Here is a 49,106-nt window from a genome sequence, read left to right on the forward strand (position 1 = left end):
CTCTTCTTGCCTCAAAATTAGGAAAGAAGGTGTCTACAAATCTCGGGGCTATTCAATACGAAGGGTTCCTACGGCTGGAGCTTCTATCTGCCGTCGGACTGGAACCCAACCGATCTCTGCGAGATCGTCATGGGACAGTTCCACCAGGAAAATCAGTTCAACCCGGCCTTCCAGTTCTTCTATCAAAGCCACGGCGGTGGGCTACAGGTTAAGAGCCGGGTCGACACGAACAACGGAACTTTCGGCAAGGACGTCCGGACAATCATACCGGAAAAGGATCTTCGCGGCAGATGGCACGACATCCGGGTTGAAGCCTACTGGCGAAATCGAGACGATGGCTACTTTAAGGTATACGCAGACGGGAATCTCGCCTACGACTTCAAGGGTCGTACGACGATTGCGAAGCGTGTCTTCTATAAGCTTGGCATCTATCGGTTGTCTGCAACTGCGGCATCCCCGACACTTGTCATGTACTACGACGGTATCTGGCGGAAGTGACGGCCAATCGCTCCGATCCCTAGATCCAGTTCGAGGTCGTGACCGACGACTGTCCGGTCGCGTACCGAGCCGGATGCGTTAACGTATCGGCAAGGTCGCGAAGTCAACTCCAGGCGTCCTCCCGGAACTCTACCGGGAGACAAGCATTGAACTGCATACGCCCTTTCTTGGATTATCATGATGCCCGTTAGCAATATAACCCGGCTCCCTCGACCGGACCTCTCTCCACAGGATCGCGTAGAGCTGTTCGACAACGCATTCGAGGCCACTCTGATCGGCCTCGCACTACTGGATCGTGCTGGTATCGTCATTAAGGCCAACCGCGCTCTGGCGGCGATGCTTGGCTATAGCGCCTCGTCCTTGGCTGCCATCGAATTGTCGTCGTTGACGGCCTCGTGCTCGGAGGATCGAGAGACCGACATGCTGTCTGAAATCCTGGAAGGCAGGCGGGGCAGCTACAAGGTCGAAAAGCACTACCTCCGCGCTGACGGCACCAAACTAGAAGCATGCTTGACGATGACGGCCATGCGTCGAAAGGACGGCGAACTTGTCCGGCTTCTGGCGCAGGTTGAGGATGTCGGCGATGATCGTCGCGTCGAGCGCGAAATAGCCGAGCGGAACGCGCAGCTTGAGCTTGCGATGGAGGCGGTTCGCGGAGGCTTCTGGCACATGGACGTTGGGACAAACGCCTTCATCACCTCGGAAAGGCTGGCTTGCTTTATCGGCGGTCCCCAAGCTGCTCAAATGGACCTCGAAGTCTCATGGCGAAGATCTACACAGAAGATCGCGTTGCAGCCGACCTTACGCCGCTTCTGGAAGGAGCCGTCGATAAGTCTATCGCAGAATATCGCCTCGACACATTTGAAGGTCTGCGCTGGATGCGCTGCGACCGGAGACTTCTTCGGGATAGAGATGGACGACCATTTCGGATCGTCGGAGTAGTCATCGACTTCACTGCGGAACACGCGCGCTTGGAGCAGACTGAACTCCAAGCGGAAACCGGCTCCTTGACCGGGTTAGCAAATCGTCGCGGCCTCCATCGGGCTTTCAATCGGCTTGAGGCTTCCGCCGCATGTGGGCTCCTCGCCATCGATCTCGACGATTTCAAGGAAGCAAACGACCGTTTCGGCCACGCTGCCGGAGATGCCGTGCTGGTTGAAGTGGCGACGCGGTTGAGGAGCGCGGTTCGGACTGAACACACCGTTGTCCGAACGGGTGGCGACGAGTTTGCGATCCTGGTCGAAGGCGGCGAGAATGTCGTGATGGAGATAGCCGAACGCGTGGTGCTTGAATTGGAGCTGCCGGTGGAACTCACCGAAGGCGTCGTTCAAGTCTGTGGAAGCGTTGGCGGAACGTGGACCCAGCCGAAGCCTCGCTCAATCGAGAGGATATTGGCTCGAGCTGATGGGCTTCTTTATCAAGCCAAAGCGTCCGGAAAAAACATGTACCTGGTTGCGCCCCTTGAGTAGGGCGGCGAAGCGTTGCTCAGGATCCACGGGGCGAGGCATCCTCGGTCCCGTGCGCGACCGCAATTGCTTCGACTTCGACAACGAGATCGGGGTGGACCAGGCCGGACGCTATTACAAGCGTTGAGGCAGGCTTTTGGCACCCGAGATGAGCCTTCCGGACCTCCGCAAATTCCGGAGAATCATCACGGTTTGTCAGGAAAACTGTCGTCTTGAGCAAGTTCTCGAAGCCCGTGTTTGCCTCGCGCAATACTTAGCAAAGACTGCATTTGACCGATCTCTTATTCCTTGAAGTCTGTCCACGGGGTTTGATGAATTCGCATTGATCTCCCTCCACCTTCGAATTGGCGCCGGGCGGAAAGCGAGCATAGCGATATCACGATGGGAGGCCATCTTGCGACAGCCTCCCCGACGTGCCCGAGCGCCACCTTCATCGAACGTGACAGGCCATGCGAGCGACATTTCGTGATGACTCCCTTGGAAGCCGAACCTGGGCAAAGCGCTCCCGCGTCGCCTACGCTGACGCCACGAGAAAGAGGTTAACCCCCGTGGCATCTGCTCGGACTTCGACTTTTTCCGGATTGAATCCTGCAGATACCGCCATCCGGATCATGTCGTCCTCGGAGCGATGGATGAGGAACCAGTTACCTACAGCCTCGACATAAGATCGCGAAGAATGCATGTGGCTGAAATTTCCAACTACCGCATGACCGCCAGGCTCCAGCATCGACAGGAAGCGCTTTAGGAGGAAGGTCGCCGTCTTGTCATTTAGGTAATCGAAGAGGCCGGACGACCAGATGAGATCGAAACTGTTGTTCGGACGCCATCTAAGAGCATTGTGGCATACGAATTCGAGGGAATGAGTAGCTTCTCGGCGATATGCCGACAGGTTGGCGGCTGCGCGCGAGATTGCGTTCATGTCGTTGTCGAGCAGGACTACGGTGCTCGGACCCGACGACGACTGGAGAATGGGCCTCACATCGAGACCGGGGCCGCAACCAACCGACAGCAACGACGCGGGACGGTGTTCGTCGCAGAGCGTTCCAAGCATCGCTGCGCGATTTCTCACGGCGTCGGTGGCAGGTGCTGTGTGGAAGAACGCGTCCCACCGGGAGAGGGTCGGATCAGCAGATGTGGTGCGGTTGTAGATGCGCTCGATGATCTCGAAGTCGCCGGAATAGCCGTGGGGTTTCAACCGGGCGAACCCTTGCATGCTTGCCGTCGTGCCGAAAACGTCCCAGTGTGCATTGAGCAGGGCTTGGAAGCGGTCGTTGTGCGCCTTCCTTACGGCCAGCCCGCTTTGAACGGCGAACTCTTCAGCATGAAGGACGTCCAGCGCGCGGGCGACGACGCCATATTGCTCTGCAGTTGGCCCTCCGGCGAGAATGACGTCTTCAAGTTGGTCAGCTGCATCGTTGGCGTTCACTTCGATCTCCGTTGGCGTATGGCTGGCGGCCGACTTTGCCTCGGAGAAAATGGCTGCACATGCTCCAACTGGAGGAGGCGGTGACGAAAAGAGAACGGCCTAGCTGCCGAGCAAAAGGGTAGCCAGAGCGACCTGAGAGTTCACGCCCAGTTTCAAGTAGACGCTCCTGAGATGCGTCCGCACGGTTTCGTATCCGATCTGAAACGCCGTGGCTGTCTGTCTTGGGGTGTTGCCGGACGCGACACTAAGAGCCACCTTGATCTCGGTGGCGGTTAGCTTGGAGTTTTCCAAGAACGATCTTTGGCGATCCTTCAGCGTCGCGAAGGTAGGTTCCACGATGACGGCTACGGTTGGCCCCTCGAGAAATTCGGTGAACCTGCTGGACTGCAGTCTAACGACCGTGATGCGGTAAGTGGTTTGACCGCTATCGTCTCGAACGAACGATGTCTTGGGCAGGGCATATTGGCCACCGCGGACAAGGAGCAACTCCAGCGCTGCCGCCGACCGCTCACATCTGATCGAGACTCTCCCGTCCGGTGCTACACACACCGGAAAGCCAGAGCCGAGCATTGGCTGCGCCGCTTGGTTCGACCAACGGAGCCGACGTCTTTCGGAGACATAGAGCAAACCTGCCCCGATGCTGTCGAACAGGCCTTTTGCGCCAATAGCTTCCGGCGCAACGACGTCGCGCTTGCGGATGAAGTCGAATGCTCGCTTCAGGTGAGGGGAGAGCAAAGTGTAACGCTCGGCCGCAGTCCGATTGGTTTCAGGATTTGATGACGAGGTCGCTGGCGACAGGATGAACGTCCGAGTCTCCTCTCGGATAATGGAGACGCCCACACTCGTTTCGCATCCGGCCTGCCGCTTGAGCCAGTCATTGTAGAACTCCGACTTTACCAGGTCCCGACGCGCGAAGATCTCGTCGCCACAGAGACCCTGACCGACGGGCACTCGGTTCATCCGCGGAATCCAAGGGTTCACCGCCGCGTAGTGACTGCTGAAATCCGCGACCTCAGCATCAGTGAAGCCAGAAATGAACGGAACGTGCGCGACCGGAGATGCCAGATCATGGTAGTGCAAAGCCGCCTTGCCATCCGGTGAAGTTTTGGCAACCGCATCGAGAAACGACTGCCAGTCGCATTCGCCGAACAGGCTTCCATAGATCATGTCTGTCAGATGCGATGTCGTCTCCGCTGCCTGCATGCAATTCCCCGGTGCATGGTGAAAGGTGAGTTCTCGCACTATGCGCGAGTGGCCGCCAGTACTGAAATTGTTGAGGCTTTGTGCCGTGTCGGGCACTTCCTCTCCTCCAAGTGGAGGAGGCTGATGCCGGGTTGCACCGTAAATTACCGTGAAGCACCAATCTGCTGGCCGCCGTCACCAGGCATGCCAAGGGGATGGCAAGCTACGACGTCGAAGCCGGGGCTGCCGGGTCGTCGAAATCGCGATAACGGCCTTCCTCGCTGGCACTCAGCTCATATCGGGATCCACCCTGATCTCTGACCACGAGAATCCCGCGATCACAAAGCTCATTGATCAGCGCTCGCACCTCAGAGAACGGAAGGGCTACACCCATTGAAATCTCCTCAGTCGATGAGCCGGGATGCCTTTTGACATATCGCCGCACGAACATCTGATGCACGCTCAACCTCGGCTTCAGTTCATAGTAGCCGCTGGAAATCCTCTCACCGTCGCGCCGATGTCGCTCAACGATTTCACCCGCTGCCCAGTCGCCAAGTTCATGGAGCCACTCAAGCAGCCGACGCGCACGCTCGACCTCTTCAACGGGAAGGTCTTTTTCGGATAGGTAGTATGCGGCCACGCCATTTGTGACGATTTTCTCATTCGCACATCCATCATGAACAAGAGCGGTAGGCGGATCATTCGTGGTGACGACATTTCGCCAGCCGGAAAGCTTCACCAGCTTCTCGAAGCTCCATGTTTGATTGATGGTGCCAATCATAGCTTCCGCCCGAGTTGAGTTCTGACCCGACATCCTTCCAAGGATCGGCGCGCCTGTTAAACCACTCGCGTCCATCAGACACCCTAATCCATTGGAACAACTTAAGCATCTGCAGGTTTGCCACGCTCCAACAACATAGGAGACAAACATACATGGTGACTATGGTGGGTAACGAGTCCGACATCAAGGATCTGGTCAAGAATCTTCTCTATCTGGAATATGATGCAATCGCCGCCTACGATTCCTGCATCGAGCGTTTGGACAGTCGGGAACTGGCCAGCCAGATTGCGGTCTTCAAGGAGGACCATCTCGAGCATGTCCGGGTCCTCACGGAGATGGCCCGCGAGCTGGGTATTGAGGCGCCGACGGAAGGCGACATGAAGCAGATGCTGACGACAGGCAAGATTGCGCTCGCCGACATGATGGGCGACGCTGCCATCCTCAAGGTGATGAAGACCAACGAGGACGACACGGTCACCGCATACGAGCGAGCCGCCCGCCACGAGGATGCGATTCCGGCGTCGAAGGCCTTTTTTATGAAGGCCCATCAGGATGAGGAGAAGCATCGCGCTTGGATGGAAACGACCGCGAAGACGCTCTGATCTCGAAGAACGGTCGCCGACACATCATTTACGGGCAACACCCAAACCAAAGATTGTCGGCTTCGCCGCGAAATGATTTCGCGAGCGCTGGACATCCGGGTGAACAAGGGCGCTCCCATAACGGGTTGAGCGCCCTTGGTTTGTAGAGAACCTTCCACCAATCCGCCAGCTTTCGGATCAGCGTCGCCTGCCGGATATGGTCTCGCTCCCCCGCTTCTGAGATCCAAAAAATTTCACGAAGGCTCTTGAATCGCAAAAACGCCGAAACCAGATTTTTGCCCGCCAGTCGCCACAGAGGGACTGGTGATACCGGGAGGTCCCACGTGGCATCCCCAATCCATCTCGCTTTACGGAGGATTTGGCTATGAGAAACGAATTCGACTTCGCCCCATTCTATCGATCCAGCATCGGTTTCGACCGGGTATTGAACCTACTCAACAATTCGCAGCGGCCTCAGGCGGTTGATGCATGGCCGCCGTACGACATCGTCAAGTCCGGCGACAGCGACTATCTCATAACAATGGCGGTCGCAGGCTTCTCTGAGGCCGACCTCGAGATCACGCAGGAACGCAATGTGCTTGTGGTGAAGGGCAGGAAAGACGACGCATCGGAAGGCGAGTACCTTCATCGCGGCATTGCTGGACGGTCCTTCGAGCGCAAGTTCGAGCTCGCCGACCACGTCCGTGTCGAACAGGCGTCACTTAAGAATGGCTTGCTCAATGTTGAACTGCGCCGCGAGATCCCTGAAGCGATGAAGCCGCGGAAGATTGCAGTCGGCAACAGCCCGGAGACGCAGGCTCCGCTGCAGATCGAAGCCAAGAAAAAAGTCGCCTGATATCATGGTAGGGAGGACGGTGGAGGGCTGCGCGCACTCCACCGTAGGTATCGAGTATGCGTCACATCAACGTTCAGAAGCCCGTCGGCTTCGACCAGCACGATCTTAAAGTCTGTCAGCCTGTCTTCGACTGGATCCTTGAGGAGGGGAAGATCTCGAAGGGGTCGGAGGAAGCTGACAGAGTGGCGAAGATCGTCGTCGATCTCTACAGACAGGGGGTTCGCGAGCCGCACCAGCTGATGTCTATGGTCGCTGCGGCGAGGGAATTTTTGACTGAGCATTAGGACGCCAGCATGCTCATGCTGGCGTCTTGGTGAGCTACTAGATGGTCCGCGTAGTGCAAGATATTGTTGGCGTGTTGAGTAACGGCTAGCCAACCTATAGTGCAGCTGCCCCAACGGACGTCGGGGCAGGCAAGGCGAGCCTGCGAATTGTCGTCATCGCTGACGATCCTATCCCAATTTCGGTTAACGCGGCATCGTGGGCGGCCATATCCGGGACGGGCGGCGGGCAAGAAGCAGAATACGAATGTCGCCGAAGTGCGTGTCGTTCGCAAAGTAGATCATGGCACAAGAGATGGTGCCGACAGATCGGCCGCCAAGGGGCGGCGTGCTGAGCGACAGTCGCAAGTCGTAGAAACTTGTCGCCAACCTACTCAGGACAATGGCAAACTTCGGAAGTGTGACGTTTAATTCCTGAGCGAGATAGCGATGACTACCGACGAAAACGGCGACCTTTCCCGTGACGGGGCTCATGCCCGCTATCAGCCACGCTGCCGTGCGGCCCTTCTTAATGCAGTCATTGCCTACATAGGCTGCGCGGGCTATCGTAGATTTCGACAATCTTGAGTGTCTGCTGACTGTCAGTGCCAGGTGTCGAGGAGCGGCTCATCGTCAAAGTTACCGTTGCTCATGGCGTCGTACGCGTTGACGCTCCGACCGCCACACGGGTGCCGAATGCCGTCAGCTGCACCATGACCTCCTTTGCGCGGTCGACGGCTTCGTCCTCGTTGGCAGCATGGCCATCCGATACCTTGATCGAGACTTCCTCGCCGTCGTCGCCGAGGAAGTCGACGCGCCAGCCTGTCGTTTCGTGTGGGACCTTGGTTTCCAGCAAATGCATGTCATCCAGCCTTTTTGCCCTTGAGATCTGCCTCCACCGACTTCCGCAGCGCATCCATGATGTTGACGACGTTGCTTCTCGCTGGGGCTTCCGCCTTGCTGCCCTTGGCTACCTTCTTGGGCTTGAGCGCCTTCTTCTTCTCCTCGATGAGCTTCAGCAGGCTGATCTGGATCGGGTCGCTGACCATCTCCGGCGACCAGTGAGCAGACTTCTGCTTGATCAGCTTCTGCACGAGCGGCACTAAGTCGGGATCGGCTTCGTCCTCGATGTCTTCGAAATAGCTCTCTTCCGGCCGCACCTCGTCGCCGAACCGGAGCGACCAGAGAACGATGCCCTCGTCACGCGGCTCCAGAATGACGGCACGCTCGCGGCGGCCCATGACCAGCTTCGAAACGCCGACGACGCCATCGGACTTCATGGCGTCTCGGATGACTGCAAAGGCCTCGTTTCCAACGGCATCATCCGGCATGAGGTAATGCGGCTTCTCAAGGTAGATCCATTCGATGCTGTCAGCCGGGACAAACTTCTCGATGTCGATGGTCTTAACGGTGTCCAATGCGACGCGATCCAAATCATCCTCGGTGAGGATGATATAATCGTTCTCGCCGCGCGCGTATCCTTTGGCTTCGTTCTCATCCTTGACGGGCTTCCCGGTGACGCTGTCGACGTACTGGGAGACGACGCGGTTTCCGGTATCCTTATTCAGCGTGTGGAAGCGAACTTTCTCGCTCTCGCTAGTCGCCGGGGTCATAGCGACAGGGCAGGTGACGAGGGACAGTTTCAGATAGCCTTTCCAGTAGTACTTGGGCGCCATGACTATCTCCCTCAGCTTGCCTTGCGACGCGGAGCGGCTCCGGAGGAGGCGGCCTTCGACGCCACCCCGCGCGCGGCGCGCTGCCGACCAGTGCCCTGATTGGCATTGGCGGCGGTGCGTTTCGTTTTGGGCTCGACGTGGGCGCCAGCCTTCAGCAGGCCAGCGCTTTCGCGGAGAGCCGCCAGCAGATCGTTCGGCTTGGAGACCTCGACCTTCTTCGGCTTCGGAAGCGACTTGCCTTCGATCTTCGCCTTCACCAGCTCGGCGAGGGCCGCTTCGTACCGATCGTCAAAGGTGGCCGGGTCGAACTCGCCCTTCTTCGTGCCGATGATATGCTTTGCGAGATCGAGCATCTCGCCCTCGATCTTCAGCTTCGGCATTTCCTCGAAAGCCTTCTTCGACGAGCGGACTTCGTAGTCGTAATTGATCGTGGTGGCGATCAAACCCTTGCCGTGTGGACGTATGAGAACCGTCCGCATCCTCCGAAAGAGGACGGCGCGGGCGATTGCCGCAACCTTCGACTTCCTCATACTGTCTCGCAGTGCCACGAAGGCGTCGCCGCCCATCTTGTCCGGGGTCAAATAATAGGGCTTGTCGAAATAGACGTCGTCAACTTCCGAGCAGGGGATGAACGCTTCGATCTCCAATGTCTTGTTGCTCTCTGGGATCGTCGCCGCGACCTCTTCCGGATCGATGATGATGTACCGGCCGTTTTCGATCTCGAAGCCCTTGGTCTGCTTCTCCTTCGGAACGGCATCCTCGGTCTCGCTGTCTATGAAGACGCGGTTGACCCGGTTCCCCGATGCTTTGTTGATCGTAGTGAAGGTGATGCGTTCAGAGGTGCTGGCCGCCGTATAAAGCGCCACGCCACAGCTCACTTCGCCGAATTTGAGGAAGCCCTTCCATTGGGCGCGATGTCCCGATGCCATACGCTTTACTCCGAATCACTAGCCTGCGACTCAAGACGTGCGGCGGTGATTCGTTCCGACTCAAAGCGAATCATTTTTCAATGGGTTACGGAATCGCGCTAAGAGATTGATTCAGACGCTTGCTTTGCGATTGCAAAATTTACGTCGACCCGATTTTCCGCCTTGGGAAGGCTCCAAGGAGGAACCACGGAATCTGTCGCACGTTGCTCGACTACCAATTCATCAGCTCTGTCGAGGCGCCCATGTCAAAGGCTCAGGAAGACCATCTTTTGATGTGAAAAGCGGTCAGCGCTTGGTACCGACATTACGGGGTAGTGTGGGATGACCGCGCTTCATCCTTCCTTTGCGATGCGGCGATTGAACTCTACGACAACGGATGCCGCTCGGCCGAGATGATGGCCGCCACCTTGATTTCGACATACGTCGGGATCGCGGGGACGCGTGTGAATGCGCCGTCGTCGGACAGCACGCATTAGCCCTCGGGCGCACCACTATGCACGTCTTACCTTGCTTCCGGAACAGATTGAATCCCTGCAAGTTGATCCGGTAATCGAAACGGGAGAAGACAAAGATGGCAACGACATCGAGAGGCCGCGCACAGGATCGCGCTCGCGTCGCCGCAGGGGAGGATCAAGAGGTGAAGTATGAGGCCAAGAAGGCCGAAGCAGAACTCTATAAAAAATGAAAGCCGTCAATGACTTTCGCAGACTTCCGCCAATCGAACGGCGCGCTGTCCTAGAAGGACTGGCCACCACGCTTGCGGACACGGCAGCGTTGGCGGCTTCCGAGGGCGAGGACGCACTAGAGATGGTGATGCGTTCGGTTGGATTGGCGTTACGGGAGGTGGCAGACGACCTTGCTGCTTCCGACACTGCTCTTGCCGAGGATGTGGCTGTCCGCGCGATGAGCCTGATTATGACGTTCCATGCCAGGCATACGCATTTGCTAGCTGAGCCGACGCTACACTGAATGATAGGGAGGTGGCGAAGGGTCAGCTTTGGGGAGACACGCCCTTCGCCTGTCGCTCGAGTGTATCCAGAAACTCCCAAGCGACCGCCTATGCTAACTCAACTTCGACCGACAGCAAGACGCAGATGCCGCAAAAACGCCCGAGACTTCAGGCAATTAGCGTTCACATACGTAGTGCAAAAGGCACATGTCGATCACGCCGAAAGCGACGGCTAACTACCACTTGAGCAAGCTCTGAAGGTTCAAAACTTGTAGCCCACCTGGATCCCGGCGCGTGTCATGCCGCTATTGGGACCATCGCACAGGTTGGCGTGCGAGGAGTGAGCGACCTGTGCGATGACGTTCCAGTGCGCGTCAAAGCGATAGCCCGCACCGACATACTCATGGAACATGAAGTGACAGCCGAGCTCCGGGCCGTCCTTGGCATAGTCAAGGTTACCATTGTGCCAGACGCCGCCGAAACCTGCCTCGGCAAAGACCTTCTCGTTGAAATTGACGGTCCATGATAGGCCGCCAAAGACTTGGGTGGCTTCACCCGAGGTGCCGATCGAGGTGCCGAGGTTAATGCGCGGGCGGGCGAGCGTCTGCTTCCAGTTGGTTGCCGTATTCTGACCAAATGGATCGAAGAAGACCGTGACTTCGGGGAAGACGCCATCTTCGTGGCTGTGCCCACCCTGAACGGATGCAGAAGCGCCAAAGCGCAATTCATCAAAGATCTTTTCATCCGCATAAGCTGCCACGGAGGTAACGAAGATGCTGGCCAGTCCTGCCGCCATTAGAGTCGCGCGGCCAGTCAATTCCATTATGTTCGATGCCACTGCCTTTAGTCCCTCGCGAATCATCTTAGAGGATTGGTAACAGCCAAATCGATTCTTTAAAGCAGATAGATCGACAAACAGACAGATTGTCGGTGGTGCTGCGAATTTGCAACAATCTGAGCACGTTAGGTGCAACAAGCGGTGCACTTCGGTGGCAGTACGCACGAGCTCAGAAATGCTCAATGTAGCGCTGATCCTGCTGCAGAGGCAAACCTTGACGGTAATTCGCCACCGTGCCGTGATAAAGCTCACCCGGGGCATATGGCGCAGAAATTAGTGCAGGGTCCTTCACGGTGAAGTGGTGCCACCCTGCGTGTCACAAGGCGCAGAATCCGTGAATACGTTGTCATCATGGCCATTGATAAAAAGCGCTGGCAAGCGATGAAGCGAAAGGTGTGTTACCGGAGATCGGGTCCGCCGCAGACTTTCATTTTCGCTCGCAGGTGATCTGTCTCAACGGGATTGAGCGCAGCTGAACTGCCTTTGTGGCAACGGACCAGTGGTTCAGTGTGGTAAAGCGATTTATCGGAAAGCCTGATGTGCGACCCGTCCACGAAAAGCGACTGATTGCCGAGTATTGCGGGATGCGGAGCTGGAGCGGCACGCAGCCATGGAGCTGAGCCTCTGCCGGAAGGAAATGGCTGCACAGGGGCTATCCACCGACCGTGCAGCCAAGCCCCATCACACTACGAAGTATGAGTGGTCCTTGCGCTTATCGAGCTTACCTTGAGCCGCAGCAGCGTCAAAGATCGCTGCAAGCTGGTCGTACTCTAAGCCGCTCCTCTGGGCGAACCCGGAGAAGCTCTTCTGGGGCAGGACGTAGCCTGGCCTTAGGTCGAACTCCCTGATGAACTTCGTGAGGAGGTCGCTTCCTTCGAAGTGGTTGCTGGGTTTTGGCATTGTCGGTTCCTTTTGGGTAATAGCCATCTTTGCAGATCGGGGTGGACACGGCGCTACTCAAGCCGTAACTACGGAGGCTTATAAGGAACATATACGGAACATCCGACCATGAGCCGAAGAAAAGGTGAATTGACGCCAGCAGGCATCGACCGTGGCTGGCCCCATCAAATCGCACTCCCTGCCGAGCTATCGTATGGCAAGCTCGGGGAGGCGCAGTACGAGTTCTGCAAACCCCTCATGCGCTGTAGCCGCGGGCATTCGGTGATGTTTGAGGACAAGGGCTACAACGTGCACTGCTTTGCCACGAGAGCCGGAGCTGAAGCTTTTATGGAAGAATTCGGTGGAGAGTGGTTCGACCCACGCGACAGGGGAAAGGGCATCAACTGGAACAAATGGTATAAGGGCGGAGCTGCATCTAAGAAGTGATCTTGCGTGAAACACCACTATATCCCGCAATTCTACCTCCGGCCTTGGCTGGGCGAGGATGGACAGCTTCAAGAGTTTAAGCGAGGCTATCGCGATCGGATCACAACCAAGCGGGTCTTTACCAAGCAGACCTGCTACGCCATCGACCTCTACACCCTGCCTGGTGTCACAGAGGAGACGAAACAGAACGTCGAAAAGTTCTTCATGAGCTTTGTGGATGATTCTGCCGTGAAGGCGCGCGACATGCTAATTGCCGGAAAGATACCTACCGATGCTGACGTCCGGCATTCGTGGGCTCGGTTCCTGCTCTCGCTGGTCTTCCGCAATCCCGAGGAGGTTGCGAAATTCAAGCGGCATTTTCGGGAAACGTTGCTGGCACCCGATGCCGAATTCCAGCGGCGGTACGAAGCGGAGAGAAGGGATGGCGATCCCGAGCTTTTCGAAGACTGGATTGAGCAGCTAGACCCAACGCATGCGGAGCGGTCGGCCGTGCTCACGATGACGCGGCTTATGGAGAATCGTAGTGTGCTCCGGCTCATTAAGGGCATGTACTGGCAGGTGTTCGATACCAGTCGCATGTCCCGTAGGCTGGTGACCTCCGACCGACCGGTGATGATGACCAACGGGCTCGGACGCTATGACGGGCATTTCGCCATCCCGATCAGCCCGACGAAGTTGTTTGTGGCTTTTACTACAAAGCAGTGCTTGGACGAAACCGCCGTTAAGCCGCTTGGCGGGCTGGTGCGAGCTGCGAATGATGCCGCCATCGGGCAGGCCAAAAAGTTTATCTATGGCCTGGACGGAAGCCAGATGACCGACATGGGTAAGCGGGACTCACCTTCGTTCATCAGAGGATCTTAGGTCTGGAAAAGCCGGAGAAGGCCCACACCAGCATCCATCCGATCACCAGAGATACAATCGGCGGGAGCATGATCATCGCAACGACTGGCTTTGTTCGCTCGTAAGGGTCACCATCAAAGCCACGCGACCAGCCGAGCTTAGCGTAGAGCTGATCCGAAAGGGTGACTGCATCAAGACCGTTAAACTCTGGCCAAAGCGCGAGGAACCGATCGCGACTATACCAACACGCCTGCGGCGGCCTCCGATAACGGTTCCAAGGCTCAACTGCGGGGCGCATGGCGTAATCAATGTTGTAGGTGCCACGAGCATCTTCGCAGCGTACGGGGAGATCGGCCAAAGGGTCCGCCTCGTACCACGGCGTTCCAGCGATCCATCGGTCGCGTTTGATTTCTGGCCAGCCTATGAGGCCGCACACGACAATCCAGATGACAGTTAGAACGAGCCAGAGCCGAAACAGGCCGCGCTTGATGTTCATAGAGAGCCTCGGTTAGAACGCTTTCCCAGCGCAGTATTTGTCTTTGAGATATTTTAGGGCGTTGGTGGCGCGGACAGGATCAGCCATGCTGAAAAATCCTACGGTGTTCATGCAGCTTCCCTCCGAAGGTTTGTCGGGATGTGGGCGGCATTCTGTCTCAAGTCCGTTGATGTCAAATAAGAAGCCGGTCCCGTCCGACATCGTGTTGATCGTGAAATCGCGGGCGTTTGTGAAATCCAGCTCCCATTCACTGGACTTGATGACCCTAGTGGCAGGAATGAGGTAGGTGATAGAGGTCAGGAATTTGTAACGGCAATCGGAAACGCGCTCCACCTCGACATCCTGAACACTTCCTTCATTCCGGATCGAATATTGCACCACGTCCTGCATTTTCGCGGTCTGCTTCCACTTGGAGCCGGTGTAAGCCTTTGCGGAGACGCCATCGTCCGCCCCAACCATAATATAGGCGACGGTTTCCTCGGCACTTTGAGCAAACGCATGACAGGGAAGCAGGGTAAGCGTTAACGCCAAATATTTTGTGAGCATAGATACCCCCAACCAGAGGCCGCATTATGCACGGTACTGGTTGAACGTCCATAAACGCTTTCAACCAGCTGCGCCTTCACAGCAAGCTGATGTCGTTGGAAGCCACAGGTATCGGCCGGGCGGACGGCCGTTCAATCAGTGTGGGGGACCTGGCTGGGCCAAAGAACGCCTTTGTTGCCTCCGCCACTACGGCGCTCGCGACGGCAATTATGATAGCGAAGAACAGCTGCTTGATGAACTGCCTCATTCCATCTTTCTCCAGTTTCTTTTCCGGAATCAGATGGTCGCACCCAATAGTTAAAATTTTCGACAAATTTGTTAGGGTCTTGAAGGGGGTGTTTTAGAAAGAATTTACACCTGTGGCGAGCGCAGGCATGATTGCAGAGTGAAGGTGCCGGACCATCAATCTTGGCTTGAGATCGAAATAGCCACTTTCCAGCCGATCCAACTCGCGGCGTTGCTGCTCAATGATCTCGCCCGCAGCCCAATCACCAAGGGCATACAAACGCCCCAATACTTGTTGCACTCTCTCGGACCCTTCTTTTGAAAGACCCACTTCACTGATGAAGTACGAATGTATGCCGATCCTCGATCGGTCGCTGGTCGAAAGGGCCATCGTGAATAAGCCTACCGGGGGAAGGTCCATCGTAACGACGTTCCGAAAACCGGAGGCCCGCACGTTCAAACCGCCATGACTGAACAAGGACGCCGATCATCGAATGCAACCCAGATCCCTGCGTTTTGAGGGTTCACAGCAATCTAGCACAGGACGCCTCCTGCGTCACCGCTCGCTCGCCCTCGTGCCACAAGCTGCCTTCGCCTAGCTCGTCATTTCGGGGCGCGCGGGCGAGTGCTGGGCGAGAACCCAAACGCCATCGCAGAGACCTCATTCATCCGGATTTCGTTATTGAGATCGTTCAGCATTCGGCTGACCAGGGACGGCTTGCTAGAGCTCGTCTTGCCCAGTCCGGCTCGCGGGGACATGAGAGAGTTGTCGAGCAGCAGCATCAGCTCGCGCCCGCGCTCCAACGCATTCTCGCGGTGACTGACAATTGTTTCCGCCATTCCGCCCCGGGAACGGATCGCCGTCGCCGACAGCGTCATCTGTTCCGTGTGCGAAAGGCCGCCAGGATAATGGTCGTCCTGGAAGAGATCGTACAGGTAATCCTGCAGGCAGAAGTCCTCTGAAACGCTCGGCGCTGACTGAAGCTGCTCGCCTGTCAGCCGGATGCAGAGATCCCCGTAAAGCACCAGGAACTGCCGCATCGCGTGCCGCGCCCGCTCCCATTCCTTGTAGTTCGCCGCCAGGAGAAGAGGCGCGTATCTCTCTCCCGAACGAAGGAAATGGATCGCGGAGGCAAATATCGTGATAAGGGCCGTCCCAATTGCGGGCGCCTCCGAGGCGCTCTCGACGAGTAGGGCGGGGCGCCCGGAGTCCGAAAGCTTTTCCGAAATTGCGGAAACGGCAGTCTCCACCTCGTTGGAGGTGACGCGTCCGAGCCGGAAGGCGTCGGTTATTTCGTCGAGTTCGAAGCCAACGACAGTGTCGAGATGGCGAAGGTGAAATGTTGCATCCAGGGAAATCCCGAGATCTGCATTGGCCAATGCAGCGTCGAACCATTCGGTGAATTCGACGAGGTGTTTTTTGATTTCGGGAACGGTTACGGCGGTCGGCTTGGCCAGCATGGATGAGTGCCCTTCAGGTTGCATTTGTCTCGGATCTACAAGGCACATCCTGAAAACGCGTGAAGGGCAAGGCTCGAATTTTAAGCAAGCAGAGGCGGCATTTCGAGTGCCTCCGCATCGTGCTTACCTGTCACCGGCTGGACGTCGCTTCGAAAGGGGCTGATCGGGGACGACAGTTCGCGCTAGTAGTCGGATACTGCCTGCCGCTTGTACTGGGAGAAGCCAACCTCGAAATCTTCAGTGTCGAACCGGACAGCGTCAATGTGCCTGACTTCCAGGTCTTTCGAGGATATCGTCAAGGTCTCCAACCTCGCGCTGCCGAAATCCATATCGTCTTCGGCAGCAGTCGGAACGGTCCACATGCCCATCAACGGGTCCCCGAAGGCGTGACTCCGCGGAGGTTCCGGCTTCTTATCCGGAGGGAGGCGCCAGGTAACTGAATACTCAGGATAAAACCCGTCCTCGTCGGTTCGCTCCTGATAAACGGCGGTCTCTGTGTCTGTTGGGATAACGATCTTCTGCACGAGAGAGGCTTTATGAAATAACACGACATTTTGTGCCTCGCCGCCCGCCTGCACCGACGGGAAGATAATCCCGTCAAGCGGTCCCACCATATCCGTTGCCAGAAAATCCGCCACAGCCTGGGTGGGAAGATATTCAAATTCTTGGTCATCCGGCATGACAGGTCGCGACATTCGTCTGCTCAAGTCTCTAAGGAACGACATGCGACTGATCGTGTCTGCGTAACTCGGATCGAAGAAACTTCCCTTTGGGGCGGTGGCCCCACGAAGCGCCGTGAGATCAAGAAGCCTGATTGATCTGATTAGCCTGAATTTGCCGATCGCGACTTTGCTGCCTACAGGCGGACGAACCTCCGCAATTGCGGTTTCGGGATCAGTTGCGCCATAGAATGCGGAAATGCCTCGAGCGTTCATGCGCCCGGATGCCGCGAAGGCCGACGGAGGAGGACCAATTTCCTTGTCTGGTCGCAGCAAGGCTGCCTCCAGCTTCTCTCCAGACTGAAAAGCGCGCGCTCGGAACAAGTGTTCGTAAACGGTTCCTGGCCCACCTTCCACGACGAGAGGGCCGCCGCGCTTGGTCGTCATCGTTCCGATGCCCTCGAACACGCTGTTGAGGACCTGCAGTGCATGGCCGCTAAAAAATCTGGCCTCGGTCTTGAGGGATCGTTCGAAAGAAAGCCATGCCCGATGCCACTCGCGGTCGTTAGGTTTCACCTCTTCATAATGCAGTTCGCTGTCATATTCGGTTGTCTCGCCTATCTGATCGGCATCGAAGTCCCTGAACCGCTCCGCCAGAACCTCCTGAATGTCAGAGGCAACCGCCTCGGATACATCGGCCACGCCCATGATGGCGTAGATGGCCTGCTCTCCGTCTGGCTCGAATTCAAACGAACTATCGGGGTCCCTGTGCATGGCCCATTCGTAACTGTTCATCTCCATTCGGGCGCGTGAGAAGTGGCGTTCGAATGCACCATGCACCTCATCACAGATCCTCGACATCTGAAAGCACATGTCCTGATTGCCGCAATAGTCGCATTGGGCATCAGTTCCCTCTTTGGAGATCAACGCGCTCAGGTAGGGTTCCTGAACGCAGCCCTCGCAAAGCAACCTGTCTTCTATGTCTCTGTCCATCGTTGTCTCCGGTCGTGAATTTATTGTTCGCCACTATGCCCGAAATCAAGATATCGAGGCGGATCCTTGTCAACGAGCCAGACGCCTTTCTCGGCCTGGACGAACGAGAGGCCCTCGATAGCGAATCGTACGGAGTAATTGTATCCAAGGCGCACGACAACGTAGTGGCGAATATTTAATGACGAAAATAGGTTATGTGATCAAAGGCGGGTTGCTAGCCGCAATCGCAATACTGACCGCCTTCTGGCTATACGATTTGGGTGCGACCAACTCCAACAAGAAGGGTTTGCTCGAAGCCCAGGAGTCCTTCGCCGTAAAGGACCAACATGATGCGGCGGCGGAAAAATGCGGGATTCTTTCCGGTAATGACCAGATCCGCTGCGTCGTTGAAGTCATCTCCGGAACAGAAGCGGTTCGCCACGACAGGTTGGATCTCGTGGCTCAGCAGACCGTGGCTGACTGGACTGCGTGGATAGTGTTTATCTCGGCGGCCCAGGCGGTGTTCGGGCTGCTCGGCTTGGTCTGGATCGCACGGACTTTCGCGCAAGGCGCAGTTGCCGTCAAAGCGAGCATTGATGCGCTTGAACTCTCCCGCCACGCTTTCGAACTCGAGAACCGTCCTTGGCTTAGGATCACCGAAGTCAATGTCACCAAGGTTCGTGCGCGGAATGACAGACTGAGGGTGAGCGCGACCCTTAAAATTACGCACTCCGGACGCACACCTGCGGTGGGTGTCGAGATTATCTGCAATCTATATCCGTTCAGCGAAATCGATGAGTCTTTGACGAGTTTTGCGGAAGAGCTTAAGGCGCCACCGTCTGCATACAGCCGCCCACTCAACATTGCTCCAGACACTGAGTCTGAAGCACAGACTGTTGGCGTCTATTGGTACAGCGAAGAGGAGAGGCAAGAGCAAAGGGGCGACAGCGTTACGTACGTCCTCATGGTGGCCGTCCGATACCGTGGGTTGGTTGGGGACAACCAATTCAAGTCGACAACGACGGGTCTCTTCGTGTCCACAGGCGATCCGGACAGAAGGCTCTCCCCTGGAATGCAAGAAATCGACCTAACGACCTTGGAAATCCGTCCCACCAATCGATTGGACGAGATGAGATAGCTGTGGCTGCCGTCGATTTGAGCTGAGACTTCATTGAGCCTGGGGAAGCAAGTAGTTGCAATACGCACTGGTTGAAAACGAGCGATGCGAGGCGCGCTCGCATTTGAAGGGTTTGTGCCCAAGTTGCGGGGCACCCATGCTTGCTAAATGTGGCCCGCGCGTCATGCATCATTGGGCGCATGCCCATAGGAAAGACTGTGATCCTTGGTGGGAGAACGAAACAGATTGGCACCGTCAATGGAAGGGCCACTTCCCAATCGATTGTCGGGAGCAGGTCAAAGTGGCCCCGGATGGAGAGATCCATCGCGCCGACATCATTACACGCACGGGAATTGTCATTGAGGTCCAGCACTCGGCGATGACCGACAAAGAGCGACAATCGCGAGAGGAATTCTATCAAAATCTAGTGTGGATCGTGGACGGCAGAGGGTTCCGAAAGCAGTTCGATCTCTATCATTTTCTGCCCGATCCAGAGAACGAGGAAGCAAAAGATCTCGTCTGGTTCAAAGCAGCTCGTGGCCTGCACGGCGCAAACAGGGGAATGTTCTGGAGACGATCAGAGAACCCCGGCCACGAGCCCGGTGGTTTGGTGCTGCTCCATGCAGCAAGGGATGTGGAACATCTCATGGCGACCTATCGCGGTCACCAACAATATCACTGGGTCAGGCCGCGGAAAACATGGTTGGATGCGCAATGCCCGGTTTACATCGACTTCGGTGACGAATGGCTTTTCCAGCTCACCCGATACGGCACTGATGGTCTCGACGTCGTCTATCGGGTGGCGAAAGCCAAATTTATCCACGACGCGATGATCGAAACCGATGCACGGGCCATTGCTACAAGATTTTACCGAATATGATGATTGAAGCGGGTGTCGGCTCAATGTTTCAAGAAATGCAGGAGATACGTACGTGATTGATGACGGGCTCGAGGCGCTCAGAGCGCAAATCGGTCTCGCGGAGATAGCCTCGCTTGTGGAGAGGACGGCCAGATGGGTCGCCCCCGAAACGTTTCACTATCTTCCGGTTTGGTATCCGGAGCACGCACGCCGGAAGTACTTCTACAATGCCAACTGGTCGGAGCCGCGGATGAACACGAACCGTGTGAGCAGGTCAAAGACTCATAAATTCGAGGGGAACTTGAATGCCAACGAAGCGCTGACGAAGGCGCTCGGGCTCCGCAAGAAGAACCGCCCGAACTGGTCTTGTTGTCACCTTTGGGGCGTCGATGATGCGACATTCCAGAAGTCAAACGATGTTGTGTCGGACCATCGCTTCTACTCTTGCATCGGTAACATGGTGCTTTTGCCGACGCCGTTGAAGGCGTTCACGGACACCATGCCGGAAATAAAGGCGATGCTCCGGCTTTGTGCTCGCAACCTTTATCGCTGGCAATGCGACCACGAGACAATGGAAGCGACCAATAAAGCTCTCGACGACTGGAACGATTGGTCAGCGTGGCCAAAGAGCTGGCCGCGAAAGGGAGAGTCGAAGCTTCCGCTCGGTACTGTCGCGATAACTGATGCGATCAAGGCCGATGCCGACCGGAGACTGACGGCGATCCGGCGGGATCTTGTCGAGGCCGGGGACTATTACCCGCGGGACGAAGTCCGGCACGCTCTCCGCTACTGGAGAATCGCAGAGGCTTGAAGTGATTGGGTTGACGCGGCAGCAATTTGGTTTTTCCAGAGCGGCTCAAGAGCTGAAGCCTTTGGCGTGGGACCGATCGCGTACACGGCGCTAAGAGCTGTACTTGCCGTAGTCGGGCCCCAACATCTTACAGCTGCTTTTGAACGCCGAGCGGCAGACCTTGTGACGCATTCACCACTCGACCACATCCCAGCGATGATCTCGTGTGTAGGCTGCTGAAGGTGACACTGGCGACCTGCTTCTCTGCGAGTTCGGCGCGGGCATGGCTGGCAGCTCGACCGCAGGCCCGGCACGCGACTTCGATGATCGGATCGCGCATTGCCCCGGGGGTCAAGGATACGCTGCTATCGCCAAGGCACGTCGAGTTGAGTTACAACCTTGACGCACTGGTTGTCAGCCTGTCGCCGGAGCATCCCATCTGGACGGCGAACAACCGTTACTTTAGCTAAAGTTTCCGCCCTATCAACGAGTGTCTCAGATGACTCAAGACCACGATGAGCCGCCGCCGTTTCTCTATAAGTACACCAGTGCCGCCAGGGCATTGCAGATCATCCGGGACTCGACGCTGTTCCTGGCACCTGCTGCCGGTCAGAATGACTTGTATGAGTTCCGCGCGAGATCCCTCTTCAGGTTGGACGACGATACCAAACACCGAATCTATGCGAAGGGATTGGTAGCGACGGGCGTGTTCTCAGACTTCCAAGAGGCGTTCGACGCCTCAAAGGACTTGGATTTCGAGGAGGCGCGGGAGACCGAGAAGAATGCGATCGAGGTGCTCAACATCAACCTCGACCTCATCATGCAGCACTCGGGAGTGACCTGTTTCTCGTCCGAACGAAACAACCAGCGTATGTGGGGAACCTACGGCGATAACCATGCCGGCGTCGTTATCGAATTCTCTACGGATCCCGCGTTGTCCCGTCTCGGAGGGCATTTCGGGCAAGTGCGATATATCGACAGGAATCCCGGGTTCTGTCCGTCCAACTTCATGGACGGCGATATGCGCTACGACTCCCATCTCCTTTCAACGCTGCTGTACTTCAAACATATCGACTGGGTGGGGGAAAAGGAGTGGCGGCTGATCATGATCGCCGTTGAGGAACAAGCACCGAAGGACCGTATCGTACACTTTGAACGAAGCGCGATAACGCGAGTATTCTTGGGCCCCCGCATAGAGCCGGAGCTCGAGGCGCAGATCATTTCGGCTGCCGATGCAGCACCTCGGATCCCGACCTACAAGCGTCGGATCGACCCGTTCGAAGCCGCAGAAGACCTCGTGGGCTTCGAGGCTCTTAAGGGTCCTGAAGACCTGAAATACTGGTTCCCCCAATTCGGTCGCAAAAACGAACGAGATGGCAGCAGCTGAGCGCTTGTCTTTATCGATGTGGCTGCCGGTGATCGAGCCTAGCTGGATTTGATGCCGGTCATGGCTTCAGTCTCGATCAGGTATTCGTCCGCTTGCTTCGCTAGGTTTTCGAAGAACTTGCGGGCGAGTCCGGGAGCCGTCTGAACGGCAGGTTCGATCCCAGCGTAAGCTCGTTCGATGGCGAGAGCAGTCACCCAGGCGCCGAGCGAGTAAGGATGTGCAATCTCGTTCTGAAATGACGATATCGTGGTGTCGCGAAGGTGATGGATGATGCCTTCGACAGTTTCCCTATCCCAGGAACGAATGTCGGCACCGGCGTGCTCGCTCTCCTGCTTGTTCATCTCGCCAAGAGCGATTTGGGCGATGTGAGATGTCCGGGTCGCAAGAATCCTTTGCTGGCGCAGCTGGATCGCGAAAGCAGTTTTCTGGTGCTGATCAGCTTCCCGGATCTGTTTCGAAAGATAGAGGATCGTCGGCGCCGCAACGATGGCCGCGGCCCACCCGCTTGTTGCCGCCAGCCACTCCCTCACGCAGGATTCGTCAGGCACGCAGATGGCTGTCGCGTGCAGGGCGCCCAGCTGGAAGCCCAGGAAGAATGCTGCGATGGCGAGCGCCACCGAACCCGTGAGCAATAGTACGCGCATGTCTCCCCCGCCTTGGTTTCGGCGAGGATAGTTGGGCATAGCCTGCCACTGCAATACTAGACGGCGATCTTAGTTTGGGTCGCGCATGACCGTGCTCACGGCCGTCGAGAGATCTTCCGCTCGCTTCGTCTCGCATTCCCAGATGACATGGACAATCCACCCCATCTTTTCGAGATCTGTTGTGTTTCGTTGATCGCGCGCGATATTGGCGTCGAACTTCGCGTTCCAGAATTCGGTTCGCGTCTTTGGCATTGATGCCATGCGGCAGTTCTCGTGCCGATGCCAGAAGCAGCCATGAACGAACACGGCAATCCTTCGTGCAGGCAGCACTATGTCCGGGCGACCGGGAAGATCCTTGCGATGGAGGCGAAAACGGCCGCCGCATGCATGCAGCGCCCTCCGAACCTTGAGTTCGGGCGTGGTGTTCTTGCTCTTCACCTTCGCCATCAGTGCAGAACGCTTCGGATCGATCATTGTCTGTGAACCTTTCCCGGTCACAGACACCTAGAGGGCGATTGCGTTTGCAGCGTGGCGAATGGGTTTAGTGCTGGGTCGAGTCCTTGGGATACTTGGCGACATGAGCGGCGAACAGTTCTCCGATCACCTCTCCAAGCTTTACGGGGACTGCGTTTCCGATCAGGCGCCCAAGCTTATCGAAACTCGCATTTCGCTCGTCTGGCAGAAATGAATATTCCTTCGGGAACCCCTGTAGCATCGATGCTTCCCGCAGACTGATCGCTCGATCCTGCTCAGGGTGGCCAAATCGGCCGTTGCCGTATCCAAAACACTGAGTGGTGATCGTCGGAGCTGGCGCGTCCCATTCCATTCGGCCGTATACCGAGGGATAAGTCGCACCGGTGTCCTTCGTGTGACACGAAGCCCGAAGCTCTTTCGGCCAATCCCGCCACGTACCGCCCGGCCTCGAGTGTCGAATCCTTTGCATGTTCACACTGCTGAGGCGGCTCGCGCGATGGAGCGCGTCCGCTGGATCGTTTTCGCCGGCTGAAAGCTTTGGGAGGTCTTGAATCGTCTCCCGGACTGTCACGATCGGGCGCTCGAACTCAGGGATCGTTATGGGGCCCAGACGCGAGGCAACAAGGACCAGTCTCTTGCGGGTTTGGGGAAGGCCGATCGTCTGGCATTCAACGACGCGCCAATCTACCCAATAGCCCGCCAGCTTCTCCAAAAACCGTCTGAAGATCGGTTGTTGTGCCAATGGAGGAACATTCTCCATGGTGACCAGATCTGGCTGAACCTTCTCAACGATGTTCCCGAAGTGCTCGACAAGTCTCCAGTCTTCGCTGCGATTGTCGCCTGCTTGCACGCCATGCTTCTGCTTTGCCGCGCGCGAATATGTCGAGAAAGGCTGACAGGGAGCGCAACCAGCGAGAAGGCTCACCGAGCTTCCTTCGAATACACCTGCAACGATCTTCGGATCGAGCGAAGCGACATCGGCTTGAAGGAACCTGGCATTCGAATTGCGTTCGATCGGGTGGGCACATCCGGGATCGATATCTACCCCAAGCTCGACAGAAATGCCCGCGGACTGCAATCCATAGGTGAGGCCACCCACTCCACAGAACAGGTCGACTGCGACAATTTCCGGACGGTCGAGTTCAGGCATCGGCAACCATATACTTTTTCTGCGAGGCGAAATTCACGAATGCGGCGACCGCGAGGTCGAGATAGTCCAACGTCACTGACGCAAGGTCGGAGATGTTCGAGAGGCTTAAGTCCTTGGCGCCGTCCTCGAAGGTTCGCGTCCCATGCGCGATCGCATTTCGCCTGTCCGCGAGGAACTTCATGGGTGTCATATCTCTGTACATAGGCGAGGCCTGAATCCTCGGCGCGATGTCTGCATTCAAAGGAAACGAAACCCCAAGTCGTCGGCAGAATTTTAGAATCACGTCGTCGGACCAGGTACCGGAGGGCTTCTTGAAGTGAAGGTCGTTCATCGGATCTTGCCGAAGGAGCTTCCGGGCAGCGCCATGCACGACATCGAGCCGTGTGTCTTCGTTGCCATCTACTCCAGTCCTGGCGTAGCTTCGCAGCCATTCCTTCAATGTCACATTGGACCATTGGGACGGGTGTACCGAAAGCACCTCTTTGCCAAGCTCTTCTATCGCAGTCGTCATCGTCGCTTCCACGATATTGTAGAGGTGGACGATGAGGCCGGATTTTATTGTCAGCAGGTGCCGCGCGCTCAGCGCCATTTCGCCGAGAGAGGTGTCGCCCTCCATAAGGCGTCGGTCCAGAGCCCTAGCGAACGCGAGATGTCCATCGAATTCTTGGCGCCGCTCCGTAAGTGAATTCTGAAGGTTGATCATTGGTTCAACACGATCGCTTTTCCAAGGTCGATACGTCCTTCCAGTTTCGAACGAACGTTGGCGCCGTCCGAAACCACCACGCTGTCGAACTTCGCAGCATCCATGCGCTTTGCGACGTCGGCCGACGCGACAGTCAGGTTGGGATTTTCACGCAGCGCCAACGCGGAGCCAACGGCAATCGCCTCGAAGCGAACCCTCGGCACAGTATTCGCGGTCTTGTTTTTTCGAAACCCAAGCGGGAAGCTCGCCGCCACGAACTTCAGCATCCGAAGGAACTCGGTTCTCATATCGGGGACAACGCTACCGTCGGCATCCGCAGCTTGGTTCGCGTCCTTGAGGTAGTCGTAAAGGAACTTTTTCGGTCTGTCCCGATAACCCGGAAAGCGCCCATCGCCGGTGTCGTTCCTGTTCAGATAGGCGAAGAATCGAGTGACGAGTTCTTCTCGCTCACGCTGTTTAATCGCCTTATCGGTCAAAGGAGTCATGTCGCAGAATTCTTTGGACTCCGCGAGTTCCTGGATCAGGGTTGTGACCGGGCCCGGCAGAGAGCCGCGACGGATCTCGGCTTCGTTCGCGGTCGTGCCCATGCGATTAATGCGCGCAAACATCTCGGCCCGCGTTGCAGGATCGGTTTCCGTATCGAGGAGGATCGTGCGGATGGTGATGTCTTCCAGCTTGTTCTGGCGGTCTCCCGGCAGATCACTGAAAGAAAACCCGTTCAACTCCGGAATCAGGACGAGATCACGAAGCCGCATTCCTTCCTTCAGGAATGACCTCATGGCGCGCATTCGCTGCGAGCCGTCCACGATCTCCATCCTTCCATCGGACGTCTGATAGAAAAACATGAAAGGTATCGGCAGTCCAACGATCAAGGATTCGATGAACTGCGACTTCTGTTCGTCGTTCCAAGCAAGGTTTCGTTGGTACTCTGGCACGAAGTATCGATCGGATGTGTCGTCCTTGAAACGGCTCACGTACATCGATACCGGATATTCCGCGACATTGAACTTGACTTGCCGAGAGACGGCGATGACCGCCTGCTCGGCAGCTTGAACAACATCATCCGCAATCTTTTTAACCGTCTTCGGCTTTGCCATCGATATCGGGACCACACTTACGATTGGTAGAACAAACACCGAAACTTATGCACGTAGACATACGATTCGACCAGCGCTGTAGGGTTAAAAACAGAGTTGTCAACGAGTTCGGGTTCGCAAAGGGAAGGGCGTCCTCCCACCTGACACTTCTCCGAGAGTACTAGCCGCGTCCCGTCACGAAGTGCTTCGGCATTAGCATGTGCAGCCGATCGTCTTCGAGCGGCCAATACACGAGGAACGTGGCGTTCGGAAATCCTTCTGACTCGCATTTAAGCTCGACCGGAGTGCCGCGGACGATTTCGATCCCGTTCGCAGCCGCCTGAGAGCGGATAAGTTGCTCTAAAGGTTCTGGCGCCTCCGCCATCACAAGCTCGCGCAGCGGAAGCTGCTCGTCAATGAAAGGGTAAAGGCCATCTGGTAGTTCGATTGTCATTGCTAATCTCTCGCCGCTGTCGCGCTCTTCCGGTTGGGAACGCGGGTGACGCCTAAGCATTAGCTGGGAATGCAGGCCGATCAATGATTTGCTGCTAAGGTAGGAAGCGATGCCGGGATTTCAGTGATTTGTCGCTTTCATTGTGCTATCCAATATTGAGGCATCTGCAAATAGGCGGATGCTCGCCCTAGGTGATCTGCTGAGTGCGATTGTCGGAAATCTTGAACAACGGAGTGGCGTACCTATGGCAAAGCCGAATTGGATCGATGGGGCCGAAGACTTGCTAGACGACTTCCGGCTGATAGATGAACGCAACCGCGGGACGATCACCCCGATGTTGCGCAGTTCGATCTTGCGGTTTGCAGAGCGCGGACTGCCGAGTGACTGGATTGCAGAGCAGATGGCTGTTGATCTCGGCGATGTGGAAATGGTGTTGGACGGTTACAGTCGAAAGCCGAGATAGTTCCTCAGCCGCTCGAGATGGGGGCCGTCAGTTTCATCATCGTCGCGTGAGAACTCCAACCTGCCGCGCCACGAGGCTTTGCTCTCGATGAGCAGGACCTCACCCAGCGGTTTGCGCACACTCTCGTCTGTGGTCGATGTTACTATTCTCTGAGAGTCGGCAATCATCCAGATTCCAGCGGGGTTGTCATCCATGATGATATTGTGCCAGGTTTGCTTGTCTTCCCAGTTCAGCTCCCTGACCTTACCAATCGTCATCAATATCAGATCGCGACATTTTGGGTCCTTCCAACTTTTCTCGCTCGGTAAAAAACCCGCACGAGCCCAAAGGAAGGAGCCGTCGTCAACCGCAGTTATGCCAAGGCGTTCCAGATTTAGCTCGCGCGCCAACCGGTATGCATTTCTCAGCAACGATCTGCTGATGCCTTGCCTGCGAAAGTCTTCCTCAACTTTCAAAAAATCCATATTGATTTGCGCATCAGGAAACATAACCGATCGGCCAGCTTCATAAACGAGCGCATTGTCGAAATGGGCTTTAAGCGAGACGGACGCTTCGTTCGACAAGGTGTCGATCTTTTCCAGGCCGAAATCGTGTTCATAGTCGGTACCGGTTGAAAGCTGCCGACAGAGTCCTGCAGGAAATCGGTCGGTAGAGCTGCCAAACTGACTTATCCACCAGTCCACGTCCGATTCCGAAACACGGCATCTAGTTTCGACGCCGTATCCGAGCATTTTTATCCGAATCTTGCTGTTCATCACATCCCCCGGTGCTGGAAGGGATACGACCAAAGCCTTGCACGTTTGCTAACAAGAAGTGACGGTGTGAACGTAGAGGCCTTGCCGCCTATCACCGGAACGTCAATGAACTGCTTCCGCCGTCATTGTCTGGCTTCGGCATAGAATCGGGCGCCGAGCCGAGGTGCCCATCTGGGAACCAAGTCGGTGCCGTAGCGCCCATTTGCATTCGCTCGAGAAAGAAGTTTCGAAGACCCGCACCGAGAAGCATGCCGCTGCCGGTGATCCGGAGGTCGACATAATTGAACCTGCGCAGTAGATGCTCCGAGCCATCCAGGGCAATCCAAGAACTTCCTCCTGTAGTGCCGAGATCGAGATAAACCCGGTGGCCTTCGTACTTCGACATCAGTCTCCGTCGTTTGTCTTCAAAGCCGTGGGTCAACAGCCAAGCGCGGACATCGATTGGCCTTATCGCCTTCATCGTAGTCTCCTCATCAATTGAGGAAAGGATCACGGCGCCGGCGGCATTCGACAAAGGGGTGGTTCTCTTCGGAAGAGATCGCTAGTCCTTTTCAAAGGACGGCGCGGGATGCTGAGAAAGCTGCCGGTCATCCTAACCCGTCGTTTACGGACCTCCGGTAGCACTGCGAAATCCGCAGGAGAAAACACGTGTACGAACTACTCAAGATGAAGGAACGCCTGGACGAGGTCACGGACACCGATGTTCGTGAATATCTGCAGGAAGCTCTTGCCTGTTACAGCGTCAGGGCTTTTCGCGCCTGCATCGTGATGACCGCGAATGCGGTTTTCGATCATCTGATAGCGAGGGTCGAGGATTTCGCGCAGTATGACAAAGCTGCCGAAGATCTGAGGGGCCGAATTGATGGCGACCTCAAGTCTCAGAGGTCCTTCGAGGCGCACATGATCGAAGAACTGCACAAGTCAAAATTCGTAACAGACGCGCAGAAGTTCGAGCTTTCAAACATCAGAGAGGGCAGAAACAAGGCGGCTCATCCGTCTGGTATCCATGCCACCGAGGAAGATGCCCAGAAGATTTTCATGACGTCCGTCGACGTGTTTCTTAAACCCAGATGGCTGACCGCCGAGGAAGGGAGCAGAAGACTAATCTCGGAGATGAAAGCTGGGTCAATCTTCCCGAAAAGCGGCGACGATGTTGTCGTTGTCGATGAGAAGTTGCTCCAGATACACGCATTGGCGTACCCGAAGCTCATTGGGGATCTTTGGTCTGAGCTGAAAAGTCCTACGGACGATGCCTTCCGGTCGAATGCACTGCGGTTCCTGGTCGCTTTGGCAAGCAAGCACGACGAGGGACACCGGGGATCAATCGGAAAGAAACTGGGGTCCTCCAAGAAGAAGACATCCGGAACCTCGTGGGAAGATCATCTGTGGCTCGCGATGATCATCAACGCCGACATTGCGCTTCTCACAACGCTGGACGGTAGCCCGCGACGTCTACTGGACGAACAGCTTGCCGCCACTTTCAGCGATGCAGAGTGCGATCGGGATCGTCTGCTCGCGGTCTCCGAAGGTTTCATCCAGGCGGTTGCGGCCTCACCAGATCGCAAATCTCTCGTAGTCAATTTTCCAGATGCGATACGCGCTGCGATCGAAGTGTCTGGGGTGCGTGCGGTTTTGTTCGGGACCCTGAAGGAAGCTGATCTAATGAGAGATCGCGCGCTGGGCCCGGTCTGGGATTCCTGGGAGGATGGCCATAGCGCGCTCCGAGTTGCTGAAGCTCTCCCGGATGTCGATAGCGTGCTGGCGGGGCATCTGTCGGGCCAAGAAGGATTCGACCTCATTGCGGCACTATGCGCGTTCTCGAGGCAGATGAAGCAGAGTTCCGTCAACCAGCTCGTGGACACTGGTTTTGGTCTCGCCCCGGCGTTGCGCGAGAAGGCGATAGCCTTCATCAACGAGCAACCGGATGAAGCTATCGAGACTTTGGAGCACTTTGATCTATGTGGTCCGGCAATGCTCCTGAGCGACTATCTGACACCTCGGAGACGTGTGTTCCATAGGAGGGTGGCAGGCTAGGGGCCGAGCTGCCACCTTATCGGCGCCCAGCTCTTGGCTCGATTGTGTTGCCAGAGGATTTCTCAGGGTGCGGCGGTCGTCGGTTGATGGACGTCTTTGAGAAGCTGCGGCGCGATCCGCCGGATCTCCTCCTTGATATTGTCCCAGTCACCCCACTCGTTCCCGAGGTGCCATTCATCATCGTTGTACCAGAGACTGACATCGGCGTCGTCGATACCGATGGAGAGGCTGTTTCCACGGTACGCCAACTTCGCGCAGCTCAGATCCAATCCGAGATCGACCTCTAGGTTGCGACGGAAGTTCTCGTACGCTTCGTTGAACAGTCGCTCTATGGTCTTCCCGTAGTCCGTTCCGGCAATGACCTCGCTGGTTCGCGGTGAATGGACCTCGTATTCGGAATTGCCCTTCTGCACCACGATGAGCCTCTCGGCCTGCCCGGACTCGAAATCGCTCCAGCTGGTTGGAGCAATCCAAGTGTATCCGAGCAGCATCCGTTCGGAATTCCAGTCGCGAAAATTCCCGAAGTTGTCGAATTCATAGCGATCGTCGCTGGAGGCATGTTCGCGATCCCCGCGGAAGATCTCCGACACCACCCGGTTCCTTGGCAGGGGGCGCCCATCCAGAAGCCCGCGGAGCTCCTCGGAGACCAGATCGTTTTTGCCGCGAGGGAGCTTGCCAGTCGCAGCGGGCAGATCCCGCAGATCGTCAAGGCTCGTCGCGGCTCCGATTTTCTCGAAGCCTTCGTAGAGCTCCCAGGACGATGGCTTCTCGAACTTGAGGCTGATATCGCCCCACTTGACTACAAGTCGGTCGCCCCAGTGCCGCATCGTGGCGCCATCAAGGTCGAGATCCAAATCGGTCGCCAGTGCCTGTTTGAATGCGGCCGCAGCGATTTCATAGAGGCGCTTGGCTACCGTCTCGAACTCACGGGACGTCGTCCCGTAGGCGTCCCAATTGCGGGTGTCGTAGACCGAGTAGTCGTCATCGAAACTCTCCTCGGCGAAGACCACCAGTCGATGAGCATCGTCCGCCAGGAAGTCGGCGAAGTTGGCCGGCGGTAGCCAGACATGGCCCTCCATGCAGGGCGAGTATGTAGCGTTCTCGACCGCGATGTATCGATACTCGTCCGCCGAATAGCGAGATGAACTCTTCTTCGGCCGCGCGTCGCGCCAGTCGTAGATACCCATGATGTCCTCCTAGATGCAGGTCCAAGCCTGGATTGGGAGGATGCAAGTCTCAACGGCGGCCGCCAGGGGAGCGGTATTCGGGTGGTGCTATCGAGCCAATATCCAAGGCCTTCGTTTCGCACGGAAGGCGCCCTTAGACCCATTTGTGGAGGCCGAAACGGTCGCAATCAGGCGCCTACGACCGGAAGGTGATCCTTGGCTGCTAAGCCGCTGACGCCACGGTATTTTTCAACCGTGACTTTTCAAAGCGTGCAAGAATGTCAGGAAAGTCGGGATTCGTGCCTTCTGTGAACGGGCTGCTCACAAACCGCGCCTACTGCCGTCCGGCGATGATCGACGAGTTCACGTCCTTGATGTCGCGCTTGCCGCAAAGCGCCATGGTCACGTCCATCTCCTTGCGCAGGATGCTGAGCGCCAGCGAAACGCCTTCCTTGCCCATGGCGCCGAGGCCGTAGAGGAAGGGGCGGCCGATGTAGGTGCCCTTGGCGCCGAGCGCGACGGCCTTCAGCACGTCCTGGCCGGAGCGGATGCCGCCGTCGAGATGCACTTCGATCCTGTCGCCGACGGCGTCGACAATTCCGGGCAGCATGCTGATCGAGGAGGGGGCGCCGTCGAGCTGGCGGCCGCCGTGGTTGGAGACGATGATGGCGTCGGCGCCGGTGTCGGCTGCCGCCTTCGCGTCCTCGACGTCGCAGATGCCCTTGATGATCAGCGGGCCGCCCCACTGTTCCTTGATCCAGGCGACATCGGCCCAGGAGAGCTGCGGGTCGAACTGCTCCGCCGTCCATGAAGACAGCGACGAGAGGTCGGAGACGTTCTTGGCATGGCCGACGATGTTGCCGAAGGAGCGGCGCTTGGTCTGCAGCATGTCGAGGCACCAGAAGGGCCGTGTCGCCATCTGCCAGATGTGCTTGGGCGTGAATTTCGGCGGCGCGGAGAGGCCGTTGCGCAGGTCCTTGTGGCGCTGGCCGAGGATCTGCAGGTCGGCGGTCAAGACCAGCGCCGAGCACTTGGCGGCCTTGGCGCGGTTGATCAGGTTCAGCACGAAGTCCTTGTCCTTCATGACATAAAGCTGGAACCAGAAGGGTTTGGTGGTGACCGAGGCGACATCCTCGATCGAGCAGATGCTCATGGTCGACAGGGTGAAGGGAACGCCGGCCTCCTCGGCCGCCTGCGCCGCCAGCATCTCGCCATCGGCGTGCTGCATGCCGGTCATGCCCGTTGGGGCGAGAGCGACGGGCATCGCCACTTTCTGGCCCACCATCGTCGTCTCCAGCGTGCGGTTCGTCATGTCGACGAGCACGCGCTGACGCAGGCCGATCTTGGCAAAATCGCTCTCGTTGGCGCGGTAGGTCTGCTCCGTCCATGCGCCGGAATCGGCGTAGTCGAAGAACATCTTGGGGACGCGTCGCTGGGCAAGCGATTTCAGATCGGCAATGGTGAGAGGTTTGGTCATGGATAAGACTTTCACATCTGAATAATGCAACCGGCCATATCACATATAATTTACATCCGAAACGGTATCTTTCTCGCCCGCGCCGAAGCCTCTTACGGGATGAGCAACAGGCTGCCGCTGCTCAGTCCGGCCTCCAGTTCGGTGTGGGCCGCGGCGGCATCGGAAAGGGCGAATTCGCGGGTGGGAAGCGTGAGAATGCCGAGCCGGATGGCCTCGATCGCCGCCGTCGCCGCCTCCAGGTAGAAGGCCGGATCGGCGCTCGCCGCCATGATGCTCGGATGCGACAATGACTTGTTCGGGCGCAGCGCCTCGATCGCCACCGGCGGTATCGGCCCCGCCGCCTGGCCAAAGCTCGCGGCCATGCCGAAGGGGCGGATGCACTGGATAGTCTTCGCCAGCATCGCGCCGCCGATCCCATCATAGCCGACATCGACGCCACGCCCTGATGTCAGCGCCATGACGTCTGCGACCAGATCGGCATCGCGGCCGATCACCAGATGGTCGGCGCCGTTCGCGGTCGCGAGTGCCGCTTTTTCCGCGCTGCTGACGGTGCCGATGACAGTGGCGCCGAGGTGCTTGGCCCAGCGCACCAGAAGCGTGCCGAGGCCGCCGGCGGCGGCGTGCACGAGGATGGTGCTTTCAGGCGTCACCGTGTGGATGCGGTGGAGCAGCATATAGGCCGTCATGCCCTTGAGCATCATGGCGGCGGCCTGTTTCGAGCCGACATCGTCGGCCAGGCGGATGGCGCGATGCGCCGGTAGCAGGCGGGTCGAGGCATAGGCGCCGACGGGGGCGCCCACATAGACGACGCGGTCGCCGGGAGAGACCGTCGTCACCTCGGAGCCAACCGCTTCGACCACGCCGGCACCTTCGGCGCCGATGACGGCGGGGTAGGCGGGCAGCGGATAGAGACCCTTGCGATGATAGATATCCAGGAAGTTGACGCCGATGGCGTCGTGGCGGATGCGGATCTCGTTTGGTCCCGGCGCCTGCGGTTCTTGCGGGGTCACTGTCAGCTGCTCGATGCCGCCCGGGGTGGTGAGGGTGATTGCGATATCCATATTCCGATTTCCTGTGCCTGTCTGGCGCTGAAGATGGGGGATGGTTGCGTGATTGAAAATTCCCTATGATCTCACATCGCTTGGGAAAAAATGATCAATGCTGGATTGGGAAGATTTGCGCCATCTGCTGGCGCTGTCGCAACTCGGAACCTTGTCGGGCGCTGCGCGGGCGCTTGGGGTCGAGCATGCGACGGTATCGCGGCGGGTGGCGCATCTGGAGCGCGAGATCGGCGCCAGGCTGGTTGACCGGCGTGGGCGGCGGATCCTTTTGACGGCGGAGGGCGTGCGTGTTGCCGCGATCGCCGAGCGCATGAGCGCCGATGCCGTGACCATCGCGCGCGGCGGTATCGGTGCCGATCAAAGCCATGTCGGCGAGGTCCGCATCAGTGCGCCGCCGGCCTATGCGGGCGCGGTTCTGGCACCGCCGCTGGTGCGGCTGAGAGCGCGCCATCCCGGCATCAGGGTCACGCTCATCGGCGAAACGCGCTATGCCTCGCTTGGGCGGCGGGAGGCGGATATCGCCGTGAGGCTCAATCGGCCTGAGAGTGGCGATCTGACTGTCTCGAAGATCGGCGAGGTGGGTTTTCATGCCTATGCGGCCTCAGGCTATGCCGAGACGGTCGACGAGCGCGACTGGACATTCATCGGCTATGACGAGGGGATGGCGTCGTCGCCGCAGGAGGAGCGGCTGGCCGAGATCGCCGCTGGCCGGCCGATCGCGATCCGCGCCTCGACGCTGGAGTTCCAGCTGGCGGCGGTCAAGGCCGGCGGCGGCGTGGCGCTGCTGCCCGATTTCATGGCAGAGGGCCAAGGGCTGGCGTGGCTGGATCTGGATGGAGCCGATATCACGCGCGATCTGTGGCTTGTCGTCCATAGCGACATCAAGGATGTGCCGCTGGTGCGGGCGGTTATGGATGCGCTGCGCGAGCGTTGACGGTGATCGTTGGCTGACGATGCATTTTGGTTCGGCAGATTGTCGGAATATGTTGGGCCACCGCGTCCTTGGGGAGAACACAAGAGGAGGAAGCGATGCGAGAGTTGATCCTGGCCATGGCGATGACGCTCGATGGTTTTGTCAGCGGCCCCGAGGGTCAGACCGAGTGGATTTTCACCGGCGACGAGGAAGCGATCGCCTGGAAGGTCGAGAACGCCTGGAATGCCAGCCTGCACATCATGGGCAGCCGTACCTTCGAGGGGATGGCGCGCTTCTGGCCGACATCGACCAACGTCTTCGCACCCGCGATGAACCAGATTCCCAAGGCGGTGTTTTCGAAAAAGGGCGCGGCGATCCTGCCGAAGGCGATCGACGCGGCGCCATCAGGCGAGCCGCAACCCGGCGCCGACAGCTGGAGCAAGGCCTATGTGGCGAGCGGCGATCTCGCCGAGGAAATCGCCAGGTTGAAGGCGGAAGACGGCAAGCCGATCATCGCCCATGGTGGCGCCAACTTCGCGCGCAGCCTTATCGCCCATGATCTGGTCGATCAGTATATGCTGATGGTCTATCCGCTCGCGCTCGGTCGCGGCCAGCCGATCTTTTCCGATCTGGCGCAGCCGAGGCAATTGCAACTGATGAGCACGCGCGTGTTTCCCAAGGGCGCCATCGCGCAGGTCTATCGGCGGGCCTAAAGCACCGCCTTCGCCGCCACGCCCGCGACATAGGTCTCGACGATGGCGCGATCATCGCCCATGGTCTGCAGCAGGAAGAGCTCTTCCGGCAGCGTTTTCACCACTTCCATCTTCAGCGCCATGGCCGGCGTCGCGCCGGCATCGAGCACCACAACGTCGGCATCGGTGCCCTTGTCGAGCGTGCCGATGCGATCGGCGAGAGAGAGGGACTGGGCGTTGCCAAGCGTCATCAGGTAATAGCTTTCCAGCGGGTTCAGGCGTTCGCCGAGCAGCTGCTGGATCTTGTAGGCCTCATCCATGGTCCGCAGCATGGAATAGCTCGAGCCGCCGCCGATATCGGTGGCGACGCCGATGCGGACCGGCTTGTCGCGGCGCATCAGTGCCTTCAGCGGGAAGAGGCCGGAGCCGAGGAAGAGGTTGGAGGTCGGGCAGTGGACGGCGATTGCGCCGGCCTCGCTCATGGCGTCCGCCTCGCGCTCCGACAGGTGGATGCAGTGGCCGAAGAGCGTCTTGTCACCGAGCAGGCCGTAGCGGGCATAGATATCGGTGTAGTCGATCGCCTCAGGATAGAGCTCGCAGGTGAACTTGATCTCGTCATGGTTTTCGGAGAGATGCGTCTGGATGTGCAGGTCGGGGAATTCGCGGGCGAGCGCCTGCGTCGCTTCCATCTGGGCGGGCGTCGAAGTGATGGCGAAGCGCGGGGTGATGGCGACGTGGTTGCGGCCCTTGCCGTGCCAGTCGGCGATGATCTCTCGGGTCTCGTCGTAGCCCATCTGGGGTGTGTCGAGCAGGCCTTGCGGGGCGTTGCGGTCCATCATCACCTTGCCGCCGACCATGCGCATGTTGCGCTTCATGGCCTCGGCGAAGAAGGCGTCAACGGAGGTCTTGTGCACGGAGCAGTAGGCGACCGCCGTCGTCGTGCCGTGGCGGATCAGTTCGTCGTAGAAATGCGTGGCGATACGCTGAGCATGGGCGCTTTCGACGAAGCGGCATTCCTCGGGGAAGGTGTAGGTGTTCAGCCATTCCAGGAGATTGGCGGCGTAGGAGGCGATCACCTGCATCTGCGGGAAATGCAGGTGCATGTCGATGAACCCGGGTATGATCAGATGCGGGCGGTGGTCGATCTCGATCGCATCGGCTGCGGCGCTGGCCTTGACCTCGCTGTAGGGGCCGCTTTCGACGATCACGCCACTATCCATCAACAGGCCGCCATCGGTTTCGTAGCGGTAGCTTTCGCTGTCAGTCAGGCTCTGAGGTGCCCTGACGAAGGAGAGCAGGCGGCCGCGGAGGAGGGTTTGGGTCATGGGCGTTCGCCTTTGTCGATTGCGTGTCGTCGTCAGAGTGGGCTCAGGGCGCCGGCTTGGCGGGGAGGGCCGCCACGGATGCGGCGCAGCCGTATAATGTCCTGCCCTGAAATACCAGCTTTGCCGCAAGATCGTAGCGCTTCGTGGATGCGCCGTCGACGCAGGTCTCCCTGGTCACCGTCAGCGTGTAGTGCTGCGGCGGGTGGCTGATGGTCCATGTCGCGCTGTCTTCGGTCGTCTCCAGCGGGCCGGGGTTTATGGTGATGACGTCGTTCTTGCCCGCCCGGCTGAAGGTGATCTGACCCTCGCGGATGCTGAGCGCCCAGAAGGGGCCGGTGCCCAGCACGTTGACCTCGCCCCAGAGATCGGTGGGGGTGGTGATGTCGCCAGAGATGTTTGGAGGCACGGTGCCTGTCGTCTTCACGTCTTCCTGTTTGGCAATGGCCTCCTCGGCCCGCGCTTCCGTCCATGCCAGCCCTAAGAGGGCGATAAGATTGGCCAGAAGCAGGGGGCGGAGGCCTTTGATCATTCGCGTTTGCCCTCGACCGCGCTTTCGAACCAGGCGACGAGCAGCTTGCGCTCATCCGGCGTGATGTCGGTGACGTTGCCCGGCGGCATGGCGTGGCTGCGGCCGGCCTGTATGTAGATTTCGCGGGCGTGTGCCGCGATCTCGGCGTCGTTTTCGAGGATCACGTTCTTCGGCGGCCGCGCCAGGCCTTCATAGACAGGCTCGGCTGCATGGCACATGGAACAGCGCGTGCCGACGAGCTGCTTGACGGCGGGAAAGTGCGGATCGCCGGCGAACTGCTGGAAGGCGGGGGCGACGGTTTCGGCGGCCGCGTCCTTCTCGCCGGTCAGCACCTTGGGAACGGTGGAAAGCCACATGATCAGGATGAACAGGATCACGGTTGCCAGCCACGTCCAGGTCGGGCGGCCCTTGCGGGCATGCGTGGTGTTGAACCAGTGGCGGATGGTGACGCCCATCAGGAAGACAAGTGCCGCGATCACCCAATTGTAGGCCGTGCCGAAGGCCAGCGGATAGTGGTTCGACAGCATGAAGAAGATGACGGGCAGCGTCAGGTAGTTGTTGTGCAGCGAGCGCTGCTTGGCGATCGCCCCGTACTTCGCATCCGGCGTGCGGCCGGCGATCAGATCGGCGACAACGATCTTCTGGTTTGGGATGATGATCATGAAGACGTTGGCCGACATGATCGTGGCCGTGAAGGCACCGAGATGCAGGAAGGCGGCGCGGCCGGTGAAGAGCTGCGTATAGCCCCAGGCCATGAAGACCAGCACCGCGTAGAGCACCACCATGAGGCCCCAGGTGTTCCGCCCGATCGGCGACTTGCAGAGCAGGTCGTAGACGATCCAGCCGACGGCAAGCGAGGCGAGCGAGATGGCGATCGCGACCGGTGCGCTGACATCGAGCACGTGGCGATCGATCAGGAACAGATCGGCGCCGCCGTAATAGACGATACAGAGCATGAGGAAGCCGGAGAGCCAGGTGAAATAGCTCTCGTATTTGAACCAGGTCAGGTGCTCGGGCATTTGCGCCGGCGCCACCAGATATTTCTGGATATGATAGAACCCGCCGCCATGCACCTGCCACTCCTCGCCATAGGCGCCGACGGGCAGATGCGGACGCTTCACCAGGCCGAGATCGAGCGCGATGAAATAAAAGGAAGAGCCGATCCAGGCAACGGCGGTGATGACGTGGAACCAGCGGGCCGCAAAGGCCAGCCACTCCCACGCTATGGCGTATTCATACATTCAGTTCCCCTATTCTCTCCGATTCAGCAGTGTGCAGAATGTTTTGCCGGGAGAAAAGGGGGATTAGGGCAACACCGCCACGTTGTGGGGCCGGAAATCACGGCTTTCGGACGTAGAGCGGGGAATTAGGGTGTCATCGCTCCAGCCGCGTGTCCCTCTACGCTGCCAACGGAACGCTGTGTCAGTCCCGCATATCCTTATTTGGCATCCTTGCGCCTTCAAGCGATTGAAGCAGTTCATCGGCGGTGTCGAAAACGTTGCCATAACCAGCCTTGATGGCTCTTGCTTCCTCCATCGCGGCCATCGTCTTCGCGTTGGGACGGGTCAGTTCCACGGGCCGCGCTTTGTCATGTGCAATCCTGGGCGCGATCTCCTTGTCCATCAGCGCAGTCTCCACCGGCGTATCGCGTTGTCTATCTCGCGCGCGATCTCCTCGGGATGCTTTCTAGCCAGCGCGTCGCTCGCCACCTGATTGATATAGCCAGGATCTCGGGTGTCGTAGCCCAGCGGGTCGGCCGTCCGGCGATGAAGCGCGGGGCGGGATTTGGGTGCCTCGTTGGGCACCGCTTCCACATCGGCTGGCCTCAAGACGTCGCCGAGATTTGTCTGCAGGTTGATCGGGCGAATGCTCTGCATATCGGACGCTCCCAACATTTACGCAAATTTACATAATCCCGGCTCCGCGCGCAAATATTTCACGCCACTGCATTTGAATGCCCGCTGCGACGCAAAGCCGATCAAAGCGCCGCCATTGAAATGACAAGACTTCATTACAGTTTTACTCAAGGCCGCCGAGACGAGGGGAAACCGCTTCGGCGTGGCGGCGCATTCATCGACGGAGAAGATGCTGATGCGCAGTATTCTTGTGGTTGTGATGATTGCCTTTTCGTCCTGTGTCCAAATCCCCGGCGTCCAGACCAGTGGCGCCCAGGCCCATGACGCCCCGTCCGGCTGGGCGTACGAGCCGTATTGTTGCAACGGCGACAACGAGACGGGCGATTGCCAGATGATCCCGCCGAAGAGCGTCGCGATCACCCCGAACGGCTATCGGGTGACGCTTCTGCCGGGTGACCACCGGCTCGTCACCCACGCGCACGTCTTCCTGCTGCCGATGGGCCGGGCGATGAAATCGGGCGACGGCGACTACCATCTCTGCCTGTTTCCAAACGAGGATACGCCGCGCTGCTTCTACGCGCCTGAAATGGGCTACTGAGCAGTCTCCCTGTCGCGGGCGATCTCTTCGAGGATCCAGCTGCGGAAGGCCTTGATCTTCGGGACGTTGCGGCGGTTTTCGGCGTAGACCAGCCAGTAGCCGCGATCGTCGGTGCAGGTCATCTCGAAGGGCTGATAGAGCCGCCCCTGGGCAAGCTCGTCGCCATAGAAGGCGGGCGTTAGGATGGCGACGCCCTGGCCGGCCATCGCGGCACTCGCCTCGAAGGTCTGCGAGCCATACTGGCTGCGCGGGCGCGATTCCAGGCCGAGATCGGTCAGGCCTGCTGCCTTGAACCAGATCTGCCACCAGGGGTCGGTGGCGCCGATGATCGGCAGCTTCATCAGGTCCTCGGGCTTGTGGATGCCGCCGATGCTTTCCGCCAGTTTCGGGCTCAGCATCGGGGTGAAGTCGACATCGAGCAGCTTGTCGGCGATCAGCCCGCGCCAGTTGCCGTCGCCCGAGCGGATGGCGACGTCGACGGATTCGCGGGTGAAGTCGATCAGCGCTTCCGACGTCGATAGCCGCACCGCGATCGCCGGATGCCGGAGCTGGAAGGTGCCGAGGCGGCGCGCCAGCCAGTGCGAGGCGAAGGTGGCGATGGTGTTGATCAGCAGCGTCGATTCGATCTCGCCACGCGCCTCGGCCATCGCCTCGTTCAAAAGCACGAAGGCGTCGGACACTTTCGGGAGCAGCAGTTCGCCGGTATCCGTCAGGCTGATCTGGCGCGGGCGGCGTAAAAACAGCGGCTCGCCGATATTCTCCTCCAGCAATTTCACCTGGTAACTGACGGCCGTCTGCGTCATGCCGAGCTCCTCGCCGGCCTTGGTGAAGCTGCCAAGCCTTGCCACGGCCTCGAAGACGCGCAGCGCATTCAGCGGAACCTGCTTGGACAGCTTCATGGATAAGTTCTCTTTATGCATGCAGACGGTTGTTCGATTGGAATTGCAGCATTAATCGGCGCAATCTGCAAGTCATCAGATCAGATTATCGAGGTGATGTCATGGCTTGCGTAACCAACGAACATATGGCCCAACGCGTGGCCGAACCGACCCATGTCAGGGCTGTCGAGTGGCTGGCGCATCTGCTGCGAGGGCTTGCCGTGCGTCTGGCGCGGCCGGACCGGCTGGATCTCGAGGGCATGCCGGATCGCGTCAAGCGCGACCTCGGCTTCATGGATGGGCGCGATCCCTATATCGAAGATGCGCGGACACGGTAGGCGGCAAGCGCGGTCAGGATTTCGGCCGCGGTCATGGCGGCGATCACTTCCGGCCGCTTGTCGCGCACCTGTTGACCGCCGATCGGCAGCGTCAGCCGCTCCATCCATTCTTTCTCGCCACCCGCTTCGCGCTGCAGCCAGCTTGCGAAAGTGGCGCGTTTGGTGGCCGAGCCGATCATGCCGGTATAGGCGAGATCGATGCGGGCGAGCGCCTCGCGGGCGATCAGGAAATCGAGCGCATGGTCGTGGGTGAGGATGACGACGACGGCGCCCGCGCGCATCTCCTTAACCAGCGCTTCGGGCATGGCGACGAGCCGGGCGTTGATACCCTCCGGCAGATGCGCGAGTTCGTCTTGGCGGGTCTCGATCACGGTGACGTCGAGCGGCAGCGGCGAAAGCGCTGTCGCGAGAGCGCGGCCGACATGGCCGGCGCCGAACAGCCACACCTCCGGCCGGTGCTCCGCTTCATCGCTGCGCCGTTCCTCCAACTCACGGATCACGTCCTCCGTCACCTTGCGAAACCGCAACTGCGTGCGCCCGCCGCAGCATTGGCCGATCTCCGGGCCGAGGGGGATATCCATCATGTCGCGGCCGTCGACGCCCTGCAGAAGCTTGCGGGCGTTGGCGATCGCCATGAACTCGAACTGGCCACCGCCGATGGTGCCCCAGATGTTGTCGGCTGAGACCAGCATGAAGGTGCCGGTCTCGCGGGGGGTGGAGCCCTGGGTGCCGGTGATGTCGATCAGGATGATGTCGGGGTGGGTGGCGAGGAATTGGGGGAGGGTGGTCATTGGGGGATGACCGGGGGGATTGTGGGGATGGGGTTGTGCGCGGTGGGGCTGGTGTGGGTGGAGTTTATGAAGGTTAGGTTTGTGGGTGTGATACCCCCCTCTGCCCTGCCGGGCATCTCCCCCACAGGTGGGGAGATTGGCTGGGCGCGGCCGCTCGCTCTACCTTCATTGGGTGATTGGGGAGCAAGCCACTTGCCGATCTCCCCCCTTGTGGGGGAGATGCCCGGCAGGGCAGAGGGGGGTACGCCACGCCCGCAAGGCCAGCAAATCCTGGGAGCCCAGCAAACCCACCAAACCCCACATTCCCAGTCATACCGCCTTCATCCGCTCGACCGCCATCAACACCCGCTCCGGCGTCGCCGGCGCGTCCAGTCTCGGGCAAACCTTGTAGTCCGCCACGCTCGCAACCGCCATCGACAGCGCTTCCAGCACGGAGATCGCCAGCATGAACGGTGGTTCGCCGACGGCCTTGGAGCGGCCGATGGTCTGTTCGGCGTTTTCGGACCATTCGGCGAGCTTGACGTTGAAGATCTTCGGCCGATCTGAGGCGAGTGGGATCTTGTAGGTGGAGGGGGCGTGGGTGCGCAGGCGTCCCTTGGCGTCCCACCAGAGCTCTTCCGTCGTCAGCCAGCCCATGCCCTGCACGAAGGCGCCCTCGACCTGGCCGATGTCGATGGCTGGGTTCAGCGAGCGGCCGACATCGTGGAGGATATCGGTGCGGTCGATCAGATATTCGCCGGTCAGCGTGTCGATCGAGACCTCGGTGCAGGAGGCGCCGTAGGAGTAGTAATAGAAGGGCGTGCCCTTTCCGGCGGCGCGGTCCCAGTGGATTTTCGGGGTCTTGTAGAAGCCGGCGGCCGATAGCTGGACGCGGGCGAAATAGGCCTGCCTTATAAAGTCGGGGAAGGGGATTTCCTGGTTGCCGACGCGCACCCGGTTGGGCAGGAAGGCGATCTCGGAGACCGGGACGTCCCATTTCTCGGCGGCGAAGGCGACGAGGCGTTCCTTGATCTGGCGGGCGGCATCATAGGCGGCCATGCCGTTGAGATCGGTGCCGGAGGAGGCGGCCGTGGCGGAGGTGTTGGGCACCTTGCCCGTGGTCGTCGCAGTGATCTTCACATGCTCGATGTCGATCTGGAAGCTGTCGGCCAGAACCTGCGCCACCTTGGTGTAGAGGCCCTGGCCCATCTCGGTGCCGCCATGGTTCAGGTGGATCGAGCCGTCCTGGTAGACATGGACGAGGGCGCCGGCCTGGTTGAAGGCGGTGAGCGTGAAGGATATGCCGAACTTCACCGGCGTCAGCGCGATGCCCTTCTTGATATAGCGGCTGTCGCGGTTGAATTCGATGATCTCTCGGCGCCGCGCCTGGTAGTCGGCGCTCTCCTCGAGTTCGCCGACGATCCGCTCCAGAATGCTGTCCTCGACCTCCTGGTGATAGGGCGTGAGCGTGCGGCCGGAGCCGGGCTGGCCGTAGAAATTCAGTTTTCTGATATCCAGCGGGTCCTTGCCGACGGCATAGGCGATTTCCTCGATGAAACGCTCGGCGCCAAGCATGCCCTGCGGTCCGCCGAAGCCGCGAAAGGCGGTGTTGGAGACCGTATGGGTTTTGAGCGGCTTCGAGGTCAGGTGCACATGCGGGTAGAAATAGCTCGAGTCGGCATGAAACAGCGCGCGGTCGGTGACGGGGCCCGACAGGTCAGACGAGAAGCCGCAGCGGGCGGCATAGGTGGCGTCGACCGCGTGGATGCGGCCTTCCTCGTCGAAGCCGAGTTCGTAATCGACCATGAAGTCGTGGCGCTTGCCGGTGGCCGCCATGTCCTCGTCGCGGTCGGGCCGGAACTTGATTGATCGTTTCAGCTTCTTGGCGGCGATGGCGGCGAGTGCCGCGAACTGGTTGCCCTGCGTTTCCTTGCCGCCGAAGCCGCCGCCCATGCGGCGCACGTTCACCGTCACGGCGTTGGAGGGGATGTTCAGCACATGGCCGACGATGTGCTGGATCTCGCTCGGATGCTGCGTCGAGGACCAGACGGCGACCTCGTCGTCCTCGCCGGGAATGGCCATGGCGATCTGGCCTTCGAGATAGAAATGCTCCTGGCCGCCGATCCGCATCTGGCCCTTCAGCCGGCGGGCGGCGTTTGCCATCTCGGCTTTTGCTTCGCCGCGGCTCAGCGTCATCGGGCTGGTGACCAGCGCGCCGCCGTTTTCAAGCGCGCCGTCGATGTCGCTCCAGTGGGCGAGGTCGCGATACTCGATCTTCGCCTTGCGGGCGGCGCGGCGCGCGATGTCGCGGGTCTCGGCGATCACGGCAAAGATCGGCTGCTGGTGGAACTCGACTTTTGTTTCGGCGAGCAGCGGCTCGTCGTGGCTGCCGTTGGAGCTGACGTCGTTAATCCCTGGCACGTCCTTGCCGGTGAAGACCCAGACGACGCCAGGCGTCGCTGCAACCTCGGAGAGGTCCATGCTGACGATCTCGGCATGCGCCCGGTCCGACAGGCCGAGAGCGCCGTGGAGCAGGCCGGATGGTTCCGGAAGGTCGTCGATGTAGTCGGCCGTGCCGGTGACGTGTTTGTGGGCGCTGTCATGGCGGCGCGAGGCGTGCATCGGGCCTGAGATGATGAAGGTGGGGTCGGGGAAGGCAGACTTGTCCATCAGGGGTTGCCTCCTGTGGTGGGGGTTTGGGTGTGGGTGATTATTGAGGGCGTGCCGCGTGGCCCCCTCATCCGACCCTTCGGGCCACCGACCGGGGTCGAGCCACTGGTCTCGACCCGTCCTTCGGACCCCCGTTGGGGAGAAGAGACTCGGGGTGGGCCGCTCGCTCCATCTTCCCTTCGCCCCATAGGGGAGAAGGTGGCCCGTAGGGTCGGATGAGGGGGCTGCACGGCACAATGGTACAAATCATACCCCATCACGCCACCTCCTCGAACCGCCGCAGTTCAGCCGGCGCACCCGTCGTCTCCAGATAAAACCGCGTCAGCAAATTCTTCGCCGTCAGCTGCCGATACGCCGACGTGGCGCGCCAATCCGAAAGCGGCTGGAAGTCGCTGTCGAAGGCGTCTCTCACCGCCTCGATCGTCTCCTCATTCCACGGACGGCCGATGAGTTCGTTTTCGACGGCGCGGGCGCGCTTGGGCGTGCCGGCCATGCCGCCGAAGGCTATTCTCACGTCGTTGACGTCGCCCTGCTCGTCCAGCGTCAGATAGAAGGCGCCGAGCACGGCGGTGATGTCTTCGTCTCGGCGCTTGGTGATCTTGTAGACGGCAAAATGCGTGTCTTCGGCCGGGTAGGGCACGAAGAGGCTTTCGACGAACTCGCCGGGGCGGCGGTCCTGCTTGCCGTAGTCGATGAAATAATCCTCCAGCCGCAGCATGCGCGTGCCCTCGGTCGAGCGCAGCTTGACGGTGGCGCCGAGCGCGATCAGCGGCGGTGGGCTGTCGCCGATCGGCGAGCCGTTGGCGATGTTGCCGCCGATCGTCCCCATGTTGCGCACCTGCTCGCCGCCGATGCGGGTGATCAGCCGGCCGAGCGTCGGCACCTTGCTGGCGATCGTCTCCAAAGCGCGGGTATAGGTCACGCCGGCGCCGATGGTGATGCCGCCTTCGCCCGACGTAATCGTTTGCAATTCCTGGAGATGGTTGATGAAGACGACAGGGTTCAGCGCCCGCATCTGCTTGGTCACCCAAAGCCCGACATCGGTCGAGCCGGCGACGATGGTCGCCTTCGGCTCGTCGGCCAGAATGCGCGCCAGCGCCTCCAGCGAGCCCGGCACCAGCAGGCGGTCCTCGCCCGAGGTGATCGAGATGGTGCCCGATCCCTGCATCGCCCACAGTCTTGCGACGATGTCGGAGCGCGTGCGCTCCAGCGGGTCGAACAGCGCGCTCGGGCGCGTCCTCGCCACCTGCTCGGCGGCCTTGACGATCGGCTCGTAGCCGGTGCAGCGACAGAGATTGCCCTGCAGCGCCTTTTCGATCTCGGCACGGTCGGGATTGCTGTTTGAGAGCCACAATCCGTACATCGACATCACGAACCCTGGGGTGCAGAAGCCGCATTGCGAGCCGTGACAGTCGACCATCGCCTGCTGCACCGGATGCAGCGTGCCGTCTTTCGCGGCCAGATGCTCGACAGTGACGACATGGGTGGCGTTCAGCGAGCCGATGAAGCGGATGCAGGCATTGACGGATTCATAGTGCAACTTGCCGTCGATCAGCCGGCCGACCAGAACGGTACAGGCGCCGCAGTCGCCCTCGGCGCATCCCTCCTTCGTGCCCGTCAGCCGGCGCTTCAGCCGCAGGAAATCGAGCAGCGTCTCGGTAGGCTTGACGTCTCTCAGCGTGACGTCTTCCCCATTCAGGATAAAGCGGATGCTGTCGTTCATGTCGTTCCCGATTTTTCTCTTTATTTTAGATGGTTATGCCGCCGTCCAGCCCCCGTCAATCGAGATGTGGGTGCCTGTCACCTGGCGGGCCTCGTCGCTGGCGAGGTAAAGCGCCAACGCGCCAATCTCCTCCGCCTTGACGAATTCATGCGTCGGCTGCGCCTTCAAGATCACCTCGGTCTTGACCTGTTCCTCAGTCATTCCGCGCGCCTTGGCGGTATCCGGGATCTGCTTTTCCACCAGCGGGGTTAGCACGTATCCCGGGCAAATGGCGTTGACGGTCACGCCCGTTTCGGCAAGCTCGAGTGCGGCCGTCTTCGTCAGGCCGAGTATACCATGCTTTGCCGCGACGTAGGCGGATTTGAACGGGGAAGCGACGAGGGCGTGGGCGGAGGCGATATTGATGATGCGCCCGTGCTTCTTCTCCTTCATCAGCGGGATCGCCGCGCGCATCGTGTGAAACGCGCTGGAGAGGTTGATCGCGATGATCTGATCCCACTTGTCGATCGGGAAATCCTCGATCTTCTCGACATGCTGGATGCCGGCATTGTTGACGAGCACGTCGACGCCGCCGAAGGTCTTGGCGGCGGTGGCGATGAGGTCGGCGATCTCGTCCGGCTTGGTCATGTCGGCTGGGTGATGGATGACGCCGGCTTTCGAGAGTGATTCAAGCCGTTCGGTTATGCCCTTGATTTCCTCGGGCTTTCCGAAGCCGTTGAGGACGATGTTGTCACCCTTGCCGGCGAATGCGGTGGCGATCGCCAGGCCGATGCCGCTGGTGGATCCGGTGACGACGACTGTTCTGGCCATGAGGTTCTCCGATTTGTCCTTCGACGCGGTTGTGTGGAGCGTAGTCCGGAATCGGTTGGGCTGGCAATTGGGGGACGGTGTTGTGGGGAGGCATCGGTGTCGGGAGAGCCATTCCCGTAGTGCGGATGGGACGTGCTTAGATCCTCGGCACGAGGCCGAGGATGACGCCGAGATTTTTGTAACCGATTGAACACTAAGCGAATTCCCGCCCGCAACGTCATCCTCGGGCTCGTCCCGAGGATCTAAGCACGCCGCCCGGACTGCAACGGTGATGGCATGCTGAAGCTCGCAACACCCAAAGCCGACCGCCCAATAAATTTCACTTTAATTTCTTTTCACATTCGTTTGCCTGCATTATTCATTCAATCCGAAGCAGTTCATGGGAGGATGACAATGGCGGGGTATGTACTGGCGATCGATCAGGGGACGACGTCGACGCGGGCGATCGTGTTCGATGGCGAGATGAAGATCGCCGGCGCGGGCCAGAAGGAATTCAAGCAGATCTATCCGCAATCCGGCTGGGTCGAGCATGATCCGGAGGAGATCTGGGATTCCGTCGTTTCGACCATCAAGATGGCGATCCGCGAGGCGAAGATCAGCGCCAAGGATATCGCAGCACTCGGGATCACCAACCAGCGCGAGACCGTCGTCGTCTGGGAGCGCGAGAGCGGCAAGCCTATTCATAACGCCATCGTCTGGCAGGACCGCCGCACCGCGAGCTATTGCGACAAGCTGAAGAAGCAGGATCTGGAAAAGACCTTCACGAAGAAGACCGGGCTGCTGCTCGACCCCTATTTCTCCGGCACCAAGCTTTCCTGGATGCTCGCCAACGTGAAGGGGGCGAGGGCGCGGGCCGCCAAGGGCGAGCTCTGCTTCGGCACGATCGACACGTTTCTGATCTGGCGGCTCACCGGCGGCAAGAGCTTCGTCACCGACGCCACCAATGCGTCGCGGACGCTGATGTACAACATCGCCAGCAACGAATGGGACAAGGACCTGCTGGAGATCCTGCGCGTTCCCTCGGCCATGCTGCCTGAGGTGAACGATTGCGCGGCCGATTTCGGCGTTACCGAGCCTCACATCTTCGGCGCCGCGATCCCGATTTTAGGCGTTGCCGGCGACCAGCATGCGGCGACGATCGGTCAGGCCTGTTTCGAGCCGGGCATGATGAAATCCACCTACGGCACCGGCTGCTTTGCCGTGCTCAACACCGGCGCCGACATGGTGCGCTCGAAGAACCGGCTCCTAACGACTATCGCCTACCGGCTGGACGGCGAGACGACCTATGCGCTTGAAGGTTCGATCTTCATCGCAGGCGCCGCCGTGCAGTGGCTGCGCGACGGGCTCGGGATCATCGACAGTGCCTCGAAGACCGGCGAACTGGCCGATGCCGCCGATCCCTCGCAGGAGGTCTATCTGGTGCCCGCCTTCACCGGGCTCGGCGCGCCGCACTGGGATGCGAACGCCCGCGGCGCGATCTTCGGCCTGACGCGCAACAGTGGGCCGAAGGAATTTGCGCGCGCGGCGCTCGAGGCCGTCTGCTACCAGTCGCGCGACCTGCTCGACGCCATGCATAAGGACTGGAAGGGCGGCGTCGACGAGACGGTGCTGCGCGTCGACGGCGGCATGGTGGCCTCCGACTGGACGATGCAGCGGCTGGCCGACATTCTCGACGCGCCCGTCGACCGCCCCGTGATCCTCGAGACCACGGCGCTGGGTGCTGCCTGGCTCGCCGGCAGCCGAGCGGGTGTGTGGCCCGACAAGGCGGCTTTCGCCAAGAACTGGAAGCGCAACAACCGCTTCGAGCCCGATATGGACGAGAAGACGCGTGCGGCCAAGCTCAAGGGCTGGCGGAGTGCAGTGAAGCGGACGTTGAGCGAGGGGTGACGCGGACGCGCTGGCGGTGTCTTTGACGCCTTCGCCGATCGTTCTACAATGCCTGCCAATCTTGACATGTGGAGGAGCGGGCATGGTGTCGATGACGGTCGAGCTGCGCAATGTCGCGGGAACCCAGGCGGCGATGGGATGGGCCGGTGGCCATACCATCGTCGTCGACAGGCCGCAGGGCAAGGCGGGCGGGCAGGGGCTCGGCTTCAACGGCGCGCAGTTGCTGGCGCTGGCGCTCGGCGGCTGCTTCTGCAACGACCTGCGCTATGTTGCCGAAGAGATGGGGTGCGAGCTCGGCAGCATCGCGGTGTCTGTCACCGTGGAGCTCGATGGCAGCCCGCTGGTGACGACCGCCGCGCATATGCAGGTCGCCTGCGAGATGGCCGACGGCTCCAGCGCCGACGCGGTGATCGAGAAGGCAAGGGCTAGCTGCATGGTCAGCAATTCACTTCAGCGCGGCGTTGCCGTCTCGATCGAGGCGGTGCGCTAGAGCCTTTCCTGGTTAGATTGAAGCATTCTGTTGGCTCAAACGGAGTCGGA

The 49,106-nt window shown here is 59.1% G+C and carries 56 protein-coding genes and 3 pseudogenes; 23 read left to right on the forward strand and 36 right to left on the reverse strand.

Annotated elements, in window-relative coordinates; genetic code table 11:
• The first annotated feature begins 39 nt into the window (after positions 1–39).
• From ACODTZ_RS33345 to ACODTZ_RS33355, 3 genes are all read left to right on the forward strand, one after another.
• Complete coding sequence (locus tag ACODTZ_RS33345) at positions 40–498, forward strand: heparin lyase I family protein (protein WP_489031381.1); 459 nt, start codon at positions 40–42, stop codon at positions 496–498.
• Positions 499–678: 180 nt separating this feature from the next.
• Positions 679–1,440: a PAS domain S-box protein gene (locus ACODTZ_RS33350; protein WP_489031280.1), complete on the forward strand. Its 762-nt coding sequence runs from the start codon at positions 679–681 to the stop codon at positions 1,438–1,440.
• A gap of 29 nt (positions 1,441–1,469) precedes the next feature.
• Positions 1,470–1,967 (forward strand): GGDEF domain-containing protein, encoded by a 498-nt coding sequence (locus ACODTZ_RS33355; RefSeq protein ID WP_489031282.1) that lies wholly within the window; start codon positions 1,470–1,472, stop codon positions 1,965–1,967.
• A gap of 16 nt (positions 1,968–1,983) precedes the next feature.
• Here ACODTZ_RS33355 and ACODTZ_RS33360 read toward each other — a convergent pair whose 3' ends face one another.
• The 4 genes from ACODTZ_RS33360 to ACODTZ_RS33375 all read right to left on the reverse strand — a co-directional run bounded on the left by ACODTZ_RS33360 (position 1,984) and on the right by ACODTZ_RS33375 (position 5,353).
• The gene (locus ACODTZ_RS33360) at positions 1,984–2,214 is read right to left on the reverse strand and encodes a RidA family protein (RefSeq protein WP_489031284.1); all 231 of its coding nucleotides are present in this window, start codon (positions 2,212–2,214) and stop codon (positions 1,984–1,986) included.
• 264 nt (positions 2,215–2,478) lie between these two features.
• Entirely contained in the window at positions 2,479–3,390 is a 912-nt protein-coding gene (locus ACODTZ_RS33365; protein WP_489031286.1) for a class I SAM-dependent methyltransferase, read from the reverse strand.
• Positions 3,391–3,489: 99 nt separating this feature from the next.
• Positions 3,490–4,593, reverse strand: a complete 1,104-nt coding sequence (locus tag ACODTZ_RS33370; RefSeq protein WP_489031383.1) for a helix-turn-helix transcriptional regulator — start codon at positions 4,591–4,593, stop codon at positions 3,490–3,492.
• Positions 4,594–4,795: 202 nt separating this feature from the next.
• On the reverse strand, positions 4,796–5,353 hold the full coding sequence (locus tag ACODTZ_RS33375) for a hypothetical protein (protein ID WP_489031288.1): 558 nt from the start codon (positions 5,351–5,353) through the stop codon (positions 4,796–4,798).
• Between the two features lie 152 nt (positions 5,354–5,505).
• Here ACODTZ_RS33375 and ACODTZ_RS33380 point away from each other — a divergent pair, with 152 nt between their 5' ends.
• The 3 genes from ACODTZ_RS33380 to ACODTZ_RS33390 all read left to right on the forward strand — a co-directional run bounded on the left by ACODTZ_RS33380 (position 5,506) and on the right by ACODTZ_RS33390 (position 7,074).
• Positions 5,506–5,955, forward strand: coding sequence for a DUF2383 domain-containing protein (locus ACODTZ_RS33380; RefSeq protein WP_489031290.1), 450 nt, complete (start codon positions 5,506–5,508; stop codon positions 5,953–5,955).
• A gap of 364 nt (positions 5,956–6,319) precedes the next feature.
• Positions 6,320–6,790, forward strand: coding sequence for an Hsp20 family protein (locus ACODTZ_RS33385; RefSeq protein WP_489031292.1), 471 nt, complete (start codon positions 6,320–6,322; stop codon positions 6,788–6,790).
• A 56-nt stretch (positions 6,791–6,846) separates the two neighbouring features.
• Positions 6,847–7,074 (forward strand): hypothetical protein, encoded by a 228-nt coding sequence (locus ACODTZ_RS33390; RefSeq protein WP_489031294.1) that lies wholly within the window; start codon positions 6,847–6,849, stop codon positions 7,072–7,074.
• A 183-nt stretch (positions 7,075–7,257) separates the two neighbouring features.
• Here ACODTZ_RS33390 and ACODTZ_RS33395 read toward each other — a convergent pair whose 3' ends face one another.
• The 4 genes and pseudogenes from ACODTZ_RS33395 to ku (ACODTZ_RS33410) all read right to left on the reverse strand — a co-directional run bounded on the left by ACODTZ_RS33395 (position 7,258) and on the right by ku (ACODTZ_RS33410) (position 9,655).
• Positions 7,258–7,545 (reverse strand): hypothetical protein, encoded by a 288-nt coding sequence (locus ACODTZ_RS33395; RefSeq protein ID WP_489031296.1) that lies wholly within the window; start codon positions 7,543–7,545, stop codon positions 7,258–7,260.
• 107 nt (positions 7,546–7,652) lie between these two features.
• Positions 7,653–7,912: pseudogene (locus tag ACODTZ_RS33400) on the reverse strand (hypothetical protein).
• Position 7,913: 1 nt separating this feature from the next.
• Positions 7,914–8,726 (reverse strand): non-homologous end joining protein Ku, encoded by an 813-nt coding sequence (ku, locus tag ACODTZ_RS33405; RefSeq protein WP_489031298.1) that lies wholly within the window; start codon positions 8,724–8,726, stop codon positions 7,914–7,916.
• 11 nt (positions 8,727–8,737) lie between these two features.
• Positions 8,738–9,655: a non-homologous end joining protein Ku gene (gene ku, locus ACODTZ_RS33410; RefSeq protein ID WP_489031300.1), complete on the reverse strand. Its 918-nt coding sequence runs from the start codon at positions 9,653–9,655 to the stop codon at positions 8,738–8,740.
• Between the two features lie 242 nt (positions 9,656–9,897).
• Between ku (ACODTZ_RS33410) and ACODTZ_RS33415 the strand changes: the two are divergent.
• From ACODTZ_RS33415 to ACODTZ_RS33425, 3 genes and pseudogenes are all read left to right on the forward strand, one after another.
• Positions 9,898–10,131: pseudogene (locus ACODTZ_RS33415) on the forward strand (hypothetical protein).
• Between the two features lie 95 nt (positions 10,132–10,226).
• Positions 10,227–10,313, forward strand: a pseudogene (locus tag ACODTZ_RS33420) (DUF3606 domain-containing protein); the annotation flags it as partial.
• A gap of 23 nt (positions 10,314–10,336) precedes the next feature.
• The gene (locus tag ACODTZ_RS33425) at positions 10,337–10,624 is read left to right on the forward strand and encodes a hypothetical protein (RefSeq protein WP_489031302.1); all 288 of its coding nucleotides are present in this window, start codon (positions 10,337–10,339) and stop codon (positions 10,622–10,624) included.
• Between the two features lie 242 nt (positions 10,625–10,866).
• Here ACODTZ_RS33425 and ACODTZ_RS33430 read toward each other — a convergent pair whose 3' ends face one another.
• Positions 10,867–11,400, reverse strand: coding sequence for an acyloxyacyl hydrolase (locus tag ACODTZ_RS33430; RefSeq protein ID WP_489031304.1), 534 nt, complete (start codon positions 11,398–11,400; stop codon positions 10,867–10,869).
• 723 nt (positions 11,401–12,123) lie between these two features.
• Positions 12,124–12,342, reverse strand: a complete 219-nt coding sequence (locus ACODTZ_RS33435; protein ID WP_489031306.1) for a hypothetical protein — start codon at positions 12,340–12,342, stop codon at positions 12,124–12,126.
• Between the two features lie 108 nt (positions 12,343–12,450).
• Between ACODTZ_RS33435 and ACODTZ_RS33440 the strand changes: the two genes are divergently transcribed.
• The gene (locus tag ACODTZ_RS33440; protein WP_489031308.1) at positions 12,451–12,768 is read left to right on the forward strand and encodes a hypothetical protein; all 318 of its coding nucleotides are present in this window, start codon (positions 12,451–12,453) and stop codon (positions 12,766–12,768) included.
• A gap of 6 nt (positions 12,769–12,774) precedes the next feature.
• A complete protein-coding gene (locus ACODTZ_RS33445; protein ID WP_489031310.1) occupies positions 12,775–13,629 on the forward strand; it encodes a DUF4238 domain-containing protein in 855 nt (284 codons plus the stop codon).
• On the opposite strand, the gene ACODTZ_RS33450 is transcribed toward ACODTZ_RS33445, so the two are convergent.
• From ACODTZ_RS33450 to ACODTZ_RS33470, 5 genes are all read right to left on the reverse strand, one after another.
• Positions 13,616–14,104: a hypothetical protein gene (locus ACODTZ_RS33450; RefSeq protein WP_489031312.1), complete on the reverse strand. Its 489-nt coding sequence runs from the start codon at positions 14,102–14,104 to the stop codon at positions 13,616–13,618. The genes ACODTZ_RS33445 and ACODTZ_RS33450 overlap by 14 nt on opposite strands.
• 12 nt (positions 14,105–14,116) lie before the next feature.
• Positions 14,117–14,650, reverse strand: a complete 534-nt coding sequence (locus ACODTZ_RS33455; protein WP_489031314.1) for a hypothetical protein — start codon at positions 14,648–14,650, stop codon at positions 14,117–14,119.
• Between the two features lie 340 nt (positions 14,651–14,990).
• The gene (locus ACODTZ_RS33460) at positions 14,991–15,266 is read right to left on the reverse strand and encodes a hypothetical protein (RefSeq protein ID WP_489031316.1); all 276 of its coding nucleotides are present in this window, start codon (positions 15,264–15,266) and stop codon (positions 14,991–14,993) included.
• 212 nt (positions 15,267–15,478) lie between these two features.
• Positions 15,479–16,336: a hypothetical protein gene (locus tag ACODTZ_RS33465; protein WP_489031318.1), complete on the reverse strand. Its 858-nt coding sequence runs from the start codon at positions 16,334–16,336 to the stop codon at positions 15,479–15,481.
• Between the two features lie 182 nt (positions 16,337–16,518).
• Complete coding sequence (locus ACODTZ_RS33470) at positions 16,519–17,988, reverse strand: RES family NAD+ phosphorylase (RefSeq protein ID WP_489031320.1); 1,470 nt, start codon at positions 17,986–17,988, stop codon at positions 16,519–16,521.
• Positions 17,989–18,166: 178 nt separating this feature from the next.
• Between ACODTZ_RS33470 and ACODTZ_RS33475 the strand changes: the two genes are divergently transcribed.
• From ACODTZ_RS33475 to ACODTZ_RS33490, 4 genes are all read left to right on the forward strand, one after another.
• On the forward strand, positions 18,167–19,105 hold the full coding sequence (locus ACODTZ_RS33475) for a hypothetical protein (RefSeq protein ID WP_489031322.1): 939 nt from the start codon (positions 18,167–18,169) through the stop codon (positions 19,103–19,105).
• A 55-nt stretch (positions 19,106–19,160) separates the two neighbouring features.
• Positions 19,161–19,964 carry a competence protein CoiA gene (locus ACODTZ_RS33480; RefSeq protein WP_489031324.1) on the forward strand — a complete coding sequence of 268 codons (804 nt, stop codon included), beginning with the start codon at positions 19,161–19,163 and terminating at the stop codon, positions 19,962–19,964.
• 52 nt (positions 19,965–20,016) lie between these two features.
• Complete coding sequence (locus ACODTZ_RS33485) at positions 20,017–20,754, forward strand: hypothetical protein (protein ID WP_489031326.1); 738 nt, start codon at positions 20,017–20,019, stop codon at positions 20,752–20,754.
• A 478-nt stretch (positions 20,755–21,232) separates the two neighbouring features.
• Positions 21,233–22,120 (forward strand): DUF2971 domain-containing protein, encoded by an 888-nt coding sequence (locus tag ACODTZ_RS33490; protein WP_489031328.1) that lies wholly within the window; start codon positions 21,233–21,235, stop codon positions 22,118–22,120.
• A 38-nt stretch (positions 22,121–22,158) separates the two neighbouring features.
• Here the strand turns inward: ACODTZ_RS33490 and ACODTZ_RS33495 are convergent, their stop codons facing one another.
• The 6 genes from ACODTZ_RS33495 to ACODTZ_RS33520 all read right to left on the reverse strand — a co-directional run bounded on the left by ACODTZ_RS33495 (position 22,159) and on the right by ACODTZ_RS33520 (position 26,621).
• Positions 22,159–22,737 carry a hypothetical protein gene (locus ACODTZ_RS33495; RefSeq protein WP_489031330.1) on the reverse strand — a complete coding sequence of 193 codons (579 nt, stop codon included), beginning with the start codon at positions 22,735–22,737 and terminating at the stop codon, positions 22,159–22,161.
• A gap of 96 nt (positions 22,738–22,833) precedes the next feature.
• On the reverse strand, positions 22,834–23,238 hold the full coding sequence (locus ACODTZ_RS33500; RefSeq protein ID WP_489031332.1) for a very short patch repair endonuclease: 405 nt from the start codon (positions 23,236–23,238) through the stop codon (positions 22,834–22,836).
• Positions 23,239–23,305: 67 nt separating this feature from the next.
• A complete protein-coding gene (locus tag ACODTZ_RS33505; RefSeq protein ID WP_489031334.1) occupies positions 23,306–24,388 on the reverse strand; it encodes a DNA cytosine methyltransferase in 1,083 nt (360 codons plus the stop codon).
• Positions 24,381–25,091: an MAE_28990/MAE_18760 family HEPN-like nuclease gene (locus tag ACODTZ_RS33510; protein WP_489031336.1), complete on the reverse strand. Its 711-nt coding sequence runs from the start codon at positions 25,089–25,091 to the stop codon at positions 24,381–24,383. The genes ACODTZ_RS33505 and ACODTZ_RS33510 overlap by 8 nt, the downstream gene beginning before the upstream one ends.
• Positions 25,088–26,188, reverse strand: coding sequence for a DUF262 domain-containing protein (locus ACODTZ_RS33515; protein ID WP_489031338.1), 1,101 nt, complete (start codon positions 26,186–26,188; stop codon positions 25,088–25,090). Before ACODTZ_RS33515 ends, ACODTZ_RS33510 begins: the two co-directional genes overlap by 4 nt.
• A gap of 160 nt (positions 26,189–26,348) precedes the next feature.
• Positions 26,349–26,621: a hypothetical protein gene (locus ACODTZ_RS33520; protein ID WP_489031340.1), complete on the reverse strand. Its 273-nt coding sequence runs from the start codon at positions 26,619–26,621 to the stop codon at positions 26,349–26,351.
• Positions 26,622–26,865: 244 nt separating this feature from the next.
• On the opposite strand from ACODTZ_RS33520, the gene ACODTZ_RS33525 reads away from it, so the two are divergent.
• Complete coding sequence (locus ACODTZ_RS33525) at positions 26,866–27,084, forward strand: hypothetical protein (protein WP_489031342.1); 219 nt, start codon at positions 26,866–26,868, stop codon at positions 27,082–27,084.
• On the opposite strand, the gene ACODTZ_RS33530 is transcribed toward ACODTZ_RS33525, so the two are convergent.
• Together ACODTZ_RS33530 and ACODTZ_RS33535 are read right to left on the reverse strand one after the other, a co-directional pair.
• Entirely contained in the window at positions 27,063–27,839 is a 777-nt protein-coding gene (locus ACODTZ_RS33530) for a hypothetical protein (RefSeq protein WP_489031344.1), read from the reverse strand. The genes ACODTZ_RS33525 and ACODTZ_RS33530 overlap by 22 nt on opposite strands.
• A 91-nt stretch (positions 27,840–27,930) precedes the next feature.
• Complete coding sequence (locus ACODTZ_RS33535) at positions 27,931–28,299, reverse strand: hypothetical protein (RefSeq protein WP_489031346.1); 369 nt, start codon at positions 28,297–28,299, stop codon at positions 27,931–27,933.
• 188 nt (positions 28,300–28,487) lie between these two features.
• Here ACODTZ_RS33535 and ACODTZ_RS33540 point away from each other — a divergent pair, with 188 nt between their 5' ends.
• On the forward strand, positions 28,488–29,873 hold the full coding sequence (locus tag ACODTZ_RS33540; RefSeq protein WP_489031348.1) for a hypothetical protein: 1,386 nt from the start codon (positions 28,488–28,490) through the stop codon (positions 29,871–29,873).
• A gap of 62 nt (positions 29,874–29,935) precedes the next feature.
• Here ACODTZ_RS33540 and ACODTZ_RS33545 read toward each other — a convergent pair whose 3' ends face one another.
• From ACODTZ_RS33545 to ACODTZ_RS33555, 3 genes are all read right to left on the reverse strand, one after another.
• Positions 29,936–31,060 carry a hypothetical protein gene (locus tag ACODTZ_RS33545; protein ID WP_489031350.1) on the reverse strand — a complete coding sequence of 375 codons (1,125 nt, stop codon included), beginning with the start codon at positions 31,058–31,060 and terminating at the stop codon, positions 29,936–29,938.
• Between the two features lie 313 nt (positions 31,061–31,373).
• Positions 31,374–32,516 (reverse strand): alpha-hydroxy acid oxidase, encoded by a 1,143-nt coding sequence (locus ACODTZ_RS33550; protein ID WP_489031352.1) that lies wholly within the window; start codon positions 32,514–32,516, stop codon positions 31,374–31,376.
• Between the two features lie 92 nt (positions 32,517–32,608).
• Entirely contained in the window at positions 32,609–33,577 is a 969-nt protein-coding gene (locus ACODTZ_RS33555; RefSeq protein ID WP_489031354.1) for a quinone oxidoreductase family protein, read from the reverse strand.
• Between the two features lie 97 nt (positions 33,578–33,674).
• Here ACODTZ_RS33555 and ACODTZ_RS33560 point away from each other — a divergent pair, with 97 nt between their 5' ends.
• Positions 33,675–34,511 (forward strand): LysR family transcriptional regulator, encoded by an 837-nt coding sequence (locus ACODTZ_RS33560; protein WP_489031356.1) that lies wholly within the window; start codon positions 33,675–33,677, stop codon positions 34,509–34,511.
• Positions 34,512–34,606: 95 nt separating this feature from the next.
• Positions 34,607–35,203, forward strand: a complete 597-nt coding sequence (locus ACODTZ_RS33565; RefSeq protein WP_489031358.1) for a dihydrofolate reductase family protein — start codon at positions 34,607–34,609, stop codon at positions 35,201–35,203.
• Here the strand turns inward: ACODTZ_RS33565 and guaD are convergent.
• The 5 genes from guaD to ACODTZ_RS33590 all read right to left on the reverse strand — a co-directional run bounded on the left by guaD (position 35,200) and on the right by ACODTZ_RS33590 (position 38,913).
• A complete protein-coding gene (guaD, locus tag ACODTZ_RS33570) occupies positions 35,200–36,507 on the reverse strand; it encodes a guanine deaminase (RefSeq protein WP_489031360.1) in 1,308 nt (435 codons plus the stop codon). The genes ACODTZ_RS33565 and guaD overlap by 4 nt on opposite strands.
• A 43-nt stretch (positions 36,508–36,550) precedes the next feature.
• Positions 36,551–37,036 carry a COG3650 family protein gene (locus ACODTZ_RS33575; RefSeq protein WP_489031362.1) on the reverse strand — a complete coding sequence of 162 codons (486 nt, stop codon included), beginning with the start codon at positions 37,034–37,036 and terminating at the stop codon, positions 36,551–36,553.
• The gene (puuD, locus tag ACODTZ_RS33580) at positions 37,033–38,277 is read right to left on the reverse strand and encodes a urate hydroxylase PuuD (protein ID WP_111562953.1); all 1,245 of its coding nucleotides are present in this window, start codon (positions 38,275–38,277) and stop codon (positions 37,033–37,035) included. The genes ACODTZ_RS33575 and puuD overlap by 4 nt, the downstream gene beginning before the upstream one ends.
• Positions 38,278–38,458: 181 nt before the next feature.
• Entirely contained in the window at positions 38,459–38,659 is a 201-nt protein-coding gene (locus ACODTZ_RS33585; RefSeq protein WP_489031365.1) for a hypothetical protein, read from the reverse strand.
• Positions 38,659–38,913 (reverse strand): hypothetical protein, encoded by a 255-nt coding sequence (locus ACODTZ_RS33590; RefSeq protein WP_489031367.1) that lies wholly within the window; start codon positions 38,911–38,913, stop codon positions 38,659–38,661. The genes ACODTZ_RS33585 and ACODTZ_RS33590 overlap by 1 nt, the downstream gene beginning before the upstream one ends.
• Before the next feature lie 214 nt (positions 38,914–39,127).
• On the opposite strand from ACODTZ_RS33590, the gene ACODTZ_RS33595 reads away from it, so the two are divergent.
• Positions 39,128–39,490 (forward strand): hypothetical protein, encoded by a 363-nt coding sequence (locus ACODTZ_RS33595; protein WP_112437112.1) that lies wholly within the window; start codon positions 39,128–39,130, stop codon positions 39,488–39,490.
• Here the strand turns inward: ACODTZ_RS33595 and ACODTZ_RS33600 are convergent.
• A complete protein-coding gene (locus tag ACODTZ_RS33600) occupies positions 39,484–40,389 on the reverse strand; it encodes a LysR substrate-binding domain-containing protein (protein ID WP_489031370.1) in 906 nt (301 codons plus the stop codon). The two genes, ACODTZ_RS33595 and ACODTZ_RS33600, sit on opposite strands and share 7 nt — an antisense overlap.
• A 101-nt stretch (positions 40,390–40,490) precedes the next feature.
• Here ACODTZ_RS33600 and ACODTZ_RS33605 point away from each other — a divergent pair, with 101 nt between their 5' ends.
• On the forward strand, positions 40,491–40,706 hold the full coding sequence (locus ACODTZ_RS33605) for a hypothetical protein (protein WP_489031372.1): 216 nt from the start codon (positions 40,491–40,493) through the stop codon (positions 40,704–40,706).
• Here ACODTZ_RS33605 and xdhC read toward each other — a convergent pair.
• The 4 genes from xdhC to ACODTZ_RS33625 form a co-directional block, all read right to left on the reverse strand.
• Entirely contained in the window at positions 40,679–41,497 is an 819-nt protein-coding gene (xdhC, locus tag ACODTZ_RS33610) for a xanthine dehydrogenase accessory protein XdhC (protein WP_489031374.1), read from the reverse strand. The genes ACODTZ_RS33605 and xdhC overlap by 28 nt on opposite strands.
• Before the next feature lie 309 nt (positions 41,498–41,806).
• Positions 41,807–44,146, reverse strand: coding sequence for a xanthine dehydrogenase molybdopterin binding subunit (gene xdhB / locus ACODTZ_RS33615; protein ID WP_489031376.1), 2,340 nt, complete (start codon positions 44,144–44,146; stop codon positions 41,807–41,809).
• A 256-nt stretch (positions 44,147–44,402) separates the two neighbouring features.
• On the reverse strand, positions 44,403–45,869 hold the full coding sequence (xdhA, locus tag ACODTZ_RS33620; RefSeq protein ID WP_489031378.1) for a xanthine dehydrogenase small subunit: 1,467 nt from the start codon (positions 45,867–45,869) through the stop codon (positions 44,403–44,405).
• A gap of 33 nt (positions 45,870–45,902) precedes the next feature.
• Positions 45,903–46,679, reverse strand: a complete 777-nt coding sequence (locus ACODTZ_RS33625) for a 3-hydroxybutyrate dehydrogenase (protein ID WP_413396619.1) — start codon at positions 46,677–46,679, stop codon at positions 45,903–45,905.
• Between the two features lie 393 nt (positions 46,680–47,072).
• On the opposite strand from ACODTZ_RS33625, the gene glpK reads away from it, so the two are divergent.
• Positions 47,073–48,566, forward strand: coding sequence for a glycerol kinase GlpK (glpK, locus tag ACODTZ_RS33630; RefSeq protein WP_413396621.1), 1,494 nt, complete (start codon positions 47,073–47,075; stop codon positions 48,564–48,566).
• A gap of 82 nt (positions 48,567–48,648) precedes the next feature.
• Positions 48,649–49,056 (forward strand): OsmC family protein, encoded by a 408-nt coding sequence (locus ACODTZ_RS33635; protein ID WP_111562943.1) that lies wholly within the window; start codon positions 48,649–48,651, stop codon positions 49,054–49,056.
• Positions 49,057–49,106: the final 50 nt, after the last annotated feature.

It is taken from the genome of Rhizobium sp. FG113 (genome assembly GCF_057809895.1).

Excerpts from the sequence above, each read along its gene's own strand:
- ACODTZ_RS33530 (WP_489031344.1), bottom strand. The coding sequence starts at position 27,839 with ATGAACAGCAAGATTCGGATAAAAATGCTCGGATACGGCGTCGAAACT.
- ACODTZ_RS33380 (WP_489031290.1), top strand. The coding sequence starts at position 5,506 with ATGGTGACTATGGTGGGTAACGAGTCCGACATCAAGGATCTGGTCAAG.
- ACODTZ_RS33350 (WP_489031280.1), top strand. The coding sequence starts at position 679 with ATGCCCGTTAGCAATATAACCCGGCTCCCTCGACCGGACCTCTCTCCA.
- ACODTZ_RS33590 (WP_489031367.1), bottom strand. The coding sequence starts at position 38,913 with ATGCAGAGCATTCGCCCGATCAACCTGCAGACAAATCTCGGCGACGTC.
- ACODTZ_RS33435 (WP_489031306.1), bottom strand. The coding sequence starts at position 12,342 with ATGCCAAAACCCAGCAACCACTTCGAAGGAAGCGACCTCCTCACGAAG.
- xdhC (WP_489031374.1), bottom strand. The coding sequence starts at position 41,497 with ATGACCACCCTCCCCCAATTCCTCGCCACCCACCCCGACATCATCCTG.
- ACODTZ_RS33490 (WP_489031328.1), top strand. The coding sequence starts at position 21,233 with ATGACTCAAGACCACGATGAGCCGCCGCCGTTTCTCTATAAGTACACC.
- glpK (WP_413396621.1), top strand. The coding sequence starts at position 47,073 with ATGGCGGGGTATGTACTGGCGATCGATCAGGGGACGACGTCGACGCGG.
- ACODTZ_RS33520 (WP_489031340.1), bottom strand. The coding sequence starts at position 26,621 with ATGACAATCGAACTACCAGATGGCCTTTACCCTTTCATTGACGAGCAG.
- ku (WP_489031298.1), bottom strand. The coding sequence starts at position 8,726 with ATGGCGCCCAAGTACTACTGGAAAGGCTATCTGAAACTGTCCCTCGTC.
- ACODTZ_RS33440 (WP_489031308.1), top strand. The coding sequence starts at position 12,451 with ATGAGCCGAAGAAAAGGTGAATTGACGCCAGCAGGCATCGACCGTGGC.
- ACODTZ_RS33395 (WP_489031296.1), bottom strand. The coding sequence starts at position 7,545 with ATGAGCCCCGTCACGGGAAAGGTCGCCGTTTTCGTCGGTAGTCATCGC.
- ACODTZ_RS33535 (WP_489031346.1), bottom strand. The coding sequence starts at position 28,299 with ATGAAGGCGATAAGGCCAATCGATGTCCGCGCTTGGCTGTTGACCCAC.
- xdhA (WP_489031378.1), bottom strand. The coding sequence starts at position 45,869 with ATGAACGACAGCATCCGCTTTATCCTGAATGGGGAAGACGTCACGCTG.
- ku (WP_489031300.1), bottom strand. The coding sequence starts at position 9,655 with ATGGCATCGGGACATCGCGCCCAATGGAAGGGCTTCCTCAAATTCGGC.
- ACODTZ_RS33560 (WP_489031356.1), top strand. The coding sequence starts at position 33,675 with ATGCTGGATTGGGAAGATTTGCGCCATCTGCTGGCGCTGTCGCAACTC.
- ACODTZ_RS33455 (WP_489031314.1), bottom strand. The coding sequence starts at position 14,650 with ATGCTCACAAAATATTTGGCGTTAACGCTTACCCTGCTTCCCTGTCAT.
- ACODTZ_RS33510 (WP_489031336.1), bottom strand. The coding sequence starts at position 25,091 with ATGATCAACCTTCAGAATTCACTTACGGAGCGGCGCCAAGAATTCGAT.
- ACODTZ_RS33545 (WP_489031350.1), bottom strand. The coding sequence starts at position 31,060 with ATGGGTATCTACGACTGGCGCGACGCGCGGCCGAAGAAGAGTTCATCT.
- ACODTZ_RS33550 (WP_489031352.1), bottom strand. The coding sequence starts at position 32,516 with ATGACCAAACCTCTCACCATTGCCGATCTGAAATCGCTTGCCCAGCGA.
- ACODTZ_RS33555 (WP_489031354.1), bottom strand. The coding sequence starts at position 33,577 with ATGGATATCGCAATCACCCTCACCACCCCGGGCGGCATCGAGCAGCTG.
- ACODTZ_RS33500 (WP_489031332.1), bottom strand. The coding sequence starts at position 23,238 with ATGATCGATCCGAAGCGTTCTGCACTGATGGCGAAGGTGAAGAGCAAG.
- ACODTZ_RS33470 (WP_489031320.1), bottom strand. The coding sequence starts at position 17,988 with ATGGACAGAGACATAGAAGACAGGTTGCTTTGCGAGGGCTGCGTTCAG.
- ACODTZ_RS33515 (WP_489031338.1), bottom strand. The coding sequence starts at position 26,188 with ATGGCAAAGCCGAAGACGGTTAAAAAGATTGCGGATGATGTTGTTCAA.
- ACODTZ_RS33565 (WP_489031358.1), top strand. The coding sequence starts at position 34,607 with ATGCGAGAGTTGATCCTGGCCATGGCGATGACGCTCGATGGTTTTGTC.
- ACODTZ_RS33385 (WP_489031292.1), top strand. The coding sequence starts at position 6,320 with ATGAGAAACGAATTCGACTTCGCCCCATTCTATCGATCCAGCATCGGT.
- ACODTZ_RS33625 (WP_413396619.1), bottom strand. The coding sequence starts at position 46,679 with ATGGCCAGAACAGTCGTCGTCACCGGATCCACCAGCGGCATCGGCCTG.
- guaD (WP_489031360.1), bottom strand. The coding sequence starts at position 36,507 with ATGACCCAAACCCTCCTCCGCGGCCGCCTGCTCTCCTTCGTCAGGGCA.
- ACODTZ_RS33575 (WP_489031362.1), bottom strand. The coding sequence starts at position 37,036 with ATGATCAAAGGCCTCCGCCCCCTGCTTCTGGCCAATCTTATCGCCCTC.
- ACODTZ_RS33505 (WP_489031334.1), bottom strand. The coding sequence starts at position 24,388 with ATGCCTGAACTCGACCGTCCGGAAATTGTCGCAGTCGACCTGTTCTGT.
- ACODTZ_RS33450 (WP_489031312.1), bottom strand. The coding sequence starts at position 14,104 with ATGAACATCAAGCGCGGCCTGTTTCGGCTCTGGCTCGTTCTAACTGTC.
- ACODTZ_RS33585 (WP_489031365.1), bottom strand. The coding sequence starts at position 38,659 with ATGGACAAGGAGATCGCGCCCAGGATTGCACATGACAAAGCGCGGCCC.
- ACODTZ_RS33425 (WP_489031302.1), top strand. The coding sequence starts at position 10,337 with ATGAAAGCCGTCAATGACTTTCGCAGACTTCCGCCAATCGAACGGCGC.
- ACODTZ_RS33430 (WP_489031304.1), bottom strand. The coding sequence starts at position 11,400 with ATGGCGGCAGGACTGGCCAGCATCTTCGTTACCTCCGTGGCAGCTTAT.
- ACODTZ_RS33375 (WP_489031288.1), bottom strand. The coding sequence starts at position 5,353 with ATGATTGGCACCATCAATCAAACATGGAGCTTCGAGAAGCTGGTGAAG.
- ACODTZ_RS33595 (WP_112437112.1), top strand. The coding sequence starts at position 39,128 with ATGCGCAGTATTCTTGTGGTTGTGATGATTGCCTTTTCGTCCTGTGTC.
- ACODTZ_RS33475 (WP_489031322.1), top strand. The coding sequence starts at position 18,167 with ATGACGAAAATAGGTTATGTGATCAAAGGCGGGTTGCTAGCCGCAATC.
- ACODTZ_RS33600 (WP_489031370.1), bottom strand. The coding sequence starts at position 40,389 with ATGAAGCTGTCCAAGCAGGTTCCGCTGAATGCGCTGCGCGTCTTCGAG.
- ACODTZ_RS33465 (WP_489031318.1), bottom strand. The coding sequence starts at position 16,336 with ATGCTGGCCAAGCCGACCGCCGTAACCGTTCCCGAAATCAAAAAACAC.
- ACODTZ_RS33460 (WP_489031316.1), bottom strand. The coding sequence starts at position 15,266 with ATGGCCCTTTCGACCAGCGACCGATCGAGGATCGGCATACATTCGTAC.
- ACODTZ_RS33635 (WP_111562943.1), top strand. The coding sequence starts at position 48,649 with ATGGTGTCGATGACGGTCGAGCTGCGCAATGTCGCGGGAACCCAGGCG.
- ACODTZ_RS33370 (WP_489031383.1), bottom strand. The coding sequence starts at position 4,593 with ATGCAGGCAGCGGAGACGACATCGCATCTGACAGACATGATCTATGGA.
- ACODTZ_RS33605 (WP_489031372.1), top strand. The coding sequence starts at position 40,491 with ATGGCTTGCGTAACCAACGAACATATGGCCCAACGCGTGGCCGAACCG.
- xdhB (WP_489031376.1), bottom strand. The coding sequence starts at position 44,146 with ATGGACAAGTCTGCCTTCCCCGACCCCACCTTCATCATCTCAGGCCCG.
- puuD (WP_111562953.1), bottom strand. The coding sequence starts at position 38,277 with ATGTATGAATACGCCATAGCGTGGGAGTGGCTGGCCTTTGCGGCCCGC.
- ACODTZ_RS33525 (WP_489031342.1), top strand. The coding sequence starts at position 26,866 with ATGGCAAAGCCGAATTGGATCGATGGGGCCGAAGACTTGCTAGACGAC.
- ACODTZ_RS33390 (WP_489031294.1), top strand. The coding sequence starts at position 6,847 with ATGCGTCACATCAACGTTCAGAAGCCCGTCGGCTTCGACCAGCACGAT.